Raw genomic sequence first — 56,110 nt, 5'->3', positions numbered from 1 at the left:
GATAATGGCAACGTCTACGGTTCGCTTTTCCATACAAGGGTCTCCTGACAGGCATTCCCGGAATCGGGAACAGGGAAGATTGGGACGGCTGTGCCCCCAGTATAGAAGCCGTGACAAGTTTCACCCACACGATGAAAAACGCACCGATTCCGCCTATGCTGTCAGACTTTTCAGGCAACGGACGTCTCAACGGAGGAATTGGGAAGATGCAGAGTTACTGGCCGGAATTTCTGACGGTAGCCTTTGTCCACCTGCTGGCAGTGGCCAGTCCCGGGCCGGACTTTGCCGTGATGCTCAGACAGGCTCTGTGCCAGACCCGACGAAACGCGCTGCTAAGCGCCATTGGTATCGGCGGGGGCATTCTGGTGCATGTGTGTTATTCACTGCTGGGCATTGGCCTGCTGATCCAGCAATCGATCATGCTCTTCAATGTTCTCAAGGTGCTGGGGGCACTTTACCTTGCCTGGATTGCCATCCAGTGCCTGCGGGCAAGGGCCGGCGGCATTCATGTGGAACAGGATCCGACGGGTGGACAGTCCGGTATCGCAGCCCTGCGATTGGGCTTTCTGACCAACGCGTTGAACCCCAAGGCAACGCTGTTCTTTGTGTCCCTTTTCTCTGTCGTGATCAGCCCAGGCACACCCATTGTGCTCCAGGCCGGCTATGGCATTTACATGGCCCTGGCCACGGCACTCTGGTTCGCCATGGTTGCCATTTTCTTTACCCTGCCCCGCGTCCGCCGCGGGTTTAATCGGTTCGGGCACTGGCTGGACCGGCTGATGGGCGGCGTTCTCCTTTTGCTGGCCGGACAGCTGCTGCTGTCTACAGTGAGCGGATCAGAGCCTCCGTCTGCGCCCATCCCAGACACGGATCGGTGATCGAACAGCCGTAGCGCAGATCTTCGCCGTCGTCCTGGCGCCCCGGCTCCAGGAAGCTTTCCAGCATCAGACCCCGGATATGGTGATTACCGGCGCGGCGCTGTGCCATCACGTCCTGCGCGATATCCAGCTGTCGCTCTGACTGCTTGCAGGCGTTGTCGTGGCTACAGTCCACCATGACGGTTGTGGACAGTCCTGCCTCTGCCAGGGTGCCCACGGCCTGCTCAATGCTGACCGCATCGAAGTTGGTGATACCGCGGCCACCCCGCAACACAAGATGGGTGTCGGGATTCCCCCGGGTGGTAATCATCACCGGCGCGCCGGCAGCAGATACTCCGAGATGATGATGGGGATGAGACGCCGACTTCATGGCATTGGTGGCCACGGCGATACCGCCATCAGTGCCGTTCTTGAAGCCGGTCGGCATGGGCAGCCCACTGACCATCTCCCGATGCACCTGCGACTCGGTAGTTCGGGCACCAATAGCCGTCCAGCTCACCAGATCCCCGAGGTAATCCATGGCGAACGGGCTCAGGGCTTCGGTGGCAAGGGGCAGCCCCATAGCAGCCAGATTCAGCAGCAGGCGGCGTGAGCGACGCAGCCCTTCATGCAGATCGCCTGCGCCAGTGCGCTCGGGATCGTACAGCAGCCCTTTCCAGCCCACCGTGGTCCGGGGCTTTTCCAGGTAGGCCCGCATAACGATAAGGAAGCGGTCACTGACTTCATCCGCCAGCGCTTTCAGCTTTTCCCCGTATTCCAGTGCGGCCACCTCATCGTGGATGGAGCAGGGCCCCATGACGATCAGCGTTCTCGTGTCGCTGCCCTGCAGAATCTGCCGGATTTCCTGCCGGTGTTTGTCGACCTGCCGGACAATGTCGTCGCTGACCGGCATCTGAAGCTTGAGCTCCGCCGGCGTTGGCAGAACCACTTCTTCCCGGTGGGTGGCCGGTGATCCGACTACCTGGTGTGTCAGTTCAGTGTTCAAGGACATATTCATGTCGGTGCTTCCGTTTCCCTGCGTCAGAATCAAAAAAGCCCCGGCTGGTGGGCTACCAGTCGGGGCTTTTCGAGTCCGGTGGCAGCCTGGGTTTTCTGCCGGGCTGCCTTCCTCGTTATTCGTTCGATGAAGATCTTATGGGCGGCCCCGGCTCTGGCTAAAATAAAAGCCATAACCAAACCACCAGAAAAACACAGCAGCGACTGCAGCCGCCGGCTTGGCGCCGAAAGCTTGCAAAACATTCAATTGACAGGTCGCGTGTGTCGTCTTCATGCTTTTCAATATATACCCCCGGTTTTCACCTTGGCAACCCGCGTGCCGGAGTTTTTTTCACTACCGACATCAGGGTTGGGAGCAATCAATGGTCTATTTTGTCCGACGACACCCTCTGCAGCTGGCCCTGGCGTTCTTGCTCGGGCTTATCTCCAGCCAGGTTCTGGCCCAGGCCGAGTCCCGCACCTACCAGCTCAATAACAGGCCGGGCGACGATGTGGCGGTGCAGATCCGCGAGCTCTATCAGGGCTCGCCTGTCACCGTGACTGCAAGGGGACAACAACTGGTGGTGCGCGGCGAACCGGACTTGCTGGACGAAATAGGACGGCTTGTCGAAACGCTGGATGTGGCGCCAGTCCAGGTCCGGATCACCGTTCGCTCCAGAACCGATAGCGGCGGCAAGCGCTCAGGTGCCGGCATCTCCGCGTCCAACGGCCAGGCAGGAATATCCGCAGAGCGTCGCGTTACCAGTACCGGCAGCGCTCAGGAGCGATCACTGATCATGCAGGATGGCCAGTCGGCGCACATCACCTCAGGCCAGGTCCGGACAATCCCCGTCGCTGTTCGCGGTGGCCGAAATCCTGCTGCCTTTCTGCAGCAGGTCGAAACGCGCAGTGGCTTTCTGGTCAGCCCCCAGGTTATTTCAGATCAGGCGGTCGAACTGAGCATTGTGTCGTTCGAGGAAGAACCGGCAAACCTGGACGGATATGAAACGGAGGCGGTGGTGACCATCCGGCGTGTGGAGCCGGGACAGTGGGTAACACTGGGAAGCACAGCAACCCGATCAACCCAGGAGCGCAGCGGCATTACCTATCAGGTGAACAGCAGTCGGTCCGAGAACCGGAGTTTTGAAGTGCGGGTCGACATTCTGCCCTGATATCAGGCGTGGCGCTTGCCCAGCAGGACCTGCTTGGCTTCGTTCAGCTTGGCTGCCAGGTAATCGTTTCCGCCGCGGTCCGGGTGCAGTTTCTGCATGAGCCGGCGGTGGGCCATCACGATGTCCTCCTCGGTACAGCCGGCTTTCACGCCGAGGATATCACAGGCCTCGCGCTCTGACATCTGGCCCACCAGATCAGTGCCCGAACCAGCGTGATCGTTCGCCTGCTCGCGCCCGTTTTCCCGCTGTTTCCCCCCCATGAACCGGTTGATTTCAGGGGCAAATTTCAACAAGGCGGGAAGCTTGCGCAACAGCGGAATAACAGCCGCCACCGCCGCTGTAAGCACATGAATCCGGCCCGTTAGCACCATAAACACCAGCAGGGCGCCGCCCACGACCAGGACAACTTTCCAGATAGCCGCCTTTTTCTTTTCGGCGGACAACGCGCCCCATTGTTTCAGAATCACAAACACGGCGGCTGCCAACGCGATTCCCAGAATCCACTGCATGGTTGATCCTCACCCTGAATACCGTCGTAATTCTGTCACCGTCTCCAGTTACATTACCAGTGTCCTGCGCGGAAAAGCCCTCGCGAAGAAAACGGCCATGATATCTGTCAAATCTGACCAATCCGGAGTCTAGATAGAAATACTTACAACCCGGTGACATTAGCGACCCTGTTTTGTAGGATGCTATGCTTCCCCAAATCTGACACAGATCCTCAGGACCCGAACCATGCGCACTGCTTCCCGCTTTCTGATCGTCATTATATTTCTCGGCGTAGTGCTCGGAGGCATCTTCGGCTACAAGTTCTACCAGTTTGGCCAGATGCAAGAGCAGATGTCCCAGCCCCAACCGCCGGCTCAGATTTCCGCCGTTGAGGCTCAGAACGAAGCCTGGACACCGGCCATCAAGGCCGTGGGCAGTGTCGAAGCCATTAACGGTATCCGGGTGGCCAATGAGGTACCTGGCGTGATCGAGGCCATCAATTTTGAATCCGGCGACGTGGTCAAACAGGGCGACATATTGATCCGCATTGACGCCGCCATTGATGAGGCCGCCCTTCGCACACGCCGTGCCGAAGCGCAACTGGCCGAGCAGGAATTCAAACGGGTATCCGACCTGTTGCCCAAGCGCGCAGTGTCGCAGTCCCAATACGATGAAGCCAAGGCCAATTTCGACGCCGCCCGTGCACGCGTAAACGAAGCCGAGGCCCAGTTGAGCAAGAAAATCATTCGCGCGCCGTTTGACGGCACGCTCGGTATCCGGATGGTTGACCAGGGCGAATACATTGCCACCGGCACCCCAATTGTCGAGATCAACATGCTGGATCCGATTTATGTCGACTATACCCTGTCCGAGAAGAACCTGCCGAACGTAGCGACAGGCTACCCGGTGGTCGCCACCGTTGCAGCTGTTCCGGAGCAGGATTTCGAGGGGTCCGTCAGCGCAATCAACACCTCGGTTAACCCGGAGACCCGGACTGTCCGCGTCCGCGCCACGCTCTCTAACCCGGACAACCTCTTGCGCCCGGGCATGTTTGCCACCGTATTGACGCAGCAGCCGGAAGACAACGAAGTGGTGACGGTGCCGCGCACCGCCATCTCCTACAACACCTACGGCGACTTTGTGTTCGTCGTTGAAGAAAATGACGAAGGCAACCTGGTGGTCAATCGTCGCACGGTCACCACCGGCGAAACCCGCAACACCCGCGTTGCCGTTCTGTCCGGGCTGGAAGCCGGCGAAACCGTTGTAGAGAAGGGGTTGCTGCGTCTGCGCGCAGGTCAGAAGGTTGCCATTCAGGACGAAGAGCAGAAGCAGGAGGCGTCTGAGTAATGCGCTTCACCGACATTTTTATCCACCGTCCCGTACTGGCGACGGTGGTCAGCCTGCTGATCCTGCTCTTGGGTGCCCGTGCGGCCATGGAAATGGAAATCCGGCAGTACCCCGAGCTCGAAAGCACCACGGTGACCGTGACAACGGCCTATCCCGGTGCCAGCTCCGATCTGATCAAAGGCTTCATTACCACGCCACTGCAGCAGGCAATTGCCGAGGCGAGTGGCATTGACTATCTCACGTCCACAAGCTCGCAGGGCACTTCCACCATCGAAGCCAAGATGGTGCTGAACTATGACGCCAACGCAGCCCTTGCGGAAATCCAGGCAAAGGTGGCGAGCCAGCGTAATGTGCTGCCGGCGGAAGCCCAGGACCCGGTGATCACTTCGACGACCGGTGATTCAACCGCTCTGATGTACATCGCCTTTTACAGTAACGAGCTGGCGGTGCCCGAGATCACCGACTACCTGACCCGCGTTGTCCAGCCCCGACTGCAGGCGCTTTCCGGTGTTGGTAAGGCCGAACTGCTGGGTCGTAAATTTGCCCTGCGGGTGTGGCTGGATCCGGAACGCCTGGCCGCCGTGGACATGACACCCCAAGAGGTGGTCGCAAAGCTCCGCGCCAACAACTATCAGGCTGCAGTGGGCAACACCAAAGGCACCTACACCGAAATCAGCATGACCAGCGACACCGACGTCGCTGATCCGGATGCGTTCCGCAACCTGGTCGTCAAACAGTCCGAAGGCACCCAGATCCGCCTGCAAGACATCGCCCGGGTAGAATTGGGCTCTGAAACGTACGACCAACTGGCTCTTTACAAGGGCCAGCCGGCCACTTACGTCGCCATTGAACTGGCTCCCGGGGCCAACCCGCTGACGGTCGCAGGCCTGGTAAAAGACCAGCTCCCGGATATCGAAAGCCAGCTTCCGTCCGGACTAGATGTTCGCCTGGCTTACGACGCATCGGACTTCATCGAAGATTCCATCAACGAGGTTATCCAGACGCTGCTGGAAGCCATGATCATCGTTCTGGTGGTGGTATTCCTCTGCCTTGGTTCGGTCCGGGCCTCTATCGTTCCGTCGGTTGCGGTGCCGCTGTCACTGATCGGCGGCGCCTTCATCATGCTGATGTTCGGCTTCTCGCTGAACCTGCTCACCCTGCTGTCCATGGTGCTTGCCATCGGTCTCGTGGTGGATGACGCCATTATCATGGTAGAGAACGTTCACCGGCATATTGAGCAGGGAGAGTCCCGCTTTGAGGCTGCGATCAATGGTGCGCGGGAGATGGCAGTTCCCATCATTGCCATGACCACCACCCTGGTGGCGGTGTACGCCCCTATCGGCTTCATGGGCGGGCTTGTTGGTTCCTTGTTTACAGAGTTCGCCTTTACTCTGGCCGGTACCGTTGTCATTTCCGGCATTGTTGCCCTGACACTTTCTCCGATGCTGTCGGGCAAGGTACTCAAACCCCATGGTAACCCCGGTAAATTCGAAAACGTTGTAGAGAAAACCTTCAACGGCCTCGCCGCCACCTACAAGTCGGCCTTGAGCTCGCTGATGCAGACAAAGTCGGTCGTCGTTTTCTTCGCCGTCGTGGTGCTGGGCTCCATTTACTTCATGGTCTCCATGAGCCAGAACGAGCTGGCTCCCACGGAAGACCAGGGCATTCTGTTCTATCAGGGCCTTGGCCCCCAGACCTCTACCCTGGACTACCTGCTGGAGCACGGCGATGAAATCCAGGAGCGCATGTCGACAGTCCCGGGCTACAACGAGGACTTCATGATCATCGGCATTACCGGCCCCAACGCGGTATTCGGTGGCTTCAAGCTGGCGCCCTGGAGTGAGCGGGACATCAGTCAGTTTGAAGTCCAGCCTAAGCTGGATGCCGAGTTGAAGAACGTCACCGGGCTTCAAACCGCCGTGTTCCCGCGCCCCTCCCTGCCAGGCTCTGGCGGCGGCCTGCCGTTCCAGTTCGTGATTACCACCGGCAACAGCTATGAGCAGTTGGACCAGGTGGCTGACGAACTGCTGGGCAAAGCCATGGGCAGCGGTAACTTCATGTTCCTGCAGAAGTCCATTAACTTTGATCGTCCGATCACACGCATCAACGTCGATCGCGACCGGGTGGCGGACCTTGGCCTGTCCATGCAGGACGTCGGCCAAAGCCTGTCAAGCATGCTGGGAGGCGGCTACATCAACCGGTTCAGCATGGAAGGCCGGTCCTACCAGGTCATTCCGCAGGTTGATCAGCAGTTCCGGCTGGATGCCCAGGCGCTCAATGAATACTACATTCGGGCAGACAACGGAGAACTGGTGCCTCTGGGCAGCGTCGTCAGCTTCACCCAGGATGTTGAACCGTCCAACCGGACCCAGTTCAACCAGCAGAATTCTCTGACCCTTCAGGGTGTGGTTATGCCCGGCGTGGCAGCCGGCACTGCTATGGACTTTATCGAGCAGACCGCGGCTGAAGTTTTCCCGCAGGGCTACAGCTACGACTACACTGGCCAGACAAGGCAGCTGGCCACCCAGGGCAGCGCCCTGATGGTCACTTTCTTCCTCTCGCTGCTGGTCATCTACCTGGTTCTGGCGGCCCAGTTCGAAAGTTGGCGGGACCCGTTCATCATCCTGGTCTCGGTGCCCATGTCGGTGGCTGGGGCAATGGCGTTCATCGTGCTCGGGTTTGCCACCATGAACATCTATACCCAGGTGGGCCTGATCACGCTGATCGGGGTGGTGTCCAAGAACGGCATCCTGATCGTCGAGTTCGCCAACCAGTTGCAGAAGGAACGTGGGCTTAACAAGGTGGATGCGGTAATCGAGGCGGCCGCCATTCGCCTGCGGCCAATCATCATGACATCACTGGCGCTGATCTTTGCCATGGTGCCTCTGCTGATTGCCATAGGCCCGGGTGCAGAAAGCCGCTTTGCCATCGGCCTGACCATCAGCGCAGGACTTGGTATCGGCACCCTGTTCACCATCTTTGTCTTGCCGGCGTTCTATATCCTGTTGGGCCGCGGTCATAACGGTTCCGGCGGAGAGGAAGAGGGCCAGGGCTCAGAACCCGAAGCAAAGGCGGCCCCGTCTCACTGAGGCGGGGAGAGGCATAAGGCCCGGCCACGGCAACGTGCGCCGGGCTTTTTATTGCAAGAGACATTCACGTCTCTACAAGCTCCTCCGGGGGAGCAACGCTGTGTCGCAGCAGGTTACGGCGCCATTGGACGGTTTCACTGGGCAGCTCCCCAAAATGTTCCCGGTACATGGCGGCAAATCGGCCAAGGTGGGAGAACCCCTCATCCGCGGCGTACCAGGAGATGTGTGGCACCTCACACTGACAGTCAACCAACCGCTCCCGAACGCGGGTCAAACGAGCCCTCTGATAGAACCGATAAGGCGTAATACCCGTTTCACGCTTCATCAGGTAGTAGAGATTCCGCTCGCTAACTCCGGCGTAACTTGCCAGTTCTTTGAGGTCGAACTCCCAAGTAGGCTCCTGCATGATTTTTTCGACCACTCGCTGCAAACGACGGTCTAGGGTGCGTTCCGAACAACCAGCTGCCTTCCCGGGTGTCCAGGGCGTTTTCATTGTATCGAAAAGACGATTTGTTAATCGTTTCGCTTGGACATCATCACGGACAAAGTGCAACCGGTCGAGGTAACAGTTGATCATGACTTCCAGAACGGATAGCCAAGCGGAGGACGATCGCAGAAGCGAATCATCCAGAGCACCATTGCTTGGCTTCAAGATTATAACTTCAGTCTTGGGGGCCAGACGGAGTTCAAACCTATCCTCGGGACGGGCAAGGAACAGCTGATCCAGGCTGCCCCAGCCTTTACCTCGAATGGATATTTCGGGCATGCCGCCCCCCGGAAACAGGAGTACCGGATCCGAGGTACGGCAGCCCGAAACGTCCATGCCTTTGCCGGCTCTCAGCGAGATCACATGCCCAAGCTCACTCTCAAGCACCGATATAGCACCGACCCGTCCGCTGCCCGAGTGGAGCCGGCAAAGTATGTCATCGCAGCCAGACAACTCGCGCAAAGCGGCGAGCCATTCATCCAACGAAGCATTGTTCAGTCTCAGGTATGCGTCCAGAGCCGACTTTCGAGATATAGGTCCCATAAATTCCTGCGTGGAAAGCGTGGGTTACTTCTATCGGAGCCCGCGCCGTTCCACTAGCCACATTTTGCAAGACCTTAAGTATTACAAGGTTATTTACTGTTATCTTGATATTGATCAATCAGATCATCGTTCCATGTGTCCCAGGGAGCCGGTCGAGCCAACAGGTACCCCTGGCCACGGTGACATTTCAACTCACGCAGTTTGCTGTGCTGCTCACTGCTTTCTATACCTTCCGCAACCACTTCCAAATCCAGCGCATCTGCAATCGCCAAAATGGCCGAGACGATACGTGAATCCCGGGATTCGCTCCCAAGCCGATGAATGAATTGTCGATCGATTTTCAGCACCTGAACCGGCAACGCGTGCAGATAGGCCAGAGAGGAATAACCGGTCCCGAAGTCATCAATTGCGACAACTACTCCTTGTGCACCAAATTCGCGCAGCTTATCCAGGCATTTATGGGACAAATTCATCAAATGGGTTTCGGTGATCTCGATTTCGGGTGACCAGCCAACCCTTCGAATTCTTTCGAACAGGGGATTCAAGAGGGCTTCAAGACGGGAGTCCGTAATCTGCCGGGCCGAAATATTGAGAGCAAGCCGCAGGCCACGGAGAAATGAGGTAGGAAATTCAGAGAGATCCGATTCAATGCCACGGACCAAATGCTCCGTTAGCTCGTGGATATGACCTCGCTGTTCGGCGATCGGCACAAAATCGGCGGGTGACACGGCGCCGAATTCAGGATGGGTCCAACGCAGAAGTGCCTCCAGCCCCGCCATCTTGCCGGTATCGAGGTGGTACTGTGGCTGATAAACAACCGTGAACTCCTCGGGCGCCGTTTTCAGTGAAACGATTAACGCCTCTGAGAGCAGCTCGGCATGCCGACCCTGTTCGGTGTCGATCGCATCGTAAATCCGGAAACAGGCCCGCCCCGCAAGCTTTGCTGCGTACATGGCCCGATCCGCGTTCTGCAGCAGCTCGGATGCCTGACTGCCATGGTCCGGATAAACGGCGGCGCCCACAGATGACGACAAAAAATACTCACGATGATCGACAATCACTGGCGCCCTGAAGCTCTGAACCATCCGCTGACACACGCTCTCGAGGTCATCATCATTCCGAAGCTCGATAAGAGCGGCGAATTCGTCACCCGACAGGCGGGCCACAACGTCCCCGCGGCGAAGCACACTCTGGATACACAGAGCTGCCTGCTGCAAAACCCGGTCACCACAATCGTGTCCATGCAAATCGTTAACGGACTTGAAGAAATCCAGGTCGATATAAAGCACCGCGAACGCCTGACCGTCCTGTGCCCTCTGTGAGACTCGCGCCTTCAGGAATTCCTGAAACAGCGCGCGATTGGGCAGCTCGGTCAGCGGGTCGTAATAGGCCAGCGACGCGAGGCGCTCATCGTCAGCCGTCATATCACCGACATCCATGAAAACGCCGGCGTAAAACCGATGGTTTTCGTGCTCAACCGGATAGATCGTCAACCACTGCGGATAGGTCTCGCCGTTCTTCCGTCGATTCCAGACCAGTCCCTCCCAGCGCCCCTTATGACCAATGGCCCTCCACATAGCTTGATAGAACTCGCGGGAGTGAAATCCCGAGCTAAGCACCGAAGGGGACTGGCCAAGTACCTCGTCCGACCGGTACCCGGTGACTGAACGGAATTTCTCGTTCACGTAAAGAATCCTTGGCTCCCTGGTTGCCAGCATGGTGGCCTTTGGGTGGTTGTCGACGAGAGCCCTGAAATCTTGTTGTTGTAATGCCTGCATGCACTGCTCACTCCTTTTTAGCAGCCCCTGGATCATGTCCGATCAGTTCCACCCAACAGCATAAGCAGTATCTGTCGCCAACCTAGCCACATATTGCAAAAGACGAAAAACCAGCAAGAGTTACAGCAAATAGATGAACAGATTTTCAGTTATTGCAATAACCGGATATTCAAGACGAAAGAACGGGTTGATAGTAAGCCAACAATGAGAAAAACACTGACCCGTGCAAGGAAACGCCATGCGAGTCAACGAACCGGTCACTCAGAAAGAACAGGTTTACCCGGACCACTACCACCTGATCACCACCACCGACCTTCGGGGCAAGATTACCGCTGCCAACGAAGAGTTTGCCGAAGTCGCTGGCTATACGATTGACGAACTGGTCGGCCAGCCCCACAACCTGATACGGCATCCGGACATGCCGCCGGGGGCTTTCGAGAATCTCTGGCAGACGATCAAGTCTGGCGAATCCTGGCGGGGCATGGTCAAGAACCGCTGCAAGAACGGCGATCATTACTGGGTGGACGCTTTTGTTACGCCAATTCGCAAAGACGGCGAGATTGTTGAGTTCCAGTCTGTTCGCACACGCCCCCGACCAGATCAGGTTGCCCGGGCGGAGAAACTCTATTCGGCCTGGAAACAAGGCAAAGTCCCCCGCCGATACCTTGCAGTCAGTCCGCCCCTGGCCTTGAAACTCGGTTGCCTGTATGGACTGCTGGCGGTCACCCTGCTCTGGTTCGGCCTGTCAGAGCTCACCATGCCCCATCTAGTGCTACTGCAAGGACTGCTGCTGGCAGTATTCGCGGTACTGGTCTGGCTTACCCTTCCCGTGATGCGCAGCGCCAGATCGGCTTGTACCGAGACCCACCCGGCCATGCCCTGGATCTATACCGGGCGCAGGGACGAAGGCGCCTGGATCGAATTCGATCGCCAGAAACGGGACGCCGTTCTTCGGGCCGTTTCCGCCCGCATGCATGCCAATGTGGGCAAGCTCCACGGCCGGAAACAGCGGACCGTCGAGTGGGTCGCCAACTCTGTGGCCAGCATCCGCAGCCAGCAGGGCGATATCCAGGACATAACCCGTGCTTTCGAGGAGCTGGCGGAAAGCGTACGGCGGGTCAGTGAACTGACCGCACGAACCCATGACGCAACGGACGACGCGCGCCAGTCAGCCGGCCAGTGTCGCGGGCAGATGACGTCCATGAACCAGTCGCTGTCCGAGCTCGGCGGGCAGCTCTCCGTGGCCAATGACCGCATGCAGGCGCTGTCTGAGAAGAGCGATGCTATCGGCATGGTTCTGGATGTGATCTCCGACATCGCCGAGCAGACCAATCTGCTGGCTCTGAATGCCGCGATAGAAGCCGCGCGAGCCGGCGAATCCGGTCGTGGATTCGCCGTGGTTGCCGATGAGGTTCGGGGGTTGGCCCAACGAACCCACGAATCCACCCGCAAGATCGATGAGATGATTGCTGCCCTGCAAAGCGAAACCCGCGAGGTGGTCGAGGTTATCAACAACGGCACCCAGTGCTGTCAGCAAACGGCAGGCATCGCCAATGAGGCCAGCGAAACGCTGGAAGCGACCCTCAGAGATGTGGATCTCATCACGTCCTGTACCCATGAGGTGGCCGGCGCAACGGAAGAACAGGCCGCACTGAGCGTTCAGGTGGAACGTCAGGCAGCACGGCTTCTGGAGCTTGGTAACCGCTCGGTCGAGAGCAGCGAAAACGCCCGGGAAGAGTCGGAACACCTTGGCAATAACGTGGATCAGGCCCAGTTGCTGACCAGTCACTTCCTGCAGATGCTGTGTGACCGACTGTTGCCGGCACCAGCGCCCAAGAACCGGCAACGATTCCCCGAGCCGGCACAATAAGGTAGGCTGGCGATCAACCTTTTGACCAACCTTGGAAGATCGCTGCAACCGTGACTCTTGGAACCCTGTTCTGGCTGTTCGTAGCCGGATTCGCTGTCTGGTACTGGTGGCGCGCCAAAGCCATCAAGGATTTCGTGCTTCAGGCCGCGCGTCGCTACTGCAAGAGCATGGATGTGATGCTGCTGGATGATGCGGTATTCCTCCGTGGTCTCTGGTTCAAACGCGACGATCAGGGCCGGATCCGCGTATGGCGCCGCTTCCTGTTCGATTTCACGTCTACCGGCGAGGAACGCTACACCGGCCGTATCATCATGCTGGGCCAGCGCATCCAGCATATGGAGCTGGAACCCCACCGGTTTTCCTGAATACGCAGCCTTCCTGTCCTCACCCATTTGGGCGATTCCTGATCGCTCATCACATACCAATAATCGACAACGCATCGACGACCGTCGGCTGCCTGATGCAGCCGTCAACAAAAACAACAGGAGTCACACATGCGTATTCGATTTACCACAGCAGTTGTGCTGGGGCTGGCCTTGCTGTCCGCCTCATTTCTGAGTCACGCCGGCTATACTCAGACCCGTCATCCGATTGTCCTGGTTCACGGTGTCACCGGGTTCAACACCATTGGCGGCCTGGTGAACTACTTCCACACCATCCCCTGGAATCTTGAGCGCAGTGGCGCACAGGTCTATTCCGCCAGCGTGTCCTTCGTCAACAGCAGTGAGCAGCGGGGCCAGCAACTGGCGAACTACGTCAACAGCCTCGGCCATTCCAAAGTCAACCTGATGGCCCACAGCCAGGGCGCGCCTACCTCCCGGGTGACTGCAGCCCTGATTCCTCACCGTATTGCCTCAATCACCTCCATCGACGGCGTTAACAAGGGCTCCAAAGTGGCCGATGTGGTCCGGGGAATTCTTCCGCCAGGTAGCTATGTCGAAGGCGGCGCCAACGCCATCGCCAACGCCCTGGGTGATCTGATCAATGCCTTGTCCGGGGCAGACAACCCGCAGAACGGTTTGGCAGCCCTGGAGACCCTCACCACGCCTGGCACAACCAGCCTGAACAATGCCCTTGGCTGGAAAGGCGTGAACCGGAATAGTTGCGCCGGAACCAGCGAGGATGTCTGGATAGACGGCAATCGCATCAAGTTCTTCTCCTGGACTGGCCGGGGCGTATGGACCAATGCTTTCGACATTACCGACCCGTTCCTGGGTATCACTTCACTGGCCTTTGGCAGCGAGCCCAACGACGGGCTGGTAGGCGTCTGCTCAACCATGATGGGCCGGGTGATCGGCACCCACTACGACATGAACCACGTGGACGCCATCAACCACCTCCTCGGAGCCCGCTCTCTGTGGACCAACCCCGTCACCCTCTACCGCACCCAGGCCAACCGGCTTAAAAACCGCGGCCTGTGAGGTGACCATGAAGCGGACATCCATCGAAGCCCGTCGGTGGCTGTTCCCGGGAGCACTGGCGGCCATCCTGGCTGCCAGTGCTCTCTGGTATGGCCTTGGCGGAACAGCCCAGACAGGCGCCGATATTTCGGCCTCAATGCCACCGTCATCCGCCACCCCGGCGGAGTCGCCAACGCCAGCATCCGAATACAGCGCCAAACCGGTCCCGGAAGAGACTTCTTCTGGACAGGAGCATTCTCAAACTCCTGATTCCCTCGGACCGACCCCGTTTGCGGCGTCTCTGTCAGGGACACAAATTGATGGCGCCCTGACAGCCGATGACAACGGCGAGCTGGTTATCAATCTCCGGGTGCGGGACTTTTTCGATTACTTTCTCAGCACGGTCGGCGAAGTGACTCCGGAAACAGCCATTCAACAGATCGAAACCATGGCCAGGAACCACTTGCCTGAGCCCGCTTCCACCGAGGCGCTGGCACTCCTCGATGAGTATCTCGCCTATAAACAGGCGTCACTGCAGGTTCTGCAAACCCGACTCGACCCAGCCCGAACAGCGGATCCGGGCTATCAGCTAACGGCGCTGGGCGATGCCCTGGCACAGCTAAAACAACTGCGCGCTAGCACCTTTAGCCCCGATGCCCACCGGGCCTTCTTCGGGCTTGAGGAGGCTTACAGCGAATACACACTGGCGACCCTCGCCATTCAGCAGCGCACTGACCTGAGCGAGCAGGGCAAACAGGCACTCGTACAGTGGCACCGCAATCAGTTGCCCGAGCAATTGAGAACAACCGAACAACACCTTCATGCGAGCAGCCGACAACAACAGGCCCGGACCGCCGCCATTGAATCTGCTTCGTCTCCGGAAGCCGCCGGCAGGCAACTGCAAGAGTTTGGCGTGGATCCGGACGGTGTCGAGAGCGTCGTAAATTATCTTCAGCAGCGTAAGCGCTTCGACCAGCGCTTCGACGAGTTCCGGGAAGCGATGGAGCGAGAGGAATCCTCGGGTCTGGCCGAGGCCGACATACGAAAACAGCAAGAAGCTCTGCTGGAGCAGCATTTCCCTGACGAGCAGGACAGAACCTGGGCACGGCTGAAAATGCTCGGTAATGGCTGACCGGAATGTGCTCAGGTTCGCGAAGCCAGTCGGCCGGGGCGGATACAATCCAGAAACGTGCCTGACACTGGAAACGGCCATGACAACCGAGCAGATCAGACAGCAACAGGCCGCCGGGTTTCGGAACCTGCGCTTTGCGCCCGATCTGGAGGAGGCTTACCGGCGACACCGCTCCGGACTGATCCGACAGCGTGCCCGGCCCGTTTCGGTGGCCGGCCTGTTCCTTTTTTTGATCTACGCGGTTATGGACGCACTGACCCTGCCGCCAGGCCTGGCGCAGGTCACGGTTTCCATCCGGCTTGCCGTCACCTGCCCGGTGATTGCCTCAGTTGTCTGGCTCGCCTACCGCGCGTCTCCCTCAGACAGGCTCTTCGAGCGCATCTATACCCTGGCCTACCTCCTCGGTGGCCTGAGCGTGGTCGCAATCATTGCCGCCGCGCGGCAGGTTGCCTTTCCGCTGCCCTACGAGGGCATGATCCTGATGCTCATGTTCGGATACTTTGCCATGGGGCTGCCGTTCTTTAGCGCATCCATGGTCTCTCTTGTTCTGATCGTCGGCTACCTTCTGACCGAACTCTGGAGCGGTATGTCCGGCTCCGACATCGCAACCAATCTGTTTTTCCTGACCACAGCCAACCTTATTGGCATGGTTGGCGCCTGGACCAGTGAATACCGCCACCGAGCGCACTTTCTGGACCGTAAGCTGCTGGATCACATGCATCAGGCGGCCCGCGACGAGAGTAGGCGAAAAACGGAACTGATCACCGCAGCCAGCCATGACCTGCGCCAGCCTCTGAACGTGATCGACATAACGCTGGAAAGCCTGTCGCCGAGCAAAGACGGCCCTGCAGCGCACCCGGCAACCCAACAGTTGAGGGACATGATTCGTCATCTCCGGCGCTTGCTGGGCACCGTATTCGACAGCGCAAGGCTCAACGAGGGCATGGTGCAAGCCGTTATCCGACCAACCACACTGACACCGGTATTCCGGGACCTCAACGACTTGCTGGCTGACTCGCTTGGCAACAACAAGATAGAGGTTCAGATTGACCACCCGAGTAGAGATCTTCAGGTTATGGCGGATCCATCACTGTTGTCGCGGATCCTCCAGAACCTGATATTCAATGCGGTGCAACACAGCGGCGGTACTGCCGTTATCCTGTCAGCGAAAACCATGGGATCACACGTGTTGCTGGAAGTCTCGGATAACGGCATCGGCCTGCCATCCTGGCTGGTAGATACCCTGTTCTCACCCTACGTGAGGGGTGCAGGCCCCAGTGAGTATCCAGGCCTGGGTCTCGGCCTGACCATTGTTCAGGAATTCGTTGCGCTGATGCAGGGAAGGTGCGGCGCCGAATCGAGGTCTGGCGGAGGTTCTGTGTTCTGGGTCCGGCTTCCCGCGGCCCTCACAACCACCCACGAGCCCGGGCCAGATTCACGCATTCTGTCCGGTTGTGAACACCAAGCTGGGTAAAAATCGCCTTGAGATGGGTTTTCACCGTGTGTTCCGTCAGGTTCAGGCTCTGGCAAATACGTTTATTGGGAAAGCCCTGGGCCAACAACAGGAGCACGTCCATTTGCCTCGGGGTCAATGACAGCCCCGGTGCCACAGGATCGACACCGCCGGGGAAATAACCCTCGCCACGGCTCACAGAACGGACCATGCTCACCAGCGCCGACCGCCCGGCAGATTTCGCCAGAAAGCCTCTGGCGCCGGCTGCCTGCGCAGCTCTTACCGTCGCTTCGTCTTCACTGCTGGAAATAATCACCACCGGAGGTGGCTCCCTGTGGCTTGCCAGCCTGGGTAACAAAGCCAACCCTGTCTCGCCCTGCAAAGCGATATCGAGCAGGATCAGCTGAAAATCGTCCTGACGGACCAACAAATGCGAGGCACCCTCAACGGTGCTGGCGATTACAACGGATTCGGCCAAGCCTTCCTGACGGATCAGGCCCGCCAACCCCTGAGAAAACAGGACATGGTCATCGACCAGCAACACCTTTTTCAGAGGAACTGGCCGCGCGCCCGCAGCAAGAGCCTGCCCGGCTTTCGATGTTATGGCATCCATGGGTGTGCCTCTGCCCGCAGTGTTTATTTTTGTTACGGCGGATGAGTCACTATAGGCCAGCCAAACGCTGCACTCCGCGGACTGCTTAACATTTTTTTACAGTGACCTCCTGCCTTGCGGCCCAAGGTGCCGCCAATGAAACACAAATGTCATATTTCTGAAGCATCCTTCCAGGTTCTCAACCAACTGTCTGGTAAGGTTTTTTCGAAAAATGCCGCGATTCACACGGATGACTGCAACAATCCCGGGACTGCTACTGCCAGCCCTTATGGCCTTTCAGGCCCAGGCCTATGACCTGGAAATTCACGGTTCAAATACGGTCGGCGCTACCCTGGCGCCAATGCTGGTCACCGGGTACCTGAAAGAAAACGGTGGCGAGCCGGTTCCTGCCAGAGGTACTGGCGTCGCAAATGAAAAGGTCCTGCGCGCGCCCGTGAACAGCCGGGCAACCGAGGTGCTGGTCGCCGCCCACGGATCAAGCACAGGTTTCAAGGCGCTGGCTGCCGGCCAGGCGGACATCTGGGCATCGTCCCGGCCGGTAAAGCCCGAGGAGTCAAAACTGTTCAGTGCGCGGGCGGATCTCACTGCTCCGGAGAGCGAGCACGTGATTGCCATTGATGGTCTGGCCATTCTGGTGCATCCGTCAAACCCTGTGAGCAAAATGAGTATCGAAACCCTGGGCCGGGTATTCGCTGGCCAGATCCGTAACTGGTCAGAGCTGGGCGGACCGGACCGGTCGATCCACCTTTACGCCAGGGATGACCGTTCCGGCACCTGGGACACTTTCAAATCCCTGGTGCTGGGTAAACAGCTGGAACTCGGCGGCAACGTCAAACGCTACGAATCCAACGATCAGCTATCGGATGACGTTAGCCGGGATCCCTCAGGCATTGGTTTCTCTGGCCTGGCCTCGGTTCGAGACAGCAAACTGCTGGCCATCTCGGAAGGCAATGCACCGGCACTCCGACCTAACCAACTCACCGTCGCCAGCGAGGATTACCCGCTGTCACGGCGTCTGTTCATGTACACACCCGGGAGCGACGTTCCACCTCTTGCCGCCGGCCTGATCGGATTTGCCCTTGGCCAGCAGGGCCAGGCGCTGGTTGCCGAGTCCGGATTCATCTCACAGAACCCCATCGCGGTAAAACCGGAGTTCGACGACTCGACCCCCGAGAGCTTTCGCCGCCTGACCGGCAACTATCACCGTCTGACAGTCAATTTCCGCTTCTCCGAAGGCCGGACCAAGCTCGATAACAAGGCCCGCCGGGACCTGCAACGACTTCAGCAGTACCTGATCCAGAACGGCCGATCGGCCGACGACCTGTTACTGATCGGGTTCGCCGACACCCAAAGCCACGAACTACGGGCCCAGATGATCTCCGAGCTTCGCGCCCTGTCGGTCCGCAAGGCTCTGCAGGAGGTGGACGTTCCCGACGTCGCCTACACCGGCTATGGCCAGTACATGCCGGTCGGCGGCAGCGGCAGCCCGCGCAATGGTCGGGTGGAAGTCTGGATCAAATCCCGCTAGTCGATACCAAAGCCTGACTCACAACTGCGGCAATCACTTATCCGCTGCAGCATCACAGCTATGTTTGGGTTTTCTATACTGAAGGATCACTTCCAACCAACAGACAGGGACAATGGACATCCAAAACGACCACCGTTACGCGATCAACCTCAACGTTCGGGGCATTCAGCCCTCGGCCACCCTTCGTATCAATGAGCTGAGCAACCAGCTCAAATCCGAGGGCAAGGACATTATCAAACTCGGGCTGGGACAATCCCCCTTCCCGGTTCCTGATCGCGTAGTGGACGCTCTCAAGGAGCATGCCCACGAGAAGGACTACCTGCCAGTAAAAGGCCTCAAAGGCTTACGCGAGGCTATTTCAGGTTATATCCGCCGAAGTGAGCGCATGCACTGTACCTGGGAAGACGTGCTGATCGGCCCGGGCTCCAAGGAGCTGCTGTTCATGCTTCAGCTGGCTTACTACGGGGACCTGCTGATCCCTCGCCCCAGCTGGGTTTCCTACGCCCCCCAGGCCCGGATAATCGGTCGCTCGGTGCACTGGCTGCCAACCCACGCCGAGAATAACTGGCAGCTTACCGCCGAGGAACTCGACATCATTTGTCGCGATGACCCCTCGCGTCCCCGCATCCTGATCCTGAACTACCCGTCCAACCCGACCGGCTGTACCTACACTGACGACCAGTTGCTGGCCATTGCCAACGTCGCCCGCAAATACAAACTTATCCTTCTGTCGGATGAGATCTACGGGGAGGTGCATTTTGAGGGCAGGCACAAATCCATCGCCCGTTACTACCCGGAAGGCACCATCATCAGTACCGGCCTGAGCAAGTGGGCCGGTGCCGGTGGCTGGCGCCTGGGCACATTCATCTTCCCCCGGGAGCTCCGGACGCTGCAGGACGCCATGGCGATCATCGCCAGCGAAACCTACACGGCAACCAGCGCCCCCATCCAGCATGCAGCCATCGCGGCTTTCAACGGGGGTGACGACATCGACGAATACCTCAAACAGTCCCGCCGGGTGCTGAAGGTGGTTGGCGAGTACATGCATCGTCGACTGGGCGAAATGGGCGCGGTGGTTCAGAAACCGGAAGGGGCGTTCTACCTCTTCCCGGACTTCTCGGCGTTCCGGGAACAGCTGGCCAGCAAGGACATCAAGACCAGCCAAGCCTTCTGTCAGGCCCTTCTGGAAAGCACCGGCGTGGCTATTCTGCCTGCCAGCGACTTTGGTTTCGTGCCGGATCATCTGGCAGCGCGCCTGGCCTTTGTCGACTTCGACGGCGCCGAATCCCTGGCGCTCGCCGGCGGCGACTATGCCGAACAGGAACTGGGCGACGACTTTGTGAAACAGGCGTGCCCGCGACTCGTCACGGCCATGGACAAGATGGATCAGTGGCTGAACAGCCTCTGATCCTGCCGTGTTAGACTGGCGCCCTCATTCTCTAACGGGATATCAACGGGGGCGCCATGTCTGATTCTGTTTCTCTACTCGAGATTACCGACTTTGCCGAAAACCTGGCCCGGGAAGCCGGCGAACTGATTCGCCGCGAGCGGGACAGCAACACCCTGCGCACCGACTACAAGCATCAGACCGAGCTAGTAACCCACGCCGACGTGATGGCCGACGAATTCATCACCGGAGCCATCCGCAAACGCTTCCCCGGCCACCGAATTCTCTCCGAAGAAACCATGCCAGACCTCAGCCAGGCCGAGGAGCTGGACACCCCCCTCTGGATTGTGGACCCCATCGATGGCACCGTGAATTATGCCTACGGCCATCCCCAGGTCGCGGTTTCCATTGCCTATGCTGAAAAAGGTCGCGTTCAGGCCGGTGTGGTGCATGCGCCCTTCCCCGGCGAAACCTTCCGGGCGACTCGCTCCGAAGGTGCCACCCTGAACAACCGCCCGATCCGCCACAGCGGCGCCACCGTGCCCCGTGATGCCCTGTTTGCCACTGGCTTCCCCTACACCAAAGACGCCCTGGAACCGCTGGTCAAACGCCTGGATGCGATGATTCACCAATGCCGCGACCTGCGCCGCATCGGTTCCGCGGCACTGGATATCTGCTGGGTGGCCTGTGGCCGACTGGATATCTACTATGAAAACGTCAGCCCCTGGGACTTCGCCGCCGCCCGCCTGATCGCCCTGGAAGCAGGCGCCACCGCTGGCCATTTCAGTGAAGTGCCTGAAGGCTATCCTGCCGACCTCTGGGGCCGCGATATTCTGATCTCGGCACCGGCTCTCTGGGAGCCTGTTCGGTCGATCCTGCGGTCGGCCTCGGGGTATGATTAATTAGACCTGTGCTCGCCTCAATAGCCTATTAGCTATCGGGCAGGCACAGGATGGGAACCTGCTCCCCGGAACCGCTACTAGCACATCCATGTGCGCTTGGCGCCGGCCATCCTTGGCCGTCGACATTCCGGGGAACAGGTTCCCATCCCGTGCCGACATCGCTACGGTGATATCGCGAATTCATCTTGGAAAATTTGGTAGGTCGGATTAGACGAAGTCGTAATCCGACACAGTGAAGGTATTCCCAAAGTGTTTTGTTGGATTACGGCTTCGCCTAATCCAACCTACAGGCTTCGTGATTCTATTATTGGAGAGATATCGGAAAGACCGGAAAGGCGGGGGCAGGAAGGGCTTTCCCGAAATGTCGGCGGCCATGGATGGCCAACTCCAAGCTCAGCCCCAAACACCTTCTGCAACCAACCCCCAACTCTCGTCGAAGTCAGTGGAAGGCAACCGCGAGAACGACGAACGGATAAACCGCTGAATCCGGCCCTCAACAAACACCAGGACAAAGTCCGCGCCGCGAGCAGACGTCGTCCGCGGCCGCAGGCCCTGGCGGATTTCGCCCTCCTTGAGGGTTTGCCGAACCTGGGTTTCCAGGCGCTCGAAGAACTGGGAAGCACGTTTGCGGAGGGTGTCATTTTCGCCCATCAGGGCGTCCCCGGTCAGTACACAGCACAGGCCCGGGTTGCGTTCGGCGAAGACCAATACCAGATGCACCAACTGCTGGAGGCGAACTCGCACATCCTCCTGCTCCTGCAGGATCACCTGACAGCGGGAGAACACGGCCTCTTCAGCGAACTCGATGAGCGCCTCGAACATTTTCCGCTTGCTGGGAAAGTGACGATATAAGGCCGCCTCAGTAACGCCAACGGATTTGGCGAGGCCGGCGGTGGTGATGCGGGCACCCGGATCGGTCTCAAGGAGTTCCACAAGAGCATGGAGAATCGCCTCTCGGCGACTGGGTTTCTGATCAGTCATGGCAGGACAGCAGCGCTCTGATTTATCGTTTTCGGGGCCGGTCGTTCAATGCCGGCCCTCGGTTATCGTTAGTCAGGATTGTGCCCGAGATCAGAAGAAGGTGCCATCAATGGGCGAGGATGCGCTGGCATAGAGCTTCTTGGGCATCCGGCCCGCCAGGTAGGCTTCCCGGCCAGCCTCGATAGCCAGGCGCATGGCATTGGCCATCCTGATCGGGTCTTTGGCCTGGGCAATCGCGGTGTTCATCAATACGCCGTCGCAGCCCAACTCCATGGCGATGGTGGCATCCGATGCGGTGCCGACACCGGCATCCACGAGCACCGGCACATTGGCGTTCTCGACGATCAGGCGAATGTTGTACCGATTCTGGATACCCAGCCCGGAGCCTATTGGCGCGCCAAGTGGCATGATAGCCACACAACCCATGTCTTCCAGGCGCTTTGCCAGCAGGGGGTCATCCGAGCAGTAGACCATCACCTTGAAACCATCCTTGATAAGCTCCTCGGCGGCCACCAGCGTTTCGGTCATGTTCGGGTAAAGGGTCTTCTCTTCACCCAGGACCTCCAGTTTCACCAGATCATGACCATCCAGAAGCTCACGGGCCAGCTTGCAGGTGCGTACGGCATCTTTCGCGGTGTAGCAACCGGCCGTGTTGGGCAAAATGGTATAGCTGTCCGGGGAAATCACATCCAGCAGATTCGGCTCATCGGGATTCTGCCCAAGATTGGTACGGCGAACCGCAACGGTGACAATTTCCGCACCACTGGACTCGATGGCGTGACCGGTTTCCATCATATCTCGATATTTGCCGGTGCCGACGAGCAAACGGGATTGGTAGACCCGCCCGGCAATTTCGAGCGGTTTGTCTTCTGGAAGCTGGAATTCGGATGTCTCTGTCATAGTGTTCCTGAATAATTTGAATACTGAAGGATGGAAACCGCCGTGGTTGGCGGGTTTAGCGGACCGCCCTGTTCAGCCGCCGCCAATCGCGTGCACAACTTCAACACGGTCACCATCGCTCAGGGTAAATTCCGGGTGCCGGCTTCGTGGGACTATGTCCTCGTTCACCTCAACCGCCAGCCGCTTGCCTGCGAGAGCCATCTTTTCAATCAGCGTGGCAATGGTTGCGCCGTTCGGCAGCTCCATTGCATTGCCATTTACCTGAACCTGCATCGTGACTCTTGAACCTCTGTATTCATCACTTGTTTCGGCTTAGGCCGGCGGTTATTAACAGCGCCCAACCCACCATGAAGCATACTCCGCCCAGGGGAGTTATCGGACCGATCCAGCGGATGTCTGTCAGCACCAGCAAATAAAGACTGCCGCTGAACAACAGGATGCCGGCCAGAAAAAACCCCGCCGACCAACCCAGCAACTTTCTGGGGAGGCTCTGTCCGGCCAGCAATGCCAACAGAACCAGCGCTATGGAATGGTACATTTGATATGTGACGGCGGTCTGGAAAACTTCAAGGCTACGTTCACTGACCAGGTTGCGCAGCCCATGTGCCCCAAAGGCGCCAGCCATCACCGCCAGAAGCGCCAGGAAGGCTCCCGCAACCAGCGGAAACCCAAGCACGCGGCCGGTCGTCTCTTGTACGGACTCAGCAGTCACAGTGGATCTTTTCTCCTGAATCCAGGTTCATCATGGTCAACGCGCCGCCCCAGACACATCCGGTATCCAAGCCGATAAACCGGTCGCTGCCGGTTTTTCCTTCCAGGGCTGCCCAGTGGCCAAACACCACTCGGACATCGTCATTCCGAGGGAAATGAAACCACGGCTCGAAACCTTCAGGGGCGCTGTCGACAGCTTCCTTGGCCGCCAGCTCCAGGGTGCCATCCTCGGCAATAAAGCGCATGCGGGTGAAATAATTGGTAATGACCCGCCAGCGGTCCATACCTTGCAGGGTTTCGTCCCAGCGTTCGGGCTGGTTCCCGTACATCTGGGTGAAGTATTCCTCTGCTGCATCGCCCCGGACCACCGCTTCCACTTCCTGAGCACACGCCATGGCCTCGCCGACCGACCATATATGAGGCAAACCGGCGTGGGTCATCACCAGATTCCGGACTGGATCGTGAACGCACAGATTCTGCTGCCGGAGCCAATTCACCAATCGGTCGTAATCAGGTGCTTCCAGAATATCGGCAAGGGTGTCTTTGCGGCGCGTCTGATGACCACCCAGGGACACCGCCAGCAGATGCAGGTCATGATTGCCGAGCACCACCACCGCCGAGTCACCAAGGCTTTCGATATACCTCAGGGTTGCCAGTGAGGACGGCCCACGATTGATCAGGTCGCCCGCTACCCACAAACGGTCACGGGAAGGAGAGAAATCCACTTTGTCCAGGACATCCCTCAGGCGTTCGTAACAGCCCTGAATATCGCCTATGGCGTAGTCAGTCATCACTTACCTCGTTTGCCGGATTAGTTGAGCCCTTCTCATCAACCAGCAGGTCTGCAATGGCCACGTAATCGGCCAATCCGAGGTTCTCGGGGCGCAGGCCATCATTGATGCCCAGGCTCTGGAGCTGCTCGACCGACACCATACCGCCGAGCGCCTTGCGAAGGGTTTTCCGGCGCGCGTTGAACGCCGTGCGGACCACAGCCTGGAGTGTCGTCAAATCCTTCGCAGGGTGTGGCAGGGTCTTGTGAGGCACCAATCGGACAATCGCCGAATCCACCTTGGGCGCCGGGCGGAAAGCGCCGGGCCCCACCTCAAACAGCGGCTGCACCCGGCAGAAATACTGGGTCATGATGCCAAGGCGCCCGTAATTGTTGTCACCCGGCACCGCTGCCATTCGTTGAACCACCTCTTTCTGCAGCATGAAGTGCATGTCCTGCACAACACCGGCCTGGGACAACAGGTGAAAAATCAGCGGTGTCGAAATGTTGTACGGCAGGTTACCGATGATCCGCAGGGGGCGATCCACCATGAGCTGGCTGAAATCAAACTTGAGCGCGTCCGCCTCGTGAATCCGGAACTCGGGGTAGTTGAAGAACTTGGTGCGCAACACCGGAATCAGATCCCGATCCAGCTCCACAACCTGGAGCTTCGGATTCACCGCCAGTATCTCCTCGGTCAATGCGCCCAGGCCGGGACCAATTTCCACGATGGCGTCATCGGGTTTCGGGTTAATGGCGCGGATGATCTGCTCTATGACCCCCGGATCATGGAGGAAATTCTGGCCAAACCGCTTTCTGGCCTGGTGGCCGGCTTTGTTACTCACGAACGGGTCTCTTCAATTGCAGATTTGCGACAACGAGCCATTTGCTCGCCTACCTTCAGGGCAGTATGCAGACTGCCGGCATCGGCTCGACCGGTTCCCGCCAGATCCAGCGCCGTGCCATGGTCCACGGACGTACGCACAATCGGCAGCCCAAGGGTAATGTTCACGGCCCGTCCAAATCCCTGGAACTTGAGTACCGGCAGCCCCTGATCGTGGTACATGGCCAGAACCGCATCCGCCTGGTTTAACCAGTGCGGGGTAAACAGGGTATCGGCCGGTAAAGGTCCGGTCAGAGAAATGCCTTCGGCACGCAGAGCCTCCAGGGTTGGCTCGATGGTATCGATTTCCTCCCGACCAAGGTGACCGCCTTCGCCGGCATGAGGGTTCAGGCCGGCCACCAGTATCCTGGGCCGGGCAATGCCGAAGAACTTTTTCAGATCAGCATCAAGAATTCGCGTCACCTGGGTCAGGCGCTCTGGGGTAATGGCGGCGGAAACGTCCTTGAGCGGTAAGTGGGTGGTAACAAGCGCAACCCGCAGCTCTTCGGTCGCCAGCATCATGACCACACGCTCTACCCCGCACAGCTCCTGCAGGAACTCGGTATGGCCGCTGAAGGCGATGCCGGCATCGTTGATAACGCCCTTATGGACAGGCGCCGTCACCATGCCGTCAAAATCGCCGCTGAGGCAGCCGTTAGCGGCGACTTCCAGCGTTCTGAGCACATAAGCACCGCTGCCGGTATCCAGTGTGCCCGGCTCGTGATTGGCGCAACCATCCACATGCAGCACCGACAGCAGGCCTGCCTCCATTTCTGGCGACTCTCCGGGCTGCCAGGCACACAGTTCAACCGCCAGATTCATTTGCTTCGCGCGGGCCTCCAGCAAATGCCGGCTGGCAACCACCACCACACCCGCACTCCGGGCCTCAAGAGCCAGTTGCAGGCACAACTCCGGACCAATGCCGGCAGGTTCGCCGGCGGTAAGTGCCAGCACCACGGAATTACTCATCAGGAGACCGGCTCTTCTTCGGCCGGTTCGTCCTTGGCGTACTCGCCCTTGAACTCGATAAAGGCCTCATCGCGGATCTCCTGAAGCCAGTTCTGCAGTTCGGTCTCGAACTTGCGGCGATAGATGGCCTGGCGGGCCTCGGCGTCGCGCACATCACCGCTGATGTCTTTCTGGCGGCGCTCCTGAACCTGCAGGATGTGCCAGCCAAACTGGGAACGGAACGGTCCGCGCAACTCGCCAATATCAGCATCGAGCATGGCCTGCTCAAACGCCGGCACCATCTGGCCCGGGCTTACCCAGCCCAGATTACCGCCATCGGAACCAGACACCGGATCATCGGAGTACTCTCTGGCCAGCGCACTGAAGCTGGCTCCATTCTGAAGCTGCTGGTACAGATCCCGGATCGTGGTTTCAGCCTGACTGTCAGTCGTTGCTTCGGAAGGCCGAACCAGAATGTGACGGACACGATGCTGCTGGATCACCTGCTGCTGCTCGCCGCCGCGCTTGTCCATCACCATCACCAGGTGGAAGCCACTGTTGTTTTCCAGGACGTCCGAGGGCTCACCCACCGGCAGCTCCGGCACAACCGGAGCAACCAGAGACGGCAGCTGGCCCTCGGCACGCCAGCCCATATCGCCACCTTCCAGGGCATTACTGGCATCAGACTCGGCAACAGCCACTTCGCGGAAATCACGGCCATTGGCGATCTCACTGCGCAGCCGCTCGGCTTTCTCCCTGGCGGCGTCCACCTCCGCCTCGTCGGAGGGATCGTCAACGCTCACAAAGATGTACGCCAGCCGGTACTGGGCGTTATTGCCACCCCGGGCCTCCAGACTTTCCAGATAATTTTCAACTTCCCGGTCGGTCACCCGAACCCGGTTACCGACCTGGCGCTGCTGAACCCGGCTGGTCAGCATCTCCTTCCGGATCTGTTCGCGGGCCTGGTTGTAGGTCACGCCTTCGGCTTCGAGCTGGTTTTCAAACTGCGGCAGGCTCATGCCATTGCGTTCAGCAATGTTGGCCATGGTCTCATTCAACTCATTATCGCTGATGCGCATGCCGGCCCGATCTGCCATCTGCATCTGGATGGATTCGGTGATCAGCTGGTCAAGCACCCGCTCTTCCAGGACTTGCCTTGGCGGCAGCGCCGTGCCCTGTGCACTGAGGCGACTGGTAATGGTGTTGATTCGCGCCTCCAACTCGGTCTGCAGGATGACATCCTCATCGACGATGGCCACCACCTGGTCCAGCAACTTACGCTCGGCCTGAACAGACAACGGAGCCAGGACGGCAAGAAGAACCAGTAACGCTTGTACACCATGGCGAAGGGTCGCCTTCATAATCACCTCTACAAATAGAATTTGAGCTTTTCTGGCGTTTTGGGGGCCTTAGTCGGGGATCCACTCAGGGAGTTCCAAAACGACGACGCTCCCTTTCATCAAAACCGTAAATGGCCTCGGAAATACTCGATGAGGCACCATCGCTACCGCCGAGGCCCTTCAACTGGATCTGGAACAGTATGCGGCTATCAAGTTCCCGGTCATCGGTCAGATAGTTCTGGTGAACCACCTGAACACTCCAGCAGCAATTATTGTATTCCAGCCCGGCCAGGGATCCGACGGTTCGATCAAGATCGGAGTCGTAGACCCAGCGGCCGATCAGACTAACACGGTCCGAGACCGGGAAAACCGCCGCAATATCCGACTGCTCCAGTTCGCCCCGGCTGTAAGTGTGCCCCACACTGGCCAGGTACCGGTAGTCAGCGGAGTGAAAGGTTAACTGGCTGCGGCCTTCCTCGGTATCCCCGGTATCAGGATCCCACAATCCGGAGGATCGGATTTCCAGGGTATCGAGTGGGTTCAGCACGACCTCACCCGCCAGCGGTGAACGGCTCCGGGTGCCGGCACCCTCACCGAACAATGTCACTTCGCGGTCCTCGAAATACTGCACCTGCCCAATACTGAACCGTGCACGCTCCGCACCGGTGAGCAGGTCATTGAAACGGCTGGTCAGGGCAACGGTCAACTGGTTGGCATCGCCTACCCGGTCACCGCCGGTGAAGCGGTCCGGGCGAAACAGCTGCTCAAAACGAAAGGTCTGGAGGTCGGTGTCGAAATCCGGAATGTCGTTCTGATCCGGATCAGCATCAGCCCAGGCGTAATAGAGCCGGGGCTCCAGAGTCTGGTTGTAGGGCACATCAAACAGGCTGCTCTGTCGGTCGAAATACAACCCGTTGTCCCATTCGGCAACCGGCACCGTGCGATCGAAGGTGCCATCCCCCAGCACGTAGTCATCCAGGTTGTAGCGGGTGTAATCCAGGCTTGCCGACGGCCGACTGAACCCCCACAATGCTCGCATGGGCAACGCCAGTTCCGGCCGCGCCCTGAAACGCTGTCCGTTAGCCCGATCCAGACCGGTCAGTGCTTCGTTATCCCGGTAAAACACCGTGTACTGGCTTTCCAGGTTGGCCTCCACGATCCCTGCACCTGTCTGCCCTGCGTAGATCACTTCCGGCAACTGCGCATAGGGTTTGTCCACGTCGGCAATGCGATCACTGATGGTCTGGTAATCGTTGAGGTAGGCATCGAAATACTGCTTGTCGCTTCGGTAGGAAACCCCGCCCTTTCTCTGTAAATGGGTTGCCTGGTTGATCTCCAGGCTGCGGTTCAGATCGCTGAGATAGTCCTCATCGCTCACCACGGAAAAATCTCCGTAGCCCCGCCAGCCACGGCCAAAGGCAGCCCGGGTCGTGGCATCCAGGGCCCAGCGCTCACCGGATTCACCGGGATTTTCCTCCTGGAACGCCGAATCATTGCCGATGTACCCAAGCTGAAGGGTAGTTTCCCCGAGAGAGCTGAGGTACCGGCCTTCGACTTCGTTGAACAGGCCCCGACCATGAATGTACTGGGGCGTCAGCGTCGCGTCGTAATGGGGTGCCAGATTGAAGTAGTAGGGCACGGCAAGAAAGCCGCCGCTGCCGGCACTGGAAGAGCCGAACTGCGGGTAAAGGAAACCGGACTTGCGGCGATCATCAATGGGAAAGCTCGCCCACGGCCAATAGAACACCGGCACATCCAGCACTTCCAATCGAACGTGTTTCGCGGTACCAAATCCTTGCGCCCGATCCAGCCTGATATCCGAGGCAACAATGGCCCAGTCATTCTGGCTGGGGCCACAGGTGGTCAGAAAGCCATCTGCAATGACGACCTGTTCCTCGCTGATGCGAGACAGACTGCCTGCACGACCGCGCATTTCCGGGCCATGAAGCAAGAACGTCGCAGTGTTGATGTCCAGGCGTCCACTATCGACGTCGTAGTTCGCGTTCTCACCAGTGAGAAGGAAACCGTCGCCGCGACTGACCAGCGGCCCTTGCACCGATACTGCGCCCTCCTGCTGGCTGTAGCGGGCCTCTGAACCGGTTACCTGAAAGCCGCCCTGGCGAATGCGGACATCACCCTGAAGAAACAGCGTCCGGTCAATCTCGTAGCGGGCGTTCAAGCCGCTGGCTTCTAGCGGTTGCTCAGAATCGCTGCCAACGGCAAACGCACTGCCAACGCCATTAGTGCGACCGGAAGGCAGATACCCCCCTTCGCAGAAAAGGGGCAACGAGGACCGAGCCTCGGCTGGCAGCTCTGCTCTCGGTCGCCAGTCTATTTCCGCCGCAGACGGCGGTGTCTGGGCATGCCCTTCCGTAAAGCCCAGCCCAAAAAACGCGGCCAGCAACACACGGCCATACCGGCTCTGCCACCGGGTTTCCGGCGAATGCAGTGGGCGTTCGGGACATGGCACGGTGGCTGGATCCTGTTCCGGGTGAATTGGAGGACGGGCAATATCAAACGCAGCCTAGTTTACACGTGCCCTCAAGGGTTGTTAACGGAAACTCCGCTGCAAAACCGATTTACCCTCTTTATACTCGTCTGCTAACTTTCGTTGTCAGCGACAACTTTTTTCAGGATCGCAACCCGAACTATGGATACCCGCCTGCAGTTGCTGACCAACTGGGTCAGACAATTTCCCGGCTTCGAACAGTGCGAAGCCGAACCGGTCTCCGGCGATGCCAGTTTCCGCCGTTATTTCCGGGTCTGGCAGTACGCAAATCCGACAACCGCTCCCGGTGACGGTGCGCCGTTTATCGTGATGGATGCGCCTCCGGAGCATGAAGACTGCGAGCCCTTCGTGACCATCGCCAGGCACTGGCATCGGCAGGGCATTGCCGTGCCGGACATTCTGCAGGCTGATCTGGAACAGGGCTTACTGCTGCTGGAGGATTTTGGCGACCAGCTCATGCTTGGCCAACTGAACACCGAGTCAGCAGACCAACTCTACCGGAACGCCCTGAAAGAGCTAACCCTGATCGCCCGCCAGACTTCCCCAAAGGATTACCCGCTACCGCCCTACGATGCCACTCTGCTCGAGCGGGAAATGGCGCTTTTCCCGGACTGGCTGCTGGAGAAGCATCTGGGCATGAACCTGGAAAACAGCGAGCGGGCTTTGCTGGACACTACCTTTTCCATGCTGCGGGAAAGCGCCCTGGCGCAACCGGAAGTGACGGTCCATCGGGACTACCATTCCCGAAACCTTCTGGTTCGCCCTGACCAACCGCGCCCGGGTGTCATCGATTTCCAAGACGCGGTTACCGGGCCGGTCACTTACGATGTGGTCTCGCTGCTGAAGGACTGCTACATCCAATGGCCGGAAGAGCGCGTCTGCGAATGGCTGGAAGACTACCGCCAGAGCAGCCTTGAGGTAGGCCTGCACCGCGCGGACCCGGAGACTTTTCGCCAGTGGTTTGAACTGATGGGCATGCAGCGGCACCTGAAGGCCGCCGGAATTTTCGCCCGGCTGTCGATCCGCGATGGCAAGCACGGCTACCTCGAGGACATTCCCCGAACCGTTCAGTATCTGATCGTTGCCAGCAGTCGGCAGCCGGCCCTGCGCCACTTCCACGAATGGCTGAGCGATACGGTTATGCCCCGGATCGAGGCGAGCATCGGCCCGGCCCCGGGTCAGGAGCACCTGCCCCAGTGAAGGCCATGATTCTCGCTGCCGGCAAAGGTGAACGCATGCGGCCACTGACACTGGCCACTCCGAAGCCCCTGCTGAGGGCCGCCGGCAAGCCTCTGATCAGCTATCATCTGGAGCACCTGCGGCGGGCGGGAATCCGTGAGGTGGTGATCAATCATGCCTGGCTGGGCGACCAGATTGAGGAAACCCTGGGTAATGGAGAAAGGTTCGGGCTGTCCATTCAATATTCCAGGGAAGGCGAGCCGCTGGAAACCGCCGGTGGCATCGTGCGTGCGCTGCCTCTGCTTGCCGGTGACAAATCTGACTGGTTTCTGGTGATCAACGGCGATATCTGGAGCGATTTCGACCTTTCTCGACTGACACCTCCGGCTGAAGCGGACGCGCTGCTCGTTGTCACCAGCAACCCGCCACACCATCCGGAAGGTGACTTTCACCTGACTGATCAGGGAGTACTCTTTAGCGATGGCCCGGACAAGCTGACCTTTACCGGCATTAGCCTGTTACATCGGCGCCTGTTCAATGAGCTGACCGATCAGGCGGGAAAACTGGGGCCGGTGCTTCGCGGTGCCATGAACAGAGGCAGGGTAAAGGGCCTGCTCCATCCCGGACAATGGGTTGACGTCGGCACCCCGGAACGTCTTCAGTCGCTCGACCGGCAACTGGGCACCAAGGAATCTGAAAGCCATGGCAGGCGGTAACAGACAACCGGCACTGCCGCCCCGAATGGAAGCCGAGTTTTCCAGCTTGATGCGGGAACTCTCGGCCTGTGGTCACCAGGCCCCCGCTTTGATTGACCGCGCCCGCCTGCCCCGCTGGTGCCGACATTCTCTGTTTTTCTTCCTCGGCTATATCGCCAAGGCAGACGGACGCGTCACCGAAGTCGACATCGGCTTTGCCGAATCCCTGATCAAGGCCATGAGGCTGTCGAGACGTCAGCGCAGGCGAGCGATACGCTGGTTCCAGCAGGGCAAGTCGGCCGGACAGTTGCCGTTCATCCGCGGGCTGGCCATGCGCCTCTCGCGCCGTCTCTGGCCAGCTCCCGCGTTGAAAACCGCTATCTGCCTCTGCCACGCCAGCCAGCTTAACGGCCGGCCCGGCAAACCCAGACGGTATCGCTGTGAGGACGCCATCGACCAGATTGGTCTGCCGGTAAGCATCAGCGAGGACATTTTCGACAGTTATGCCAGCAAGGTCTGGACCCGGCACAGCGAGAACCTTTCCAGACCCACCAGCTATCAGCAGGCCTGTGAACTTCTAGGGGTTACCCGTCGGGATTCCATGGAAGTGATCAAACGGGCCTACCGCAAGAAGATATCCGAGTGCCACCCGGACAAGCTTGCCCAACAGCAGGTCAGTGACCGCGACCGCAGCCTGGCCAAGGAACGTCTGCTCCACTACCAACAGGCCTGGGAACTGATAAAGCGCCACAACACCCTCCGCCCCTAACGCTCGCGGGATTCCAGCCAGGCGGCAACACGACTGGCCACGCCATCGCCCAGAGACTCAGGCGCAGGGCTGATCCAGGGAATCGGTTGTCGCTCAAAGCCGCTCATTCCGGCGCGCCGCAACCTCATGCCAATACTCCAGTCCGATTGATTATCAGCGGCCCCGTGGGGATAGAGCTCCAGCAACTCGGTGCCGAGCGACTCCAGACGCTCCGGCAGATCTGGCCGGTCAACGGGATAAAAACGGGGAGCCACCCAGATAAGCGCAGAGGCATCGGCGCCATCCAGGACCCGGTTGGTCGCATGTATACTGGCTCGCCCGACACCCAGAACAGCCGGCGTTTCATAGCCCCGCTCAACCAGCAGGGCCAGCCCTGCCTGCAGCATCTGGTTGATGCGGCTTCTGTAGCGGGCCTCAAGATCATCGGCACTCTCGGCTGAGGCCATGACATCGATCATGACTGATTCTGATGGTTCCTGCTCACCCGCGCCCGCTTCAGCCGTCGGCTGCTCCATCACGGGCCGCATCAGGAACTCACTCAGAACCGGTGGGGGCGACTCCAGACCAAGCGTAAGAACGGCCCAGCCCCGGGAAGCCAGCCCCGCTGCCAGTGGGCCGGTTACTCCGGAAGCCGCAGTTTCACCCTCGTCCGACAGAACCAGCACCGCGCCGCGGGCCGGCAACCTGGCTTCCGGGTAGAACAACCCCAGCGCCCTCTCACCCTCCTCAAGCTCCAGCCATACGGCTGATTCGGGAAAACGCTGGATCAGGGCGCGTTCGCCGGTGCCTGTCCAGATCAGGGCGCGGCTCGAAGACTCCGACGCCTCGGTGCCTTCGGTCTCGACGGCCGCTCCACCCTCTGCCTGCCCAAGGGTGATGGACGGTGCGACACACATCAGCGCCAGGATAAAAAGCCAGAACACGCCGGGCCGGTAAATCTCGAATCTCTGCACAGATACTGATCCTTTGACTGCGAAAAAACGCCACTGAGCTGTTAGACTAGCAGCCATCCTGAATGTGCGGCAGGGACCGCTGACCAAGCCATTATCCATTGTTGTGAGAGAGCCGTCATGAACCCTTACCTGATTGCCCCATCCATCCTGTCCGCCGATTTCGCCCGTCTTGGCGAGGAAGTCGATAACGTGCTGGCCGCCGGAGCCGACGTGGTGCACTTCGATGTGATGGACAATCACTACGTACCCAACCTCACCATTGGCCCCATGGTCTGCGAGGCGCTGCGCAAGCATGGCGTGACCGCCCCCATCGATGTGCATCTGATGGTGTCGCCGGTGGACGACCTCATCCGTATGTTTATCGACGCCGGGGCCAGTTACATTACCTTCCACCCGGAAGCGACCAACCACATTGACCGTTCACTGCAGCTGATCCGCGACGGTGGTTGCCAGGCCGGCCTGGTATTTAACCCGGCCACACCGCTGCATTATATGGATCATGTGATGGACAAGCTGGACATGGTGCTGATGATGTCGGTAAACCCCGGCTTCGGTGGCCAGAAGTTCATTCCCGGCACGCTCGACAAACTGCGGGAGGCCCGCAAACGCATCGATGCCAGTAACTACAATATCCGCCTGGAAATCGACGGGGGCGTAAAGACCGAGAACATCCGGGAAGTCGCCGAGGCCGGTGCCGACACCTTTGTGGCGGGATCTGCCATCTTTAACACCGACGACTATAAAACCACCATTGATGCCATGCGCGAAGAACTGGAGCAGGCCCGCAGGGTGATCAGCCAATGAGCCTGGCGGGGCTATTCAATCCACGCTGGCCGGGGGTTGCCCTGTTTGATCTGGACGGCACCCTGGTGGACAGTGCACCGGATCTGGCGGCCGCAGTGGACCAGATGCTGGCGCATCTTGGGCGCTCACCGGCGGGCATTGACCGGGTAAGGAACTGGGTAGGCAATGGCGCCAGCGTTCTGGTGCGCCGGGCCCTCGCCGGCCAGGTGGACTGGGAACCGGCGCGGCCAAAAGACGATGCCCTGTTCAAGGATGCCCTGGCGATTTTCTATCACGCCTACGGCACCCTCAACGGGCAGCATTCGGTAGTTTATGCCGGCGTCGAGGCGTGCCTCACGCACCTGAAGAACCAGGGCTGCCGACTGGGCATCGTCACCAACAAGCCGGAACAGTTTGTGGCACCGCTGCTTGAGCAAATGGGACTGGACCACTGGTTCGACCTGACCGTGGGTGGTGACACCCTGCCGGTCAAAAAACCTGACCCCGCTCCCCTGCTTCATGCCATGGAATCCCTGGGGGGCACCCGCGGAACCACGGTCATGGTGGGCGACTCCTCAGCGGATATTAACGCGGCGCTGGCCGCGGGCATTCCCTGTGTGGCGGTGCGGTACGGGTATAACTACGGGCCCGCGGTGGATACCCTGGGCGCCGACGCGGTTGTTGATTCGCTGGCCGAGCTTTTGTAATCTCACAAGGAACTTACATTGAGCACTTCTTTACGGGAGATTCCTGCCGTGCAGGGACTGAATCTGACTGCAGCGCGAGGCATCCTGACAACCCGCGCAACACGATGGTGGCGATGGCGCACCGGCTGAGCAAGCCCGGAGGCTGACTGGCGTCTGCTGGTCGAGCCCGCAGCACCTGATGGAAGCACAGGCTTTCATCCACAATGCAGATCAGATTTCAGGAAACCGTACCATGACACCCGAGCAATTCACCGAGCTCGCCGACGACGGCTTTAACCGCATCCCTGTGTATCGTGAGGTGCTGGCCGACCTCGACACGCCTCTGAGCACCTATCTCAAACTCGCCAGCGGACCCTACTCCTACCTGTTCGAATCCGTGCAGGGCGGGGAGAAATGGGGCCGGTATTCGATCATCGGCCTGCCCAGTCACGAAGTCCTGAAGGTCTTTGATCACCGGGTGGAGATCAGCCGCGGCGGCGAGGTTGTCGAAACCGAGGATGTGGACGATCCGCTCGCCTTTGTCGAGACTTATCAAAAACGCTTCCATGCGCCGGATCTGGATGAGCTGCCCCGGTTTAACGGCGGCCTGGTGGGCTACTTCGGCTACGACACAGTGCGCTACATCGAAAAACGGCTGCGCAAGAGCTGTCCGCCGGACAAAATCGGCACGCCGGACATCCTGTTGATGGTGTCCAACGAGATCGTGGTGTTCGACAACCTGCGGGGCAAGCTACATCTGATTGTCCATGCCGATCCGGCCATTGAGGGCGCCTTCGAAAAGGCACAGAGCCGCATTGATGAGCTGGAGAACCATCTGCACCGGCAAACCGCTGACGCGCCCCGCACCCCCGAACACCTGCGCGGCAAGGCCGTGGACGAGAGCGACTTCATCTCCGGCTTTACCCAGGACAAATTCGAAGCCGCGGTAGACAAGATCAAAGGCTACGTGCTGGACGGCGATGTCATGCAGACGGTGATCTCCCAGCGCATGTCGATTCCCTTCGAGGCGCCGCCGCTGAACCTGTACCGGTCGCTGCGGGTGCTGAACCCGTCCCCGTACATGTATTTCCTGGATCTGGAGGACTTCCACATCGTGGGCTCCTCCCCGGAAATCCTGGCCCGGGTGGAAGACGAGGAAGTGACGGTTCGGCCGATCGCCGGCACTCGCAAGCGGGGCGCCACCGACGCTGAGGACAAGGCCCTCGAAGCGGAGCTGCTGGCCGATCCAAAAGAAATTGCCGAACATCTGATGCTGATCGACCTGGGCCGTAACGATGCCGGCCGGGTGTCGGAAACCGGCACGGTCCGGCTGACCGACAAGATGATCGTGGAGCGTTACTCCCACGTGATGCATATTGTGTCCAACGTTACCGGCCGGCTGAAGGACAACACCAGTTGCCTGGACGTGCTGCGCGCCACCCTGCCCGCCGGTACCCTCAGCGGTGCGCCCAAGATCCGGGCCATGGAGATTATCGACGAACTGGAGCCGGTCAAGCGTGGGGTCTACGGCGGCGCCGTGGGCTATCTGTCGTTCAACGGCAACATGGACACCGCCATTGCCATCCGTACCGCCGTGATCAAGGACAACACCCTGCACATCCAGGCCGGCGCCGGCGTGGTGGCCGATTCGGTGCCCCGTCTCGAGTGGAAGGAAACCATGAACAAGGGCCGCGCCATTTTCCGCGCGGTGGCCATGACCTACAACGATTTCGACCACTGAGGCGGAGGAACAGATTATGTTGCTGATGATCGATAACTACGATTCCTTCACCTACAACGTGGTGCAGTATCTGGCCGAACTGGGCGCCGACGTGCAGGTGCACCGCAACGATGAAATTACCATCGAACAGATTGAAGCCCTGAACCCGGAACGCCTGGTGATTTCCCCCGGCCCCTGCACCCCGAACGAGGCCGGCATCTCCATGGCGGCCATCCGGCATTTCGCCGGCAAGCTTCCGATACTGGGCATCTGCCTGGGCCACCAGGCCATCGGCCAGGTCTACGGCGGTGACGTCATCCGCGCCGGCCGGGTCATGCATGGCAAGGTGTCCCCGGTATTCCACAAGGACATCGGCGTGTTCAGGGGCCTGAGCAACCCGCTACAGGCGACCCGCTACCACAGCCTGGTGATCGACAAGGCAACCCTGCCCGACTGCCTGGAAGTGACCGCCTGGACCCGCAACGACGACGGTTCCATCGAAGAAATCATGGGGGTTCGCCACAAGACGCTGCCCATTGAGGGCGTGCAGTTCCATCCGGAGTCTATTATGACGGAACAGGGCCACGAGCTGCTGCGCAACTTTCTGAGAACACAATAAGAGGCGGACACATGGACATGAAAGAAGCTCTCAACCGCATTGCCTCCAACCTGGACCTTTCCCGGGAGGAAATGAAGGACGTGATGCGCATCGTCATGAACGGCGAGGCCACGGACGCCCAGATCGGCGCGTTTCTCATGGGGTTGCGCCTTAAGAGCGAAACCATCGATGAGATTACCGGCGCCACCGAAGTGATGCGCGAGCTGGCCACCAAGGTAACGGTCAAGGCCGAGCCGCTGGTGGACATCGTGGGCACGGGCGGCGACGGCGCCAACCTGTTCAACGTGTCTTCCGCCGCCTCCTTTGTGGTGGCCGCCGCCGGCGGCTTTGTGGCCAAGCATGGCAACCGGGCTGTTTCGTCCAAGAGCGGCAGTGCCGACCTGCTGGAAAAGCTGGGCATCAACCTGAGCATGAAACCGGAAGAGGTGGCCCGCTGCGTCGAGGAAATCGGCGTCGGCTTCATGTTCGCCCCGGCTCACCATGGCGCTATGAAACACGCCATCGGCCCCCGCAAGGAGCTGGGCTGCCGGACCATTTTCAACATCCTGGGCCCGATGACCAACCCGGCGGGCGTCAAACGTCAACTGGTCGGCGTGTTCAATCGGGAGCTGTGTCGTCCGATGGCGGAGGTGCTGCATCGCCTGGGGGCCGAGCACATCATGGTCGTTTGCTCCAAGGACGGCCTGGATGAGATCAGTCTGGCGAGCGCCACCCATGTGGCAGAACTGAAAGACGGCAAAGTCACCGAATACGACATCACCCCGGAGGATCTGGGTATCAAGAGCCAGGCGCTGGTGGGTCTGACCGTGGACACCGCCGACGACTCACTGAAGTTGATCAAGGCGGCCTTCGGACGTGGCCACGATGAAATGGCCGAGAAAGCCCGGGACCTGATTGCCCTTAACGCTGGCGCAGCGATTTACGTTGCTGGACTGGCCAAGAGTCCGAAGGAAGGCGTTGATATGGCCCTGGACGCCATGGGCTCGGGACTGGCCGCCGGCAAGATGTCGGAGCTGGCTGATTTTTCTCAGTGCTTCTGATCCTGGCCTGCTGATTTTGCAGCCGGACGAGACGGAGGGGAGGGAGCTTCCAAAACACGCCCGTGAATACATCCATGTAGGGCTTGGCTGCAGCCATCCGTGGCTGCAGACAGTTTTGAAAGCTCCCTCCCCTCCGTCTCTCGCTAACTTTTTACAGGCCTGTTATGACTGAACGACATTTGGACAAGACACCGACGATCCTTCGAAAGATCGTTGATCGGAAGTGGGAAGAGATTGACGAGCGGAAACCGAGGGTTTCCATTGCAGACCTGAAAGCCATGGCTGGGGATCAACCTGCAGCCAGAGGCTTTGCCGACGCTCTGCGCAGCCGAATTGAACAGCAGGCTCCCGCCGTTATCGCAGAAATCAAAAAAGCCTCACCAAGCAAGGGCATCCTGCGGGATCCATTCGAGCCGGCCGTTATTGCCGAGAGCTACGAAAACGGAGGCGCTGCCTGCCTGTCAGTGCTGACCGACCGCGACTTCTTCCAGGGCGACGAGGACTATCTGGTCGCTGCCCGCAATGCCTGCAGTCTGCCGGTGATCCGCAAGGACTTCATGGTCGCTCCTTACCAGGTGTACGAGAGCCGGGCCATCGGTGCCGACTGTATTCTACTGATCGCCGCTTGCCTGACCAAAGACCAGATGCAGGAGCTGGAGGGTATTGCCCATGAGATCGGGCTGGATGTTTTGGTCGAAGTGCACGATGGCGAGGAACTGGATGATGCGTTGACGCTGACGACGCCTCTGGTCGGCATCAACAACCGCAATCTGCATACCTTCGATGTGTCGCTGGACACCACGTTTGATCTGCATGAGCGGATCTCCCAGGACCGGCTGACCATTACGGAAAGTGGCATCATGACCCGCAATGACGTAGAGGCCATGACCAACCGTGGGATCTACGGCTTCCTGGTCGGTGAGTCGTTCATGCGGGCGGAAGAGCCTGGTTCGAAATTGAGGGAGCTGTTTTTCCCCGCAGGCTGACGCCTTCAGATGGGGCGAGTCGGCGGGTAAAGCTTTCCAAAATCGTGCGGAGCCAGGGATGGCGGAGCCGAGCGTACATGGATGTATTCACAGCGTATTTTGGAAAGCTTTACCCGCTGACTCGCATGCTCCGATCAGGCATCAGATTCAGCCAAAGCCTCCTGCAACAACTCCAACAAGTGCGCTGGCATGCCCTCTGCCAGCTTGAGTGCCGCCTCGTGCCCACGGGGCGACATCTTGCCCCAGGTCCGGCGGACGATGCGTAGCCACTTCTCCCGATCGTAGTCCGCTTTTTCCTCATAGAAATCCGCGAAGTACCGTTCAAGGAAGACCATGCAGGCCACGTCTTCCAGGAGTTGAGTGTCGGCATCCTGCCTCAGTTCCCGCTTGGTCAGGATGGTCTCCACTCGCTCGCACTCCTCCCTCGGGTAGCCACAATCCGCCATGATTTCCGCAGCCCGCCGGCCATGCATACGGCCACAAGCCTGGCGCCACTGGTAATAGGCTTTACGGCCTTCAGGATAGTCCTTCCGCGGCATGGTCCAGCGCTCGATGTGCTGAGCCCGGCAGGCGATCTGCATGCGTTCGGAAGGATCGGATTCAAGCTCGAACAGCCAGTGGGTCATGTGCAGGCTGTAGGCGTATTCCTTCGGCAGACGTTCGTTGCCAAAAGACTCCCGATTGGGATCGGCCTTATTCGCTGCGTCAATAGACGCCAGCGCACACTGGAGCCTTGAATCCGTTGTGGTCATTGAGATCTCTCTTCTGGTTTCTGACTGGCCTGTGGCTCAGACCTGGGCAGAGGGGCGTTCCTTGATGCGGTCGTACCAGGCCTGCAGGTTGGCCTGCTCGGGTTTGATCCGGATGCCCACCACCCGGGCGAACGCCACTGTTGTGAAAGCGTTGATGTCGGCGGCCGTAAAGCGGTCGCAGCAGATGTATTCCTTGCCGTCCAACTGCTTGTCGAGGAAGTGCATGAACTTCTCGACACTCTTGCCACACTCCTCACCCCACTCCTTGATCGGGTTCATCCGATCCTTGAAGTAGCCTGTGGTGTGCTGGAAACACATGCCGGTGGGCATGAAGAAGAACAGCTCGATCCACCGGAGCCACTGCTCAAGCTGGGCCTTTTCAAGCGGGGTAGCGCCCATCAGGGTGGGCGTGTCCGGGTAGCTCTCTTCGAAATAGCGGCAGATTGCCATGGTCTCGGCAATACAGGTGCCGTCATCCAGTTCCATCACAGGCACTTTCTTCATCGGATTTCGAGCGACAAATTCAGGTGTCAGGTTTTCACCCTTCTGCAAGTCAATCTCGATGAATTCGGCCTTGTCCAACAAGCCTTTCTCGGCCATGAACATGCGCACACGGCGGGGGTTGGGGGCAGTTTTGGTTTCGAAGATTTTCATTATTATCGGCTCCGCTCCTGATCAATGAAGGCTTTGACGGTTCAAAACGAGAAGACTGACCGGAAAGAAGAGTTGCGTCAAGCAACCGGTGTTAACGGGGCAGCCAGTTGCGCATCTGCTGGATGATCCACTCCGGATCGTCCAGTGGAAGGTCATGGCCGGCATCCGGGTGCAGTTTCATGGTCCATTGCCAGCGCTCCTCCAGAGTGGAACTGCAGCGCCAGTGAACGATGCGATCGCCGCGGCTGGCGAGAATCAGTGCATCTGGCATAGGACGCTTTTTACCGGGTTTGTAGCGGGCGGCGGCCGCCAACTGGTTGATCGCATTCCGGGTACTGACGGGGCGTTGTCGTTGTATGCTGTACCACTGTTTTGCCAGTGACAGAGGCACCTCAAGGTTAGACGTGAGCCGGAGAATATCCCGCTCACGGTCAAACAACTCCTGACGGGCCAGCAGCCGAAGAATTCGCGGCCAGGCCCCAGGCCGCATGCGTTGCCATGGCGGGCTGAAGCCGGAACTGGTATTGATCAGGACCAGGTTCTGGATCTGGCCATCCGCAGCGTGTTGGGCCCAGTCCAGGGCCACCATACCGCCCATAGAAAGTGCCAGGATGCTGAAGGGACCGGGGATATGGCTGACGTGCCGGGAAACGGCTTCCCGAACCGCCGCTATCGTTGCCGGACTGTCCTCTCGATAACGCACGCCCGTCCCGGGCAGATCGACCATATGGAACTGGTGCTCCGGAAATGCCTCCTCGAGGCGAGCCGGAAAGCTGCCCCAGTGGGCGTGCTCCCGAGTCAGACCCCGCAACAGAATCCAGTGCATACGATAGTTCCGATTGATGAATGCCCGGGCCGGCTGGATCGCTAGTGAGTATCGCGATACCAGTGCATGATCGCGGCTTCTTTCAGCATGGACTCCTCATCCCGAGCCGGCAACCAGTTTTCGTGGCTGGCGGCGGCATTAATCAGGAAGTCCATCCAGGTCAGGTGACTGCGCAGGACCCGCTTGTGCCGGTGCGGAACCAGGGGGTTGAAAAAACCGTCGAGTCTCAGCAACTGACGGGGCCGCTTGCGAATCCAGCGCCAGGAGCCCATTTCCAGGGTCAGGGGCAGGAAAACACCGGCATTTTCGCGATTGACCTGCTTGTAGAAGTAATCCCACAAGTCGCCATGGGTCAGGTAGTGGCGGGACTGGGGCTCGAAACGGTAGTCGTGGTTTGGGTATGACTGCTCCCAAATAAGCTTCAGGGCCATAACCGATGCGATTCGACGCATGGGTCGACGCCGGTAGGCGTAGGGAAACCAGATCTGGTCCTGCATCCCGAATCCGGAGTGGCAGTCCAGTGCCACACTGAACGGCCGTCCCGGCAGCAGCTGTTTTATTACCGCCTCCAGAGCCAGGTTTTCGGGCTCCATGCTCTGTTCAGGATCGCCGGTGTACCACGGCAATCGAGAGGAAATTCTCTGTCCGCCGAGCATAAATGCGCTACGGTCCTGGGCCTGGATCGGCGCATTGCGCATCAGGTCCACGCCGTTGGGATTGCTGCGCTGATTCAGGTACATACCGCCCGGGTTAAGGATTGGAAGAAGGGTAATTCGAACCTTCTGCAACAACCCCAGCAAATGTTCGTCCCAGGCCGCTCTGGCGAGCAGCGACTTCAGCCAGGCCATCACCACCTGGCTACCAATGCGTTCAAGACCGTGCACCCCCCCAACAAGCAATACCGCTGGCACATCGGGCCGGGATGAGCCGATATCAACACGATAGATGGGCAGGGAGAGGTCCTTGATGGCAACCCGCTCCACCACTTCGGTTGTGATGAAATCCGGCGCTTCAGCCAGGATGCGCTCCAGGCCGACCAGCTCCGGCAGGAAGGTTCTCAGCAGCCTTCGCTGACCCCCATCCCGGCTGGCCTGCTCGTGGGTAATCGATGTGTGAGGTGTCAGGTCGCGCAGCTCGGTCATGCTGTTCTCCGGGTTCAGGTCCGCGGAGTGTACCCATCGATTACTACAACTTCTTGACAGCTCTGTGGGGGCATAATGTGTCTCCTTTAAAGACGCATTTGGAATACGCCCTTGTAACTGAGCTAAGGTTCGTTATCCTTGTAATTAAGTATTAACCGAGACCTCATGATTTGTTCGACCTTAACAGCGACCATAAAAGAGCTGTTCTCCCGATCCTCATGGATCGCGATCCCCTCGTATCGGCACTAACACCGACAACACCCTCGAAAAATCACAAACCCTGAAAAGGAGAAGTGACTATGCGAAAGCTTAAGTCTGCTGCACTGCTTTGCGCGCTATCCGTTCCCGTCGCGGCCCAGGCCAATTGCGGCGAGGTATCCATTACGGAAATGAACTGGGCGTCCAACACGGTCGTCACCAACGTGGCCACCTTCATCATGGAGCAGGGTTACGGCTGTGACGTCACCATTGTTCCTTCAGATACCGTTCCGGCGGTAACCTCCGTTGCCGAAAACGGTGAGCCTGACATCGTCACCGAGCTGTGGCTGAACTCCGCGGGCGAGGCCTACCTGCGCCTGGAAGAACAGGGCAAGGTGGAACGCCTTGGCAAGGTTCTGGATCCGGGCGGCGTTGAAGGCTGGTGGATTCCCACCTACCTCGCGGAAGAGCATCCGGAGCTGAAGACCATCGAGGGCATCATGGCTAATCCTGAGCTCGTTGGCGGCACTTTCAACAACTGCCCGGACGGCTGGGGCTGTCGTGTCGTGAGTGACAACCTGGTTCGCGCCCTGGACCTGGAAGAGTCCGGCATCGACGTATTCAACCATGGTTCCGGTGAGACCCTGGCGTCCTCCATGGCGTCCGCTGTCCAGAACAAAGAGCCCTGGTTCGGCTACTACTGGGGTCCGACCGTTCCCCTCGGCAAGTACGACATGACCCGGGTTGATCTCGGCGAAATCAAGCCGGACGTGCACCAGAAAAACCAGACGCAGGACGTCGATAACCCGGGCGTATCCGACTTCCCAGCGGCAACGGTTCTGACGTCCATCACCACCAGCTTTAAAGAGCGCGAGCCGGAAGTGGCCGAGATGCTCAGCAAGTTGACGTTCAAGACCGAGACCATGAGCAGCATCCTGGCCTGGATGGACTCCAACAATGCCTCGGGCGAAGAAGCTGCGGTCTACTACCTCAGTAACAACAGCGACGAGTGGTCAACCTGGCTGAACGACTCCGCGCGTGAGCGTCTGGCCAACGTTCTTAACTGATTGACCTGCCCCTCCCGGGGCATCCTTCGGAATGCCCCGGGTCGTTTCCCGAAAACCGTTCTGATTCCAGACGTGCGCAGGAGAGACTGACCGCCCATGGCAACTTACGATTCCCTTTTTTCATCGCTCGGCCTTGAGCAATGGTGCTCGGAAGGCAAAAGCAGCGGCCCCATGTCGATGGCCGACCTGCTGAATAAAACCAAGGGAGAGAGCGCCGAACCGGCCTCACTATGGGAACTCCCGTTTCCGTCCATGGACGCCCTGAACGAATCCTGCTCCGCCTTCCCGCAGTCTCGGGAACTTACCAAGGGCCTGGAACAAGGGTTCCTGGCGATAAAGGATAGCCTAAGTCTTGTGCTCGATCCGTTAACCCAACCCCTCAGCTGGTTCCTCGACGGCGCACTATACGGCATGCTGAACACGCCCTGGTGGATCGTGATTCCGCTGCTTCTGGCGGTCGTTTACGTGGTCACCAAATCCTGGAAGTTGATGTTGTTCGTTGGCGGCAGCATCGTGCTGCTGGCGTTTATCGACCATTACGAGTACGCCATGCAAACCCTGGCGATCATTTTTGTGTGTGCCTTCCTCTGTGTCTTGCTGGGAGTCCCAATAGGCATCGCCATGGCACGCAGCAACTCGCTGCAACGCATGATCATACCGGTACTGGACATGCTGCAGACGCTGCCACCTTTTGTGTACCTGATCCCGCTTATCTTCCTGTTCAGCGTTACCGAATCAAAGCTGTACGGTATCGCCATCATCCTCTACGCGATTGTTCCTGTGATCCGGCTGACGAACCTGGGCATCCGTCTGGTAGACAAGGACGTGATTGAGGCCGCAGACGCCTTTGGCATGACGCCCCGACAGAAACTTTACAAGGTGCAGATCCCGTTGGCGCTGCCCAACATCATGGCAGGGGTTAACCAGACCATCATGATGAGTCTTGCCATGGTTGTCATCGCATCCCTGGTATCCGCGCCCGGGCTTGGCGTTCTGGTTCTCCGCGGCATCCGTAATCTGGAACTGGGTGTTGGCCTGGTATCCGGCCTTGGCATCGTGATCCTGGCGGTTATTCTCGACCGGGTAACCAAGGCGTCCCTGGCACGAATTAACGTCTCCCAGAAGCAGTGAGGAAAGCCCCCATGGCAAAAGACATCAAGATTTCGATCCGGAACCTTTACAAGATCTTCGGTCCGACCCCGGATGTTGCCCTGGAGTATGTTCGCAAGGGCATGGGCAAAGCCGATCTGCTGGAGCAGCAGCGACACGTACTCGGTCTGCGTGATATCAACGTGGATATGCACGATGGCGAGATCACGGTCATCATGGGACTTTCCGGCTCCGGGAAGTCCACGCTCATCCGGCACCTGAACCGATTGATCGACCCCACGGCCGGCGAGATCCGCGTCGATGGCGAAGACATCATGAGCTATACCGAGGAGCAGCTGCGAAAACTTCGCCGCGAGCGGATGTCGATGGTATTCCAGAAGTTTGCCCTGCTGCCCCACAAAACCGTGCTCGAGAACGCCGGCATGGCCAAGGACATTCGCGGCTACACGACATCGGACTTTGAGGCCGATGCCCGCAAATGGCTCGCGCGGGTTGGTCTGGAAGGTAACGAATACCAGTATCCGCACCAGCTATCCGGTGGCATGCAACAGAGGGTAGGCATCGCCCGCGCTCTGGTGTCCGACGCCCCGATCATGCTGATGGACGAAGCCTTCTCGGCACTCGATCCGCTGATTCGATCCGATATGCAGGACCTGTTGCTGGCGCTTCAGGAAGAACTGCAGAAAACCATCGTGTTCATCACCCATGATCTCGATGAGGCCCTGAAACTGGCCGACCATCTGGTCATCCTGAAAGACGGCGAAGTAGTGCAGCAGGGAGATCCCCAGGAAATCCTGCTTAATCCCGGCGACCCCTACATCGTCGACTTCATCAGCGATATCAATCGGGCACGGGTACTCAGGGTACGATCGGTCATGAGTCCGCCGGATGACGGCGACTCCACGTTCGCCGGCGATATCTCGGAGAAAGACAACCTCGAGTCGGTGCTGCTGAAGTCCGATGGTGACATGTCCCTGAATTTCCGGGTGGTCCGGGACGACCAGCACGTGGGCACTTTGCACATGAAAGACCTCGCCCGGGCGCTGGTGCCGACCGCCGCGTCGGCTGACAGGGACAAAACCGCAGCCTAGGCGCTTTTAGCCATTACAAAACCGCGACCAGGGTCTATGCTTCAGGGAGAGCCGACGTTATCGGCATTCCGGTTTTATCACCATGGCAAAAACCCTGGTTCTTTCCATCGCGCTCTTTCTTGCAGCCTGCTCGCAGCCAGAGGACCCGCCATCGCTGGTCCCTGAAACAGTAGCAAAGGCAACGAAGACCGCTCCCGCTGCGCCGGCTCCGACAGAGCCGCGCCAGAGTGTCGTCATTGCCGCTGATCCCTGGTGCCCTCACAATTGTGAAGCCGGCTCCGAGCACGAAGGCTATATGATAGATATTGCCAGGGAGGCGTTCGGCCTCGCCGGTATCGATGTCGAATACGTGAACATGAGCTGGGCACGGGCCCTGCAACAGGCCCGGGACGGCTATATTGATGCGGTGGTCGGAGCCCTTCCGGGGGATGCGCCGGACTTCGTGTTTCCGGACGCCGCGACTGGTTACTCGACGATTGCACTTTACACCCACCCTGACAACAACTGGCAGTACGATGGCATCGACTCGCTCAGCCAATTCACCCTGCTGGCGATCAACGGCTACGCTTACTCACCGGAACTGGACAGCTATATCGAGAAGTACCAGGACGATCCGGAGCGGGTCTGGGTGCTGTCCGGCCCGGCACCACTGAGCCGGGCGATCGAGCTCCTGCACCAGCAGCGCTCTGACGTATTCCCGGAGGACCGCTATGTGATGAAGTGGCAGCTGGAGCAGGAGAACAACACGGAAAGCCTGCGAATGGCCGCGGTGATACATGAGTCGCCGATCTACGTTGCATTTTCACCGGTCGGCCGTGATTCCGCCCAACTCGCAGCGCTCCTGTCAGAGGGAGCGAGAGCCCTGCAAAGCAGTGGGCGAGTAGCAGAGATCCTGACGCGCTACGGACTGTCGTGGTCAGACTGAAACGCCCGGATCGACTCACCGCCCGGTGTCGACAGCAGCAGTTGGCCCTGCTGCCCGATCCGCACTGAATTCACCTGATCCAGCAGATTCAGAAACCGCTCTTCCTGATTCATCAGCGCGGGCGCACACGCCATCCGTGTTGATGCCAGCGGGCCGATGGCCATGCCCTCACCCCTGAGTTCATAGGCGCCTGTGTATCGGTTGCAAGACGCTCTGCCCGCGATCCGATTGCCCTCAAGAAACTCGATCGTGATCCGGGACCGATCGATGATGCCTGCGCCCGCAAGATCCTCAACAACCCAGATTGCGCCCCGGAACAGACGTTGGCGATCACCGCCACACCCCCGGAATTCATCATCACCAACCTGCAGGCGCACCTGCGCGGGATATTGAGCCCCGGACATGCTGTCATCGCAGAGCTGACGGGCGACCGTCAGGGTAATGGGCAGATCTTCCAGCGTCGCCACAAATGTCCGCCCGTGTCGGTTGGCTGTTTTCACTTCAACCGGTACCCGACGGGTTCCCTGCTCCTCGAAAGGCCGTGTTATCAAGAGCTCACCGCCCTCAAACGTCGCGTGCCAGAAAGGCTCATTCCCCCGCGCCTCAAAAGGCATTTCCAGATCGCCTGGCTGTAAACACTCCGGGTAGGTTTGTCCCTTCACTGTCAGGGTCGCTTTTTCACCCTTGCTCCAGAACCGCGTCTGGTCGTCGCCGGGGGCAACGTACAACGCGCCCGACGCACTTACCTCCGGCTTGAGCAGAATACGTCGATCCAGATAGTCGATGCTGATCAGATCGCTGTCGTCGTTGCCGGAGACGGCGATATCGAGTTGCCCGCAAGCATAGCTCGCGGAAACCGGCTGACTGGTTTTGGATAGAGAGGAGCAGGCGGAGATAGCAAGGCTCGTCGCAGTGACGACGGACAACATCAAAACTCGTCGTGAGTGCATGGTCAGTTCCCTTGTGAGCGTCTTTTCGGCCTACAGTTTAGAACCCAACGACCGATGAGGCCACCATGAGCATCTGATGGGACTTCTTATACCGCCTCACCGGCAGTATGCTAGAACGCTGAACCGAGGAGACACCCCATGGCACTGAAACTGTACCAATTTGCCATTTCCCACTACTGCGAAAAAATACGCTGGGCCCTGGACTACAAGGGGCTCAACTACGAAACGGTGAACCTGCTGCCAGGACAACATGTGAAAACCATCCGGAAACTGACCGGTGAAGCCTCGTCTGTGCCGGTGCTGGACCATGACGGCCACGTGGTTCAGGGCTCAGCCGCCATTCTGGATTACCTGGACCAGACGTTTCCAGAGCACCCGCTGACACCGGCAGACCCGGAAGTTCGTGAGCAGGCGCTGGCCTGGGAGCGCCGGCTTGACGAGGAAGTGGGCCCGGCTATCCGCTGCTATTCCTACCACCACTTTCTGCAGCGCCCCAAAATTGTGGTGCCCATGCTGGCCGCGGGAACGCCTTTCTATAACCGGATACTGCTCAGCCTTGCTTTCAGCCGGGTTGATGAAGTCATGCGTCAATGGATGAAGATCAACGAAAAAACGTCTGAAAAGTCCCGCCAGGTCATGGAAGAGTTGCTCACCGAGCTGGCTGCCATCTACGCCGAAAGGCCTTTCCTGGCTGGCGACCAGTTTTCGCGCGCAGACCTGACGGCAGCCGCCCTGTTTGCACCCATGTTCCAGCCAGCACAGTACCCGGTGCCATGGCCGAAAACTGCGCGAATTCCCAAAGACATCAAACATTGGCTGGACCAGTGGCAGCCACAGATCCGGGCTCTGGAAAAAGTGTACGAAGACAACCGTCGGCAAGGCTGAGTACCGGATTGTCGGAATCCGTTAGCCAATCTGGCGTGAACCGACATTCCGGTTTCCGGGTTACGTGCCAGAATAAACGGACTTGATGAGGAAACCGGCAGAAACCCGATGGCTTTGACCGACATGATACTGGCCGTACTGGAAGACAGCGGCCTGCTTTCTCTCTGGGCGATGGCTGCGCCGTGGCTGGCGCTGGATGAGCGCCAACTGATCTTTGTGATTGCAACACCGGTTTTTGTGGGCGTTACCCTGTGGGAATACCTGAAGATTCGCCACGATCCGCAGCTGATGGATACCCATGAAGCGGTCAGAAACTTTGCCCTTGGCGCCGGCTACCAGGTGACCGAACTGCTCTTCGCCGGCCTCATTGCCTTCCCGGTCTATGCCCTGTGCTACCACTACCGGCTGTTTGATCTGGAACTGAACGGATTCACCGTGCTGCTGGCTTTTCTGGGCGTGGACTTCTGTTTCTACTGGATGCATAGGGCCAGTCACAGGGTGCGCTGGTTCTGGGCGGCCCATGTGGTGCACCATTCCTCCGAGCGGATGAACTTCTCCACTGCCATGCGCCAGAATGCCACCAACATTTTCAACGGCATGTGGGTGTTCTACCTGCCCCTGGCGCTGTTGGGACTCAATCCTGTCTGGATCGGCGTGGCCTATGCCCTGTCGCTGGTCTACCAGTTCTTTATTCACACCACACTGGTCGGGAAGCTGCCCAGCTCGGTCGAACTGTTTTTCAACACGCCCAGCCATCACCGCGTCCATCATGGCCGAAATCCCGGCTACATCGACCGTAATTACGGCGGTACTCTGATAGTGTGGGATCGCCTGTTCGGCACGTTTGTCGATGAAAATGCCCAGGATCCGCCCGAATACGGCATCACCCGGCCTGTTCGCTCCAATAACCTGATTGTGCTCTGGACCCACGAATACGTGGACCTGTTCCGCGACATGGCACAGCCCGGCGGATTATTGTCTCGCCTTACCCATCTATGGAAACCGCCGGAGTGGCAACGCCCGGCTGCGGAGAAAAACAACAAGGAACCGGGTCGTGACAACGAACGAACACCCTCTGACGCTGAGCAGTGGTGATGACCACAGCATAGCCGGAACAGTCTTTACCCCGACGGCTCCCACCGGCCTTCTGATCATCAGCCACGGCATGGCCGAGCATGGCGACCGTTACCAGTCCCTCGCACGCTGGCTCTGCGAACGCGGCATGGCCGTTATCACCTTTCACCACCGGGGCCATGGCCCGAATTCAGGAGTCGAGAACCTGGGGCACTATGCGGACCAGAATGGCTGGGCCAGCGTCTTGACCGACCTGCACCAGGTGGTCCAACACGCCCGCTCACAGTTTCCCGGACTGCCGGTCAACCTGCTGGGCCACAGCATGGGCTCGTTCATTGCCCAGGATTACGCCCAGAGGTACGGTGATTCCCTGGACACCCTGATCCTGAGCGCCACCAACCGGATTGATCGGGGCCAGCTATTGGCATCCCGGGCCCTGATCGGCCTGATCCGACTGCTCCGGGGCAAGCGGCACCGCAGCCCGTTGATCACCCGCATAACCTTCGAGCAGTTCAATCGCCGGTTCCGCCCCAACCGGACCCATGCCGATTGGCTCAGCCGCGATCCGCACCAGGTTGACGCCTACGTTGCCGATCCGCTTTGCGGGTTCCAATGCTCAACCGGGCTCTGGCTGGATTTTATCGGCGGCATGCTGGCCATCAAGCCACCGACCTGGCGCAAAGACCTGCCTGTGCACCTGTTCTCCGGAACGGCGGACGCGGTTGGTGAAATGGGCCGTGGCGTGCGCCAGCACTTTCAGGCCATTCGAGAGGCGGGCATTGGCCATGTGACCCTGAGGTTGTTTGAGGGCGGGCGCCATGAGATGCTCAACGAAACCAACCGGGACGAGGTGTGGCAATACTTGCATTCCCTGTGCCTGCATAGGGACAATGCGTCTGCCCAATCAACCGCCGAACAGAAAGCCCTGCTCCATGCCAGAGCCCCATGAACGCCGCACCAGAATCTGCCACCCAATAATCCGGGCTTTCGCCTGCCTGTTCGTGTTGTTCGGTGTTGCGTCCGGGACCATCGCTGGCGAAGTCAGTATTGGTGTGGCCGCAAACTTCACCGATACCACCCGGGAACTGACCAGGCACTTTGAGGCGGAAACCGGTCACCGGGTGGCCGCCAGCTTTGGCTCTACCGGCAAACTTTACGCCCAGATCAGGAACGGCGCGCCCTTCGACGTATTCATGGCGGCAGACGTGCTCAGGCCAGAGCTGATCGAAGAGGCGCAGGCCGGGGTCAACGGAACCCGCTTTACCTACGCCCGGGGCAAGCTGGTGCTCTGGAGCCCGACGCCCAATGCGTTTGAGGATGCCCCGCGCTATCTGGAGCAGCAGCCCTTCGCCAGGCTGGCCATTGCCAACCCGAAAACCGCACCCTATGGCCTGGCTGCCAAGCAGGTTCTGGATCACATCGGCCAATGGCAACCGCTGCAACCGAAACTGGTCCGCGGTGATTCCATTGCCCAGACGTTCCAGTTTGTTGTCAGTCGCAATGCCCAGGCAGGTTTCGTGGCCGCCTCCCAGGTGAAAGTCTGGGACGAGGACACCGGCACCCTATGGCAAGTGCCTCAGGCCTATTACCAGCCCATCGACCAGCAGGCCATCCTGCTGAACCGGGGCGCCAGCAATGAAGCAGCCCGCGCCTGGATGGATTTCCTGAAATCCGATACTGCCATCGGCATCATCCGGAGCTATGGTTACGACGAAGGACATGACGCGATCAACTGATGATTGAAACCTACTGGGATCCAGTCTGGCTGACCCTGAAACTGGCCACGACAACCACTCTGCTGCTGTTGCTTATAGGCACGCCCATCGCCTGGTGGCTCGCCAGAACCCGGCACTGGCTGCGCCAACCGGTGGCGGCCGTGGTCGCGCTGCCTCTGGTTCTGCCGCCAACGGTCCTAGGCTTTTACCTGCTGTTAGTGATGGGGCCGGAAGGCTGGGTTGGCCAGGTTACCCAGTCGCTCGGCATCGGGCTCTTGCCCTTTACCTTCGAGGGTCTGGTGGTGGCGTCCGTGATCTATTCCCTGCCGTTTACGGTGCAACCGCTGCAAAATGCCTTCGAATCCGTTGGCGACCGTTTCCTGGAGGTCGCTGCCACGCTTCGCGCCGCGCCCTGGGATCGATTCCTGTTTGTTGCCGTGCCCCTTGCCCGCAACGGTTTCCTGACCGCCGCCGTGCTGACCTTCGCACATACCATTGGCGAGTTCGGCGTGATTCTGATGATTGGGGGTAACATTCCCGGGGAAACCAAGGTCCTCTCGGTGGCCATCTATGACCACGTGGAATCCCTGGAATACACCCAGGCCCACTGGCTTTCTGCCGGCATGGTGGTGTTCTCCTTCGTGGTTCTGGTCACCCTGTATGCGCTGAACGGCAAGGCCCGGTCGGGAGCACTGAGATGAGCGGGAATAAAAGCATCTCTGCCCGCTTCCGATGCGCATTCCCCGGGTTTGGTCTGGATGTTGACCTGACCCTGCCCGGCACGGGCATCACCGCCCTGTTCGGACACTCCGGCTGCGGCAAGACCACCGTGCTGCGCTGCATGGCGGGCCTGCACCGTGCGGAGGGAACCATGACCGTTCTCGATGAACACTGGCAAAGCGCCGATGCTTTCCTGTCGGTTCATAAACGCCCCCTGGCCTATGTATTCCAGGAAACCCACCTGTTTCCCCATCTGACCGTGCGCAAAAATCTTGAATTCGGATACCGGCGTATTCCGGCCCCGGACCGGCAGATCGGGTTCGAGGACGCAGTGAACTGGCTGGGACTCAGCGGCCATCTGGACCGTATGCCCGCTGGCCTGTCCGGGGGCGAGCGCCAGCGGGTGGCCATAGCCCGCGCGCTGCTGACCAGCCCCAGGCTGCTACTTATGGACGAGCCGATGTCAGCCCTGGACAAAGCCAGCAAACACGACATCCTGCCCTATCTGGAGCGTCTTCGGGACGCCCTGGCCATCCCGATCGTGTATGTCTCCCACTCCACCGCCGAGGTGGCCAGACTCGCCGACCACCTGGTGGTCATGGAGGACGGCAAGGTGATAGCCAGCGGGCCGACCCGGGAGACACTTGCACGCATGGACAACCCGTTCCGTCTCGAGGACGACGCGGGCGTGCTTGTGGAAGGGACGATAAAAGAGCTGGATCAGCATTGGCACCTGGCGCGCTTTGAGTTCGACGGTGGCTCCTTGTGGCTGCGCCAGGAAAACGGCATGAAAATCGGGGATCGAGCCCGGATTCAGTTGCTGTCCCGGGATATCAGCCTCGCCCTGGAGGAGAACCGTGGCCAGAGCATCCAGAACCTGATTCCGGCAACCATTGACCGGATTGAACCGGACGTTACCCCCGGCGTCAGTATCGTCCGCCTGCTCGCCGGACCCACACCGGTCATGTCCCGACTGACCACCCGGGCTGCTGACCAGCTGGCTCTGGAACCAGGCCGGCAGGTGTGGATGCAGATCAAGTCCGTGGCCCTGGCGGACTGACACCGGCGTCCCCTGCCTACAACCAGAAAGGCCGCTGATATCAGCGGCCTCTGTGCTACATCGATGCTCTCCTGTCCGGGGACTCAACGGGTGCCGTACACCACCATAGTTTTGCCCTTGACCCGAACCAGGCCCTGATCTTCCAAGGTCTTCAGGACCCGTCCAACCATCTCCCGGGAACAACCCACGATACGACCGATTTCCTGGCGGGTAATCTTGATCTGCATGCCATCCGGGTGGGTCATAGCATCCGGTTCCTTGCAGAGGTCCAGCAGGGTGCGGGCGACCCGACCGGTCACATCCAGGAACGCGAGGTCACCCACCTTGCGAGTGGTCTGGCGGAGGCGGGAAGCCATCTGTTCGCCAATGAAATACAGAACCCTGGGATCCTGCTGGGCAATCTCACGGAACTTGGTGTAGCTGATCTCCGCTACTTCGCACTCGGTCTTGGCCTTTACCCAGGCGCTGCGGGAATCCATGTTGTCGAACAGCCCCATTTCACCGAAAAAGTCACCGGCGTTCAGGTAGGCCATGATCATCTCGCGACCGTCGTCGTCTTCAATGATAACCGTCACCGAGCCTTTGACGATGTAAAACAGGGAATCGCTCTTGTCCCCGGCATAGATAATCGTGCTCTTGGCTGGGTAACGGCGGCGATGGCACTGCGAAAGGAAATAGTCGAGATGCTTGGTTTTCTGCTCAACCGGCTTGACGATAGTGGCCATAATGCGAGTCGTGCCTCCTCAGATACTGGCGGGTCCCAATGTTTGTTATGCACCCGGCTTTCCTTGCGGGTTCGTTCTTTTTTACTGCAAAACAGCGCAACTTATAACAAGAAGGTCTGTTGCGGGCAACCGGAAAGAGTATACAACATGTATCCGAGATCGGCCTGCCTGGCGAAGCCGGTTGTGCTAGCATCCGGCCACAGGTCATCTTTATCGGGGCCATCCCAACAGTCGGTCCCGCGTCATCACAATGGAGAGTCGTCCCATGAAAGCAACCATAGACTGGACCGGCAACGCCAGTTTCAAAGCCAGCAGCGGCAGCGGCCACAGCGTCCAGCTTGATGGCCCGCCGGACCACGGTGGCGAGAACCTCGGCCCGCGCCCGATGGAAATGCTGCTAATGGGTCTCGGAGGCTGCTCGGCGTTCGATGTCATGAGCATCCTGAAGAAAAGCCGCCAGGACGTGACTGCCTGCCACGCCGAGCTCGAAGCAGAGCGGGCCGACGCGGTTCCGGCGGTGTTTACACGCATTCACCTGCACTTCGTGGTAACCGGAAACAAACTTAAAGACAATCTGGTCAAGCGGGCCGTGAGCCTGTCGGCGGAAAAGTATTGTTCCGCATCTATCATGCTTGAACAGGCTGGCGTCGAGATCCGTCACAGCTACGAGGTTCACCAGGCGTCATAACCCGTGTGACAAATCTCGCCAGGGCCGCTCATGGACCGAATCCATGGGCCGGATGCAGGGGAGATCACGAATGCTAAAATGTCATTGCGAATACTATTCAACGTCACTTGCGGTGTGCATAATACGCACCCTCTCCGCCGGTCTGCGCAAAAGGTGAACAACCCGGTCAGTAGTCGGTGGCGGCCTCGGCAGAGCTCAGCAATGCAGCTCTGCAGTCATTCATCTCCACGATCCGGAGGGGCTGAGCATGGAATCAAAACTCCAGCTGCATGGTTTCAACAACCTGACCAAATCCCTGAGCTTTAACATCTACGACATCTGTTATGCGCAGACCGAAGAACAACGCACGGCCTATATCGACTACATCGATGAGATGTACAACGCCGAGCGTCTGACCCAGATTCTGACCGACGTCGTCAAGATTATCGGCGCCAACGTCCTGAACATCGCGCGCCAGGATTATGAGCCACACGGCGCCTCGGTCACCATGCTGATCGCCGAGCACGAGCTCACTAACGGCGAAGAGCCCGACAACGAAGAGTCTCCCGGACCGCTGCCGGATACCATTGTAGCGCACCTGGACAAGAGCCACGTGACCGTGCACACCTATCCGGAAAGCCATCCCCACGACGGCGTAAGCACCTTTCGGGCAGACATCGACGTATCCACCTGTGGTCTGATTTCACCCCTGAAAGTGCTGAACTACCTGATTCACAGCTTTGATTCCGATGTGGTCACCGTGGATTACCGGGTTCGCGGCTTTACCCGCGATGTGGACGGCACCAAGCACTACATTGATCACGACATCAACTCGATCCAGAACTATCTGACCGAGGATACCCAGAACGCGTATCAGATGATCGATGTGAACGTGTACCAGGAAAACCTGTTCCACACCAAGATGATGCTGAAGAACTTTGACCTCGATAACTATGTGTTCGGGGTGAACGCCGGTGATCTTGATCCCGCCGAAGCCCAGTCCATTGAGGACCGTCTGCGCCGGGAAATGCTTGA

The 56,110-nt window shown here is 59.0% G+C and carries 55 protein-coding genes (2 of these 55 only partly in view); 33 read left to right on the top strand and 22 right to left on the bottom strand.

Features of this window, described 5'->3' with window-relative positions:
- On the bottom strand, positions 1-33 hold the start of the coding sequence (locus tag ACWJ62_RS10455) for a dihydrolipoyl dehydrogenase (RefSeq protein ID WP_449286116.1). The gene continues 1,410 nt to the left of window position 1, outside the view; 33 of the gene's 1,443 nt are visible here — the first part of the coding sequence; the start codon lies at positions 31-33; the stop codon falls past the left edge of the window.
- Between the two features lie 173 nt (positions 34-206).
- Between ACWJ62_RS10455 and ACWJ62_RS10450 the strand changes: the two genes are divergently transcribed.
- Positions 207-878: a LysE family translocator gene (locus ACWJ62_RS10450; protein ID WP_449286115.1), complete on the top strand. Its 672-nt coding sequence runs from the start codon at positions 207-209 to the stop codon at positions 876-878.
- Here the strand turns inward: ACWJ62_RS10450 and ACWJ62_RS10445 are convergent.
- A complete protein-coding gene (locus ACWJ62_RS10445; RefSeq protein ID WP_449286114.1) occupies positions 823-1,875 on the bottom strand; it encodes a 3-deoxy-7-phosphoheptulonate synthase in 1,053 nt (350 codons plus the stop codon). The genes ACWJ62_RS10450 and ACWJ62_RS10445 overlap by 56 nt on opposite strands.
- A 361-nt stretch (positions 1,876-2,236) precedes the next feature.
- On the opposite strand from ACWJ62_RS10445, the gene ACWJ62_RS10440 reads away from it, so the two are divergent.
- Positions 2,237-3,025 (top strand): secretin N-terminal domain-containing protein, encoded by a 789-nt coding sequence (locus ACWJ62_RS10440; protein WP_449286113.1) that lies wholly within the window; start codon positions 2,237-2,239, stop codon positions 3,023-3,025.
- Positions 3,026-3,027: 2 nt separating this feature from the next.
- On the opposite strand, the gene ACWJ62_RS10435 is transcribed toward ACWJ62_RS10440, so the two are convergent.
- Positions 3,028-3,534 (bottom strand): DnaJ domain-containing protein, encoded by a 507-nt coding sequence (locus tag ACWJ62_RS10435; RefSeq protein WP_449286112.1) that lies wholly within the window; start codon positions 3,532-3,534, stop codon positions 3,028-3,030.
- Positions 3,535-3,760: 226 nt separating this feature from the next.
- Between ACWJ62_RS10435 and ACWJ62_RS10430 the strand changes: the two genes are divergently transcribed.
- Together ACWJ62_RS10430 and ACWJ62_RS10425 are read left to right on the top strand one after the other, a co-directional pair.
- Positions 3,761-4,861, top strand: a complete 1,101-nt coding sequence (locus tag ACWJ62_RS10430; protein ID WP_449286111.1) for an efflux RND transporter periplasmic adaptor subunit — start codon at positions 3,761-3,763, stop codon at positions 4,859-4,861.
- On the top strand, positions 4,861-7,950 hold the full coding sequence (locus ACWJ62_RS10425) for an efflux RND transporter permease subunit (RefSeq protein ID WP_449286110.1): 3,090 nt from the start codon (positions 4,861-4,863) through the stop codon (positions 7,948-7,950). Before ACWJ62_RS10430 ends, ACWJ62_RS10425 begins: the two co-directional genes overlap by 1 nt.
- Positions 7,951-8,014: 64 nt before the next feature.
- Here the strand turns inward: ACWJ62_RS10425 and ACWJ62_RS10420 are convergent, their stop codons facing one another.
- Positions 8,015-8,980 carry a helix-turn-helix domain-containing protein gene (locus tag ACWJ62_RS10420; protein WP_449286109.1) on the bottom strand — a complete coding sequence of 322 codons (966 nt, stop codon included), beginning with the start codon at positions 8,978-8,980 and terminating at the stop codon, positions 8,015-8,017.
- 89 nt (positions 8,981-9,069) lie between these two features.
- Positions 9,070-10,758: a putative bifunctional diguanylate cyclase/phosphodiesterase gene (locus tag ACWJ62_RS10415; RefSeq protein ID WP_449286108.1), complete on the bottom strand. Its 1,689-nt coding sequence runs from the start codon at positions 10,756-10,758 to the stop codon at positions 9,070-9,072.
- A 238-nt stretch (positions 10,759-10,996) separates the two neighbouring features.
- Between ACWJ62_RS10415 and ACWJ62_RS10410 the strand changes: the two genes are divergently transcribed.
- From ACWJ62_RS10410 to ACWJ62_RS10390, 5 genes are all read left to right on the top strand, one after another.
- Entirely contained in the window at positions 10,997-12,628 is a 1,632-nt protein-coding gene (locus ACWJ62_RS10410; RefSeq protein WP_449286107.1) for a methyl-accepting chemotaxis protein, read from the top strand.
- Positions 12,629-12,678: 50 nt separating this feature from the next.
- Complete coding sequence (locus tag ACWJ62_RS10405; protein ID WP_008173344.1) at positions 12,679-12,993, top strand: DUF3301 domain-containing protein; 315 nt, start codon at positions 12,679-12,681, stop codon at positions 12,991-12,993.
- Between the two features lie 129 nt (positions 12,994-13,122).
- Positions 13,123-14,049: an esterase/lipase family protein gene (locus tag ACWJ62_RS10400; protein WP_449286106.1), complete on the top strand. Its 927-nt coding sequence runs from the start codon at positions 13,123-13,125 to the stop codon at positions 14,047-14,049.
- Between the two features lie 7 nt (positions 14,050-14,056).
- Positions 14,057-15,160 carry a lipase secretion chaperone gene (locus ACWJ62_RS10395; RefSeq protein WP_449286105.1) on the top strand — a complete coding sequence of 368 codons (1,104 nt, stop codon included), beginning with the start codon at positions 14,057-14,059 and terminating at the stop codon, positions 15,158-15,160.
- 79 nt (positions 15,161-15,239) lie between these two features.
- Entirely contained in the window at positions 15,240-16,634 is a 1,395-nt protein-coding gene (locus ACWJ62_RS10390; protein ID WP_449286104.1) for a sensor histidine kinase, read from the top strand.
- On the opposite strand, the gene ACWJ62_RS10385 is transcribed toward ACWJ62_RS10390, so the two are convergent.
- Positions 16,567-17,226 carry a response regulator transcription factor gene (locus ACWJ62_RS10385; RefSeq protein ID WP_449286103.1) on the bottom strand — a complete coding sequence of 220 codons (660 nt, stop codon included), beginning with the start codon at positions 17,224-17,226 and terminating at the stop codon, positions 16,567-16,569. The two genes, ACWJ62_RS10390 and ACWJ62_RS10385, sit on opposite strands and share 68 nt — an antisense overlap.
- A gap of 229 nt (positions 17,227-17,455) precedes the next feature.
- Between ACWJ62_RS10385 and ACWJ62_RS10380 the strand changes: the two genes are divergently transcribed.
- The 3 genes from ACWJ62_RS10380 (at position 17,456) to ACWJ62_RS10370 (ending at position 21,043) form a co-directional block, all read left to right on the top strand.
- Positions 17,456-18,754 (top strand): substrate-binding domain-containing protein, encoded by a 1,299-nt coding sequence (locus ACWJ62_RS10380; protein ID WP_449286102.1) that lies wholly within the window; start codon positions 17,456-17,458, stop codon positions 18,752-18,754.
- Positions 18,755-18,866: 112 nt separating this feature from the next.
- The gene (locus ACWJ62_RS10375) at positions 18,867-20,162 is read left to right on the top strand and encodes a pyridoxal phosphate-dependent aminotransferase (RefSeq protein ID WP_449286101.1); all 1,296 of its coding nucleotides are present in this window, start codon (positions 18,867-18,869) and stop codon (positions 20,160-20,162) included.
- Positions 20,163-20,218: 56 nt separating this feature from the next.
- Positions 20,219-21,043 (top strand): inositol monophosphatase family protein, encoded by an 825-nt coding sequence (locus tag ACWJ62_RS10370; RefSeq protein ID WP_148608755.1) that lies wholly within the window; start codon positions 20,219-20,221, stop codon positions 21,041-21,043.
- A 393-nt stretch (positions 21,044-21,436) separates the two neighbouring features.
- Here the strand turns inward: ACWJ62_RS10370 and slmA are convergent, their stop codons facing one another.
- The 9 genes from slmA to ACWJ62_RS10325 all read right to left on the bottom strand — a co-directional run bounded on the left by slmA (position 21,437) and on the right by ACWJ62_RS10325 (position 29,982).
- Positions 21,437-22,024 carry a nucleoid occlusion factor SlmA gene (gene slmA / locus ACWJ62_RS10365; protein WP_008173360.1) on the bottom strand — a complete coding sequence of 196 codons (588 nt, stop codon included), beginning with the start codon at positions 22,022-22,024 and terminating at the stop codon, positions 21,437-21,439.
- Positions 22,025-22,114: 90 nt separating this feature from the next.
- Positions 22,115-22,924 (bottom strand): thiazole synthase, encoded by an 810-nt coding sequence (locus ACWJ62_RS10360; RefSeq protein ID WP_148608754.1) that lies wholly within the window; start codon positions 22,922-22,924, stop codon positions 22,115-22,117.
- Between the two features lie 72 nt (positions 22,925-22,996).
- Positions 22,997-23,197: a sulfur carrier protein ThiS gene (thiS, locus tag ACWJ62_RS10355; RefSeq protein WP_148608753.1), complete on the bottom strand. Its 201-nt coding sequence runs from the start codon at positions 23,195-23,197 to the stop codon at positions 22,997-22,999.
- Between the two features lie 25 nt (positions 23,198-23,222).
- Positions 23,223-23,549, bottom strand: a complete 327-nt coding sequence (locus tag ACWJ62_RS10350) for a DUF423 domain-containing protein (RefSeq protein WP_449286178.1) — start codon at positions 23,547-23,549, stop codon at positions 23,223-23,225.
- A gap of 76 nt (positions 23,550-23,625) precedes the next feature.
- Positions 23,626-24,426 (bottom strand): symmetrical bis(5'-nucleosyl)-tetraphosphatase, encoded by an 801-nt coding sequence (locus ACWJ62_RS10345; RefSeq protein WP_449286100.1) that lies wholly within the window; start codon positions 24,424-24,426, stop codon positions 23,626-23,628.
- Positions 24,419-25,249: a 16S rRNA (adenine(1518)-N(6)/adenine(1519)-N(6))-dimethyltransferase RsmA gene (rsmA, locus tag ACWJ62_RS10340; RefSeq protein WP_449286099.1), complete on the bottom strand. Its 831-nt coding sequence runs from the start codon at positions 25,247-25,249 to the stop codon at positions 24,419-24,421. Before rsmA ends, ACWJ62_RS10345 begins: the two co-directional genes overlap by 8 nt.
- The gene (pdxA, locus tag ACWJ62_RS10335) at positions 25,246-26,256 is read right to left on the bottom strand and encodes a 4-hydroxythreonine-4-phosphate dehydrogenase PdxA (RefSeq protein ID WP_449286098.1); all 1,011 of its coding nucleotides are present in this window, start codon (positions 26,254-26,256) and stop codon (positions 25,246-25,248) included. The genes rsmA and pdxA overlap by 4 nt, the downstream gene beginning before the upstream one ends.
- The gene (locus ACWJ62_RS10330; protein WP_449286097.1) at positions 26,256-27,596 is read right to left on the bottom strand and encodes a peptidylprolyl isomerase; all 1,341 of its coding nucleotides are present in this window, start codon (positions 27,594-27,596) and stop codon (positions 26,256-26,258) included. Before ACWJ62_RS10330 ends, pdxA begins: the two co-directional genes overlap by 1 nt.
- A gap of 64 nt (positions 27,597-27,660) precedes the next feature.
- Positions 27,661-29,982: an LPS-assembly protein LptD gene (locus ACWJ62_RS10325; protein WP_449286177.1), complete on the bottom strand. Its 2,322-nt coding sequence runs from the start codon at positions 29,980-29,982 to the stop codon at positions 27,661-27,663.
- Between the two features lie 243 nt (positions 29,983-30,225).
- On the opposite strand from ACWJ62_RS10325, the gene ACWJ62_RS10320 reads away from it, so the two are divergent.
- The 3 genes from ACWJ62_RS10320 to ACWJ62_RS10310 are packed head-to-tail and all read left to right on the top strand — an operon-like array spanning position 30,226 to position 32,727.
- Entirely contained in the window at positions 30,226-31,284 is a 1,059-nt protein-coding gene (locus ACWJ62_RS10320; protein ID WP_449286096.1) for an aminoglycoside phosphotransferase family protein, read from the top strand.
- Entirely contained in the window at positions 31,281-31,979 is a 699-nt protein-coding gene (gene murU, locus ACWJ62_RS10315; RefSeq protein WP_449286095.1) for an N-acetylmuramate alpha-1-phosphate uridylyltransferase MurU, read from the top strand. Before ACWJ62_RS10320 ends, murU begins: the two co-directional genes overlap by 4 nt.
- Positions 31,966-32,727: a DnaJ domain-containing protein gene (locus ACWJ62_RS10310; protein ID WP_449286094.1), complete on the top strand. Its 762-nt coding sequence runs from the start codon at positions 31,966-31,968 to the stop codon at positions 32,725-32,727. Before murU ends, ACWJ62_RS10310 begins: the two co-directional genes overlap by 14 nt.
- Here the strand turns inward: ACWJ62_RS10310 and ACWJ62_RS10305 are convergent.
- A complete protein-coding gene (locus ACWJ62_RS10305) occupies positions 32,724-33,680 on the bottom strand; it encodes a DUF3530 family protein (RefSeq protein WP_449286093.1) in 957 nt (318 codons plus the stop codon). The genes ACWJ62_RS10310 and ACWJ62_RS10305 overlap by 4 nt on opposite strands.
- Before the next feature lie 117 nt (positions 33,681-33,797).
- Here ACWJ62_RS10305 and rpe point away from each other — a divergent pair, with 117 nt between their 5' ends.
- From rpe to trpC, 6 genes are all read left to right on the top strand, one after another.
- Complete coding sequence (gene rpe / locus ACWJ62_RS10300) at positions 33,798-34,484, top strand: ribulose-phosphate 3-epimerase (RefSeq protein ID WP_449286092.1); 687 nt, start codon at positions 33,798-33,800, stop codon at positions 34,482-34,484.
- Positions 34,481-35,170, top strand: a complete 690-nt coding sequence (locus ACWJ62_RS10295) for a phosphoglycolate phosphatase (protein WP_449286091.1) — start codon at positions 34,481-34,483, stop codon at positions 35,168-35,170. The genes rpe and ACWJ62_RS10295 overlap by 4 nt, the downstream gene beginning before the upstream one ends.
- A gap of 232 nt (positions 35,171-35,402) precedes the next feature.
- Positions 35,403-36,890, top strand: coding sequence for an anthranilate synthase component I (gene trpE, locus ACWJ62_RS10290; protein ID WP_449286090.1), 1,488 nt, complete (start codon positions 35,403-35,405; stop codon positions 36,888-36,890).
- 16 nt (positions 36,891-36,906) lie between these two features.
- Positions 36,907-37,488, top strand: coding sequence for an aminodeoxychorismate/anthranilate synthase component II (locus ACWJ62_RS10285; RefSeq protein ID WP_449286089.1), 582 nt, complete (start codon positions 36,907-36,909; stop codon positions 37,486-37,488).
- Between the two features lie 11 nt (positions 37,489-37,499).
- Positions 37,500-38,528 (top strand): anthranilate phosphoribosyltransferase, encoded by a 1,029-nt coding sequence (gene trpD, locus ACWJ62_RS10280; protein ID WP_449286088.1) that lies wholly within the window; start codon positions 37,500-37,502, stop codon positions 38,526-38,528.
- Between the two features lie 164 nt (positions 38,529-38,692).
- Positions 38,693-39,514, top strand: coding sequence for an indole-3-glycerol phosphate synthase TrpC (gene trpC / locus ACWJ62_RS10275; protein ID WP_449286087.1), 822 nt, complete (start codon positions 38,693-38,695; stop codon positions 39,512-39,514).
- Positions 39,515-39,648: 134 nt separating this feature from the next.
- Here the strand turns inward: trpC and ACWJ62_RS10270 are convergent, their stop codons facing one another.
- From ACWJ62_RS10270 to ACWJ62_RS10255, 4 genes are all read right to left on the bottom strand, one after another.
- Positions 39,649-40,266, bottom strand: coding sequence for a DUF4202 domain-containing protein (locus ACWJ62_RS10270; protein ID WP_449286086.1), 618 nt, complete (start codon positions 40,264-40,266; stop codon positions 39,649-39,651).
- Positions 40,267-40,302: 36 nt separating this feature from the next.
- A complete protein-coding gene (locus ACWJ62_RS10265; RefSeq protein ID WP_449286085.1) occupies positions 40,303-40,920 on the bottom strand; it encodes a glutathione S-transferase family protein in 618 nt (205 codons plus the stop codon).
- A 91-nt stretch (positions 40,921-41,011) separates the two neighbouring features.
- Positions 41,012-41,746: an alpha/beta fold hydrolase gene (locus ACWJ62_RS10260; RefSeq protein ID WP_449286084.1), complete on the bottom strand. Its 735-nt coding sequence runs from the start codon at positions 41,744-41,746 to the stop codon at positions 41,012-41,014.
- 41 nt (positions 41,747-41,787) lie between these two features.
- On the bottom strand, positions 41,788-42,888 hold the full coding sequence (locus ACWJ62_RS10255) for a M14 family zinc carboxypeptidase (RefSeq protein ID WP_449286083.1): 1,101 nt from the start codon (positions 42,886-42,888) through the stop codon (positions 41,788-41,790).
- A gap of 299 nt (positions 42,889-43,187) precedes the next feature.
- On the opposite strand from ACWJ62_RS10255, the gene ACWJ62_RS10250 reads away from it, so the two are divergent.
- The 4 genes from ACWJ62_RS10250 (at position 43,188) to ACWJ62_RS10235 (ending at position 47,279) form a co-directional block, all read left to right on the top strand.
- A complete protein-coding gene (locus ACWJ62_RS10250; RefSeq protein WP_449286082.1) occupies positions 43,188-44,153 on the top strand; it encodes an ABC transporter substrate-binding protein in 966 nt (321 codons plus the stop codon).
- Positions 44,154-44,249: 96 nt separating this feature from the next.
- Entirely contained in the window at positions 44,250-45,284 is a 1,035-nt protein-coding gene (locus ACWJ62_RS10245; RefSeq protein WP_449286081.1) for an ABC transporter permease, read from the top strand.
- 11 nt (positions 45,285-45,295) lie between these two features.
- Positions 45,296-46,354, top strand: coding sequence for a quaternary amine ABC transporter ATP-binding protein (locus ACWJ62_RS10240; protein WP_449286080.1), 1,059 nt, complete (start codon positions 45,296-45,298; stop codon positions 46,352-46,354).
- 82 nt (positions 46,355-46,436) lie between these two features.
- Complete coding sequence (locus tag ACWJ62_RS10235) at positions 46,437-47,279, top strand: substrate-binding periplasmic protein (RefSeq protein ID WP_449286079.1); 843 nt, start codon at positions 46,437-46,439, stop codon at positions 47,277-47,279.
- Here the strand turns inward: ACWJ62_RS10235 and ACWJ62_RS10230 are convergent.
- A complete protein-coding gene (locus ACWJ62_RS10230; protein ID WP_449286078.1) occupies positions 47,255-48,229 on the bottom strand; it encodes an META domain-containing protein in 975 nt (324 codons plus the stop codon). The two genes, ACWJ62_RS10235 and ACWJ62_RS10230, sit on opposite strands and share 25 nt — an antisense overlap.
- Before the next feature lie 138 nt (positions 48,230-48,367).
- On the opposite strand from ACWJ62_RS10230, the gene ACWJ62_RS10225 reads away from it, so the two are divergent.
- The 6 genes from ACWJ62_RS10225 (at position 48,368) to modC (ending at position 53,683) form a co-directional block, all read left to right on the top strand.
- Positions 48,368-49,114: a glutathione S-transferase family protein gene (locus ACWJ62_RS10225; protein WP_449286077.1), complete on the top strand. Its 747-nt coding sequence runs from the start codon at positions 48,368-48,370 to the stop codon at positions 49,112-49,114.
- A gap of 108 nt (positions 49,115-49,222) precedes the next feature.
- Positions 49,223-50,209 (top strand): sterol desaturase family protein, encoded by a 987-nt coding sequence (locus ACWJ62_RS10220; RefSeq protein WP_449286076.1) that lies wholly within the window; start codon positions 49,223-49,225, stop codon positions 50,207-50,209.
- The gene (locus ACWJ62_RS10215) at positions 50,169-51,137 is read left to right on the top strand and encodes an alpha/beta hydrolase (RefSeq protein WP_449286075.1); all 969 of its coding nucleotides are present in this window, start codon (positions 50,169-50,171) and stop codon (positions 51,135-51,137) included. Before ACWJ62_RS10220 ends, ACWJ62_RS10215 begins: the two co-directional genes overlap by 41 nt.
- Complete coding sequence (modA, locus tag ACWJ62_RS10210; RefSeq protein WP_449286074.1) at positions 51,121-51,924, top strand: molybdate ABC transporter substrate-binding protein; 804 nt, start codon at positions 51,121-51,123, stop codon at positions 51,922-51,924. The genes ACWJ62_RS10215 and modA overlap by 17 nt, the downstream gene beginning before the upstream one ends.
- Positions 51,924-52,604, top strand: coding sequence for a molybdate ABC transporter permease subunit (modB, locus tag ACWJ62_RS10205; protein ID WP_449286073.1), 681 nt, complete (start codon positions 51,924-51,926; stop codon positions 52,602-52,604). Before modA ends, modB begins: the two co-directional genes overlap by 1 nt.
- The gene (gene modC, locus ACWJ62_RS10200) at positions 52,601-53,683 is read left to right on the top strand and encodes a molybdenum ABC transporter ATP-binding protein (RefSeq protein ID WP_449286072.1); all 1,083 of its coding nucleotides are present in this window, start codon (positions 52,601-52,603) and stop codon (positions 53,681-53,683) included. Before modB ends, modC begins: the two co-directional genes overlap by 4 nt.
- 83 nt (positions 53,684-53,766) lie before the next feature.
- Here modC and crp read toward each other — a convergent pair whose 3' ends face one another.
- Complete coding sequence (crp, locus tag ACWJ62_RS10195) at positions 53,767-54,408, bottom strand: cAMP-activated global transcriptional regulator CRP (protein ID WP_007153756.1); 642 nt, start codon at positions 54,406-54,408, stop codon at positions 53,767-53,769.
- Between the two features lie 265 nt (positions 54,409-54,673).
- Between crp and ACWJ62_RS10190 the strand changes: the two genes are divergently transcribed.
- A complete protein-coding gene (locus ACWJ62_RS10190) occupies positions 54,674-55,096 on the top strand; it encodes an OsmC family protein (protein WP_449286071.1) in 423 nt (140 codons plus the stop codon).
- A gap of 247 nt (positions 55,097-55,343) precedes the next feature.
- On the top strand, positions 55,344-56,110 hold the 5' portion of the coding sequence (gene speD, locus ACWJ62_RS10185; protein ID WP_449286070.1) for an adenosylmethionine decarboxylase. It continues 28 nt past the right edge of the window; only the first 767 of its 795 coding nucleotides appear in the window; the start codon lies at positions 55,344-55,346; its stop codon lies off the right edge, out of view.

Source organism: Marinobacter sp. PE14 (assembly GCF_053566155.1).
This window is presented reverse-complemented; position numbering and strand designations above follow the sequence as displayed.

Excerpts from the sequence above, each read along its gene's own strand:
- ACWJ62_RS10450 (WP_449286115.1), top strand. The coding sequence starts at position 207 with ATGCAGAGTTACTGGCCGGAATTTCTGACGGTAGCCTTTGTCCACCTG.
- ACWJ62_RS10445 (WP_449286114.1), bottom strand. The coding sequence starts at position 1,875 with ATGAATATGTCCTTGAACACTGAACTGACACACCAGGTAGTCGGATCA.
- ACWJ62_RS10440 (WP_449286113.1), top strand. The coding sequence starts at position 2,237 with ATGGTCTATTTTGTCCGACGACACCCTCTGCAGCTGGCCCTGGCGTTC.
- ACWJ62_RS10435 (WP_449286112.1), bottom strand. The coding sequence starts at position 3,534 with ATGCAGTGGATTCTGGGAATCGCGTTGGCAGCCGCCGTGTTTGTGATT.
- ACWJ62_RS10430 (WP_449286111.1), top strand. The coding sequence starts at position 3,761 with ATGCGCACTGCTTCCCGCTTTCTGATCGTCATTATATTTCTCGGCGTA.
- ACWJ62_RS10425 (WP_449286110.1), top strand. The coding sequence starts at position 4,861 with ATGCGCTTCACCGACATTTTTATCCACCGTCCCGTACTGGCGACGGTG.
- ACWJ62_RS10420 (WP_449286109.1), bottom strand. The coding sequence starts at position 8,980 with ATGGGACCTATATCTCGAAAGTCGGCTCTGGACGCATACCTGAGACTG.
- ACWJ62_RS10415 (WP_449286108.1), bottom strand. The coding sequence starts at position 10,758 with ATGCAGGCATTACAACAACAAGATTTCAGGGCTCTCGTCGACAACCAC.
- ACWJ62_RS10410 (WP_449286107.1), top strand. The coding sequence starts at position 10,997 with ATGCGAGTCAACGAACCGGTCACTCAGAAAGAACAGGTTTACCCGGAC.
- ACWJ62_RS10400 (WP_449286106.1), top strand. The coding sequence starts at position 13,123 with ATGCGTATTCGATTTACCACAGCAGTTGTGCTGGGGCTGGCCTTGCTG.
- ACWJ62_RS10395 (WP_449286105.1), top strand. The coding sequence starts at position 14,057 with ATGAAGCGGACATCCATCGAAGCCCGTCGGTGGCTGTTCCCGGGAGCA.
- ACWJ62_RS10390 (WP_449286104.1), top strand. The coding sequence starts at position 15,240 with ATGACAACCGAGCAGATCAGACAGCAACAGGCCGCCGGGTTTCGGAAC.
- ACWJ62_RS10385 (WP_449286103.1), bottom strand. The coding sequence starts at position 17,226 with ATGGATGCCATAACATCGAAAGCCGGGCAGGCTCTTGCTGCGGGCGCG.
- ACWJ62_RS10380 (WP_449286102.1), top strand. The coding sequence starts at position 17,456 with ATGACTGCAACAATCCCGGGACTGCTACTGCCAGCCCTTATGGCCTTT.
- ACWJ62_RS10375 (WP_449286101.1), top strand. The coding sequence starts at position 18,867 with ATGGACATCCAAAACGACCACCGTTACGCGATCAACCTCAACGTTCGG.
- ACWJ62_RS10370 (WP_148608755.1), top strand. The coding sequence starts at position 20,219 with ATGTCTGATTCTGTTTCTCTACTCGAGATTACCGACTTTGCCGAAAAC.
- slmA (WP_008173360.1), bottom strand. The coding sequence starts at position 22,024 with ATGACTGATCAGAAACCCAGTCGCCGAGAGGCGATTCTCCATGCTCTT.
- ACWJ62_RS10360 (WP_148608754.1), bottom strand. The coding sequence starts at position 22,924 with ATGACAGAGACATCCGAATTCCAGCTTCCAGAAGACAAACCGCTCGAA.
- thiS (WP_148608753.1), bottom strand. The coding sequence starts at position 23,197 with ATGCAGGTTCAGGTAAATGGCAATGCAATGGAGCTGCCGAACGGCGCA.
- ACWJ62_RS10350 (WP_449286178.1), bottom strand. The coding sequence starts at position 23,549 with ATGGCTGGCGCCTTTGGGGCACATGGGCTGCGCAACCTGGTCAGTGAA.
- ACWJ62_RS10345 (WP_449286100.1), bottom strand. The coding sequence starts at position 24,426 with ATGACTGACTACGCCATAGGCGATATTCAGGGCTGTTACGAACGCCTG.
- pdxA (WP_449286098.1), bottom strand. The coding sequence starts at position 26,256 with ATGAGTAATTCCGTGGTGCTGGCACTTACCGCCGGCGAACCTGCCGGC.
- ACWJ62_RS10330 (WP_449286097.1), bottom strand. The coding sequence starts at position 27,596 with ATGAAGGCGACCCTTCGCCATGGTGTACAAGCGTTACTGGTTCTTCTT.
- ACWJ62_RS10320 (WP_449286096.1), top strand. The coding sequence starts at position 30,226 with ATGGATACCCGCCTGCAGTTGCTGACCAACTGGGTCAGACAATTTCCC.
- ACWJ62_RS10310 (WP_449286094.1), top strand. The coding sequence starts at position 31,966 with ATGGCAGGCGGTAACAGACAACCGGCACTGCCGCCCCGAATGGAAGCC.
- rpe (WP_449286092.1), top strand. The coding sequence starts at position 33,798 with ATGAACCCTTACCTGATTGCCCCATCCATCCTGTCCGCCGATTTCGCC.
- ACWJ62_RS10295 (WP_449286091.1), top strand. The coding sequence starts at position 34,481 with ATGAGCCTGGCGGGGCTATTCAATCCACGCTGGCCGGGGGTTGCCCTG.
- trpE (WP_449286090.1), top strand. The coding sequence starts at position 35,403 with ATGACACCCGAGCAATTCACCGAGCTCGCCGACGACGGCTTTAACCGC.
- ACWJ62_RS10285 (WP_449286089.1), top strand. The coding sequence starts at position 36,907 with ATGTTGCTGATGATCGATAACTACGATTCCTTCACCTACAACGTGGTG.
- trpD (WP_449286088.1), top strand. The coding sequence starts at position 37,500 with ATGGACATGAAAGAAGCTCTCAACCGCATTGCCTCCAACCTGGACCTT.
- trpC (WP_449286087.1), top strand. The coding sequence starts at position 38,693 with ATGACTGAACGACATTTGGACAAGACACCGACGATCCTTCGAAAGATC.
- ACWJ62_RS10270 (WP_449286086.1), bottom strand. The coding sequence starts at position 40,266 with ATGACCACAACGGATTCAAGGCTCCAGTGTGCGCTGGCGTCTATTGAC.
- ACWJ62_RS10265 (WP_449286085.1), bottom strand. The coding sequence starts at position 40,920 with ATGAAAATCTTCGAAACCAAAACTGCCCCCAACCCCCGCCGTGTGCGC.
- ACWJ62_RS10260 (WP_449286084.1), bottom strand. The coding sequence starts at position 41,746 with ATGCACTGGATTCTGTTGCGGGGTCTGACTCGGGAGCACGCCCACTGG.
- ACWJ62_RS10255 (WP_449286083.1), bottom strand. The coding sequence starts at position 42,888 with ATGACCGAGCTGCGCGACCTGACACCTCACACATCGATTACCCACGAG.
- ACWJ62_RS10250 (WP_449286082.1), top strand. The coding sequence starts at position 43,188 with ATGCGAAAGCTTAAGTCTGCTGCACTGCTTTGCGCGCTATCCGTTCCC.
- ACWJ62_RS10245 (WP_449286081.1), top strand. The coding sequence starts at position 44,250 with ATGGCAACTTACGATTCCCTTTTTTCATCGCTCGGCCTTGAGCAATGG.
- ACWJ62_RS10240 (WP_449286080.1), top strand. The coding sequence starts at position 45,296 with ATGGCAAAAGACATCAAGATTTCGATCCGGAACCTTTACAAGATCTTC.
- ACWJ62_RS10235 (WP_449286079.1), top strand. The coding sequence starts at position 46,437 with ATGGCAAAAACCCTGGTTCTTTCCATCGCGCTCTTTCTTGCAGCCTGC.
- ACWJ62_RS10230 (WP_449286078.1), bottom strand. The coding sequence starts at position 48,229 with ATGCACTCACGACGAGTTTTGATGTTGTCCGTCGTCACTGCGACGAGC.
- ACWJ62_RS10225 (WP_449286077.1), top strand. The coding sequence starts at position 48,368 with ATGGCACTGAAACTGTACCAATTTGCCATTTCCCACTACTGCGAAAAA.
- ACWJ62_RS10220 (WP_449286076.1), top strand. The coding sequence starts at position 49,223 with ATGGCTTTGACCGACATGATACTGGCCGTACTGGAAGACAGCGGCCTG.
- modA (WP_449286074.1), top strand. The coding sequence starts at position 51,121 with ATGCCAGAGCCCCATGAACGCCGCACCAGAATCTGCCACCCAATAATC.
- modB (WP_449286073.1), top strand. The coding sequence starts at position 51,924 with ATGATTGAAACCTACTGGGATCCAGTCTGGCTGACCCTGAAACTGGCC.
- modC (WP_449286072.1), top strand. The coding sequence starts at position 52,601 with ATGAGCGGGAATAAAAGCATCTCTGCCCGCTTCCGATGCGCATTCCCC.
- crp (WP_007153756.1), bottom strand. The coding sequence starts at position 54,408 with ATGGCCACTATCGTCAAGCCGGTTGAGCAGAAAACCAAGCATCTCGAC.
- ACWJ62_RS10190 (WP_449286071.1), top strand. The coding sequence starts at position 54,674 with ATGAAAGCAACCATAGACTGGACCGGCAACGCCAGTTTCAAAGCCAGC.